Source organism: Cellulophaga sp. F20128 (assembly GCF_023015805.1).
GTDB lineage: Bacteria > Bacteroidota > Bacteroidia > Flavobacteriales > Flavobacteriaceae > Cellulophaga.
Map to the genome: position 1 here is coordinate 57,672 of NZ_JALKBA010000007.1, position 57,671 is coordinate 115,342.

The 57,671-nt window shown below is 37.1% G+C and carries 34 protein-coding genes (2 of these 34 cut by a window edge); 24 read left to right on the forward strand and 10 right to left on the reverse strand.

What is annotated here, in order from left to right; all coding sequences use genetic code 11:
• Positions 1–458: the start of a sulfatase gene (locus tag MWU65_RS08840; RefSeq protein WP_247077101.1), read on the reverse strand. 1,156 nt of this gene lie to the left of the window's left edge; only the first 458 of its 1,614 coding nucleotides appear in the window; it begins with the start codon at positions 456–458; its stop codon lies off the left edge, out of view.
• A gap of 183 nt (positions 459–641) precedes the next feature.
• Positions 642–2,480 carry an alpha-L-rhamnosidase C-terminal domain-containing protein gene (locus MWU65_RS08845; protein ID WP_247077103.1) on the reverse strand — a complete coding sequence of 613 codons (1,839 nt, stop codon included), beginning with the start codon at positions 2,478–2,480 and terminating at the stop codon, positions 642–644.
• Positions 2,481–2,760: 280 nt separating this feature from the next.
• Between MWU65_RS08845 and MWU65_RS08850 the strand changes: the two genes are divergently transcribed.
• The gene (locus tag MWU65_RS08850) at positions 2,761–5,070 is read left to right on the forward strand and encodes a GH92 family glycosyl hydrolase (RefSeq protein ID WP_247077106.1); all 2,310 of its coding nucleotides are present in this window, start codon (positions 2,761–2,763) and stop codon (positions 5,068–5,070) included.
• A 76-nt stretch (positions 5,071–5,146) separates the two neighbouring features.
• Here the strand turns inward: MWU65_RS08850 and MWU65_RS08855 are convergent, their stop codons facing one another.
• Positions 5,147–6,571 (reverse strand): sulfatase-like hydrolase/transferase, encoded by a 1,425-nt coding sequence (locus MWU65_RS08855; protein ID WP_247077107.1) that lies wholly within the window; start codon positions 6,569–6,571, stop codon positions 5,147–5,149.
• A gap of 197 nt (positions 6,572–6,768) precedes the next feature.
• On the opposite strand from MWU65_RS08855, the gene MWU65_RS08860 reads away from it, so the two are divergent.
• From MWU65_RS08860 to MWU65_RS08910, 11 genes are all read left to right on the forward strand, one after another.
• Positions 6,769–9,006 carry a sialate O-acetylesterase gene (locus MWU65_RS08860; protein WP_247077109.1) on the forward strand — a complete coding sequence of 746 codons (2,238 nt, stop codon included), beginning with the start codon at positions 6,769–6,771 and terminating at the stop codon, positions 9,004–9,006.
• A gap of 12 nt (positions 9,007–9,018) precedes the next feature.
• The gene (locus MWU65_RS08865) at positions 9,019–11,283 is read left to right on the forward strand and encodes a right-handed parallel beta-helix repeat-containing protein (RefSeq protein WP_247077111.1); all 2,265 of its coding nucleotides are present in this window, start codon (positions 9,019–9,021) and stop codon (positions 11,281–11,283) included.
• Positions 11,284–11,310: 27 nt separating this feature from the next.
• Positions 11,311–12,207, forward strand: coding sequence for a histidine phosphatase family protein (locus tag MWU65_RS08870; RefSeq protein WP_247077113.1), 897 nt, complete (start codon positions 11,311–11,313; stop codon positions 12,205–12,207).
• A 127-nt stretch (positions 12,208–12,334) separates the two neighbouring features.
• Positions 12,335–13,087 carry a peptidase E gene (locus MWU65_RS08875; protein ID WP_247077115.1) on the forward strand — a complete coding sequence of 251 codons (753 nt, stop codon included), beginning with the start codon at positions 12,335–12,337 and terminating at the stop codon, positions 13,085–13,087.
• Between the two features lie 178 nt (positions 13,088–13,265).
• Positions 13,266–14,141, forward strand: coding sequence for a hypothetical protein (locus MWU65_RS08880; protein WP_247077117.1), 876 nt, complete (start codon positions 13,266–13,268; stop codon positions 14,139–14,141).
• Positions 14,142–14,762: 621 nt separating this feature from the next.
• The gene (locus MWU65_RS08885) at positions 14,763–16,556 is read left to right on the forward strand and encodes an arylsulfatase (RefSeq protein ID WP_247077119.1); all 1,794 of its coding nucleotides are present in this window, start codon (positions 14,763–14,765) and stop codon (positions 16,554–16,556) included.
• Between the two features lie 11 nt (positions 16,557–16,567).
• The gene (locus MWU65_RS08890; protein ID WP_247077121.1) at positions 16,568–17,779 is read left to right on the forward strand and encodes a putative glycoside hydrolase; all 1,212 of its coding nucleotides are present in this window, start codon (positions 16,568–16,570) and stop codon (positions 17,777–17,779) included.
• A gap of 71 nt (positions 17,780–17,850) precedes the next feature.
• Positions 17,851–19,719 (forward strand): arylsulfatase, encoded by a 1,869-nt coding sequence (locus MWU65_RS08895; protein WP_247077123.1) that lies wholly within the window; start codon positions 17,851–17,853, stop codon positions 19,717–19,719.
• Positions 19,720–19,821: 102 nt separating this feature from the next.
• The gene (locus MWU65_RS08900; protein ID WP_247077125.1) at positions 19,822–21,300 is read left to right on the forward strand and encodes a sulfatase-like hydrolase/transferase; all 1,479 of its coding nucleotides are present in this window, start codon (positions 19,822–19,824) and stop codon (positions 21,298–21,300) included.
• Between the two features lie 15 nt (positions 21,301–21,315).
• Positions 21,316–23,223 carry a ThuA domain-containing protein gene (locus MWU65_RS08905; RefSeq protein ID WP_247077127.1) on the forward strand — a complete coding sequence of 636 codons (1,908 nt, stop codon included), beginning with the start codon at positions 21,316–21,318 and terminating at the stop codon, positions 23,221–23,223.
• Positions 23,224–23,241: 18 nt separating this feature from the next.
• Positions 23,242–26,100: a family 16 glycoside hydrolase gene (locus MWU65_RS08910; RefSeq protein WP_247077128.1), complete on the forward strand. Its 2,859-nt coding sequence runs from the start codon at positions 23,242–23,244 to the stop codon at positions 26,098–26,100.
• A 122-nt stretch (positions 26,101–26,222) separates the two neighbouring features.
• Here the strand turns inward: MWU65_RS08910 and MWU65_RS08915 are convergent, their stop codons facing one another.
• The 4 genes from MWU65_RS08915 to MWU65_RS08930 form a co-directional block, all read right to left on the reverse strand.
• On the reverse strand, positions 26,223–27,401 hold the full coding sequence (locus tag MWU65_RS08915) for a putative glycoside hydrolase (RefSeq protein ID WP_247077129.1): 1,179 nt from the start codon (positions 27,399–27,401) through the stop codon (positions 26,223–26,225).
• 4 nt (positions 27,402–27,405) lie between these two features.
• The gene (locus MWU65_RS08920; RefSeq protein WP_247077130.1) at positions 27,406–29,238 is read right to left on the reverse strand and encodes an alpha-L-fucosidase; all 1,833 of its coding nucleotides are present in this window, start codon (positions 29,236–29,238) and stop codon (positions 27,406–27,408) included.
• 161 nt (positions 29,239–29,399) lie between these two features.
• Entirely contained in the window at positions 29,400–31,085 is a 1,686-nt protein-coding gene (locus MWU65_RS08925; RefSeq protein ID WP_247077131.1) for a RagB/SusD family nutrient uptake outer membrane protein, read from the reverse strand.
• Between the two features lie 29 nt (positions 31,086–31,114).
• The gene (locus tag MWU65_RS08930) at positions 31,115–34,270 is read right to left on the reverse strand and encodes a TonB-dependent receptor (RefSeq protein ID WP_247077132.1); all 3,156 of its coding nucleotides are present in this window, start codon (positions 34,268–34,270) and stop codon (positions 31,115–31,117) included.
• Positions 34,271–34,693: 423 nt separating this feature from the next.
• Between MWU65_RS08930 and MWU65_RS08935 the strand changes: the two genes are divergently transcribed.
• The 12 genes from MWU65_RS08935 to MWU65_RS08990 all read left to right on the forward strand — a co-directional run bounded on the left by MWU65_RS08935 (position 34,694) and on the right by MWU65_RS08990 (position 52,430).
• A complete protein-coding gene (locus MWU65_RS08935; RefSeq protein ID WP_247077134.1) occupies positions 34,694–36,199 on the forward strand; it encodes a sulfatase in 1,506 nt (501 codons plus the stop codon).
• Positions 36,200–37,378 (forward strand): putative glycoside hydrolase, encoded by a 1,179-nt coding sequence (locus MWU65_RS08940; protein ID WP_247077136.1) that lies wholly within the window; start codon positions 36,200–36,202, stop codon positions 37,376–37,378.
• 12 nt (positions 37,379–37,390) lie between these two features.
• Positions 37,391–39,295, forward strand: coding sequence for a sulfatase (locus tag MWU65_RS08945; protein ID WP_247077138.1), 1,905 nt, complete (start codon positions 37,391–37,393; stop codon positions 39,293–39,295).
• 7 nt (positions 39,296–39,302) lie between these two features.
• A complete protein-coding gene (locus MWU65_RS08950) occupies positions 39,303–40,796 on the forward strand; it encodes an arylsulfatase (protein WP_247077140.1) in 1,494 nt (497 codons plus the stop codon).
• 10 nt (positions 40,797–40,806) lie between these two features.
• A complete protein-coding gene (locus MWU65_RS08955) occupies positions 40,807–41,544 on the forward strand; it encodes a DUF1080 domain-containing protein (RefSeq protein ID WP_247077142.1) in 738 nt (245 codons plus the stop codon).
• Between the two features lie 26 nt (positions 41,545–41,570).
• A complete protein-coding gene (locus MWU65_RS08960; RefSeq protein WP_247077143.1) occupies positions 41,571–43,322 on the forward strand; it encodes an arylsulfatase in 1,752 nt (583 codons plus the stop codon).
• 95 nt (positions 43,323–43,417) lie between these two features.
• The gene (locus MWU65_RS08965; RefSeq protein WP_247077144.1) at positions 43,418–44,995 is read left to right on the forward strand and encodes an arylsulfatase; all 1,578 of its coding nucleotides are present in this window, start codon (positions 43,418–43,420) and stop codon (positions 44,993–44,995) included.
• Complete coding sequence (locus MWU65_RS08970) at positions 44,985–46,586, forward strand: arylsulfatase (RefSeq protein ID WP_247077145.1); 1,602 nt, start codon at positions 44,985–44,987, stop codon at positions 46,584–46,586. The genes MWU65_RS08965 and MWU65_RS08970 overlap by 11 nt, the downstream gene beginning before the upstream one ends.
• Before the next feature lie 12 nt (positions 46,587–46,598).
• The gene (locus MWU65_RS08975) at positions 46,599–48,782 is read left to right on the forward strand and encodes a right-handed parallel beta-helix repeat-containing protein (protein WP_247077147.1); all 2,184 of its coding nucleotides are present in this window, start codon (positions 46,599–46,601) and stop codon (positions 48,780–48,782) included.
• A 9-nt stretch (positions 48,783–48,791) separates the two neighbouring features.
• On the forward strand, positions 48,792–49,913 hold the full coding sequence (locus MWU65_RS08980; RefSeq protein ID WP_247077149.1) for an alpha/beta hydrolase: 1,122 nt from the start codon (positions 48,792–48,794) through the stop codon (positions 49,911–49,913).
• Between the two features lie 9 nt (positions 49,914–49,922).
• Positions 49,923–51,494, forward strand: a complete 1,572-nt coding sequence (locus tag MWU65_RS08985; RefSeq protein WP_247077150.1) for a sialate O-acetylesterase — start codon at positions 49,923–49,925, stop codon at positions 51,492–51,494.
• 114 nt (positions 51,495–51,608) lie between these two features.
• The gene (locus MWU65_RS08990; RefSeq protein ID WP_247077151.1) at positions 51,609–52,430 is read left to right on the forward strand and encodes a DUF1080 domain-containing protein; all 822 of its coding nucleotides are present in this window, start codon (positions 51,609–51,611) and stop codon (positions 52,428–52,430) included.
• A 259-nt stretch (positions 52,431–52,689) separates the two neighbouring features.
• Here the strand turns inward: MWU65_RS08990 and MWU65_RS08995 are convergent, their stop codons facing one another.
• The 3 genes from MWU65_RS08995 to MWU65_RS09005 all read right to left on the reverse strand — a co-directional run.
• Positions 52,690–56,892: a two-component regulator propeller domain-containing protein gene (locus tag MWU65_RS08995; RefSeq protein WP_247077152.1), complete on the reverse strand. Its 4,203-nt coding sequence runs from the start codon at positions 56,890–56,892 to the stop codon at positions 52,690–52,692.
• 118 nt (positions 56,893–57,010) lie between these two features.
• Positions 57,011–57,193 (reverse strand): CPXCG motif-containing cysteine-rich protein, encoded by a 183-nt coding sequence (locus MWU65_RS09000; protein WP_247077153.1) that lies wholly within the window; start codon positions 57,191–57,193, stop codon positions 57,011–57,013.
• A 2-nt stretch (positions 57,194–57,195) separates the two neighbouring features.
• On the reverse strand, positions 57,196–57,671 hold the final stretch of the coding sequence (locus tag MWU65_RS09005) for a TolC family protein (RefSeq protein WP_247077154.1). Its footprint extends 898 nt past the window's final position; the window shows 476 of its 1,374 coding nt (coding positions 899–1,374); its start codon lies off the right edge, out of view; it ends in the stop codon at positions 57,196–57,198.

Consider the following 57,671-nt stretch of genomic DNA (forward strand, 5'->3'; position numbering starts at 1 on the left):
AAACCCGCTGGCTCTTGTTTTAAATGCCACTTTCCAATTACTGAAGTTTGATATCCCCCAGTTTGAAACAATTTTGCAATATTATTATACTCTGGCGATAAGCCCGCACCCAAGGTGGTAATCCCATTTACATGACTGTATTGCCCTGTAAGAATGGTTGCGCGACTAGGAGTACAGATAGAATTAGAAACCAAGCAATTTTCAAGTACCGTGCCTTCTTTGGCCAAACGTTGAATATTAGGCGTGTGCACATAATCTTTTAAAACCCCACCATAAATTCCCCAAGCCTGGGACGTATGATCATCAGACATAATAAAAAGAATATTAGGTCTTTCTGGTTCCTTAGTCAGTTCCTTTTTAGCTGCTTCTTTACAGCTTAGGACTAGGACCAATAGTCCACTGAAAAGACTTAGTATTTTAAAATTTACAGAGAATCCTTTTAGATATTTAACACTCATAATTGACAAACTTAGATTGGATACGATTTTAGATCTATACGCTTGTAATTTACTTGGATTCATTCTATTATCCAAATACAAAATTCAAATATCGTATCAGACTCTGAAACAATTATTTTTTCGCCTAATGCATCATAAAAGGCCAGCGATTAGTTTATCACAAAATTGAAATATTAAAAACCCTTATTCTACAATTACTTTTATGATATTCTCTCCTTTTTCAAGTAAAAGTGTTGTTTCATTTTTATTAAGCTTCTTGTTATTGTGCGAAATTTTCAATGCATTATCAGGGAGCACAAATTCTGCTTCCATATTTTCAGGTAGTTCAATTTTATAGGTAGTTTCATTATCTTCAATCTTATGTTCCGCAGTGATAGCACCATTTTTTGTAGGCACTTTTATCTTGGAAAAAGTTAAACCACCAAGTTGTGGTTTTATTTGCGCAATATCAAAACCAGGCGTTAAGGGTGTAATTCCCCACATATATCTTGTAATCACATTCAAAGGAGCCGTTCCCCATGCATGGTTCCAATCGGCATTGGGTTTGTATTTTACATCCCAAGCTTCCATAGCCATTGTAGAACCTACCCGAATCATATTCCACCAATTGCGATCACCCTCAGTATTGGTTATAAGTTCTGTAGCGTATAAGGCCTCTCCGTTTTTAAAAAGTCCTTCCAATAAAAATTGTGCGCCATAAACACTACAGGCCATACCTCTAGATTTAACAAAAGCTGTGACCGTTTTCACATGTTCTTCTGGTACTAAATCAAAAGCCAAAGGAAACATATTGGCATGTAAAGAAGAATGACTTGAGCCAATACCGTCGGTATAAATGCCAAGTGTAGCATCAAACAATTTATCGTTGATAGCTTGTTTTGTTATTGCGGCTTTATTTTTAAAAAGGATGGCATCTTCTTTTTTATTAAGGTATCCTGCAATTTCTGCCATTAATTTAAGGTTGTAATAATAAAATGAATTTACTGCTGTATTGGTATCCACAATCTCATAGCCATCTCTTTCACCTTCTGGAGTAGCCAGCTTCCAACCTGTGTCCTTCTGCGCTGGTGGCCAATCAATAATATCTCTAATTTTTGTATTCGCTTTTTTGAAACCAAGTTTCGAAACTAATTCCTGGTTTAGTTTGGGCGACTTAGAACTTATCAATCCATCGCTCCCTTCTAAATCCATCAAGGTTTTTATTTTTAAATCATCATAATGCTTTTGTAGTGGCCCAAGATCTCCTGTATACATAAAATCTGCATAAAACATCAATACTGTATGCAGTAACCATTCTGTTGGCCAAGTTGGGTTTTTTATAAAATAATCATTGGTCCTAGTTGCCATAGTATACTCACTATCTACACTATAATGGCTCAGCTGATTAATATAAGCATCTGCTTCATAGGGTATGCGTTCTCTGTCACCATCTACATAATACCCTGTAAAACTGGTTGCCTTAATAGTGTGTTTACACATATCCCAAATAGAATCCATAACCACACTAGAGGATGAAAAGTAACTTGCGGCATCATTAAATTTATAGTGTACTGCTTTTTGCTGTATCTCAATTGCTTCAATGGGTACTTTTAAATTCTCAATTTCAAGATAGCGGAAAGGGATAATGGTTCCCAAACTGTCTGGCAGCATGATAGCGGCTCCTGTTGTATTTCTTTCGTAGGGAACGAGCTCCACAGTGGTTAACTGATTTTCCCTTAGATTTTCTACGGTTACTTTTTGATACCTGATATTTTTTCCAGGATCGTCATCTATCGCAAATGTGGCTTTTAATTTTTCCCCTAACTGAACAGTAAGTGGCTCCGTTTGGGCTACTGAAGATTGCATCTGGACTGTACCAAAAAAAGCCCTACCAAAATCGATAAAATAATGACCCTCTTTTATCTTTGTAACCTTTTTTGGGGTTATTAAGGAGGTTTGCAACTCAATTTTGTCAATTGTTTTTTGAGCCACAAGGGACCCCATAACAATAAAAAAGAAGATGCTTATATACTGTTTTTTCATGCAAATTAGTTTTGTTTTTTTGAGTTCATACCAATTAAAAAAAACGGGTATTTCTCATTTCCCGATTCATTCAATTAATAGTGCAATAAATATATATAAATTTTGAAGAAATACTGTCCTGTACTATGCTGCTTATCATAAACGGCAACTAGTAAGCTTACCTACTAGCCAAAACTATTCAATATCGGTATGCAATTGTATGCTGTAAAAAAAAATTCCTACTTTTAAACACATCTAACTAAATTGAATTCCAACAATCACCAATAGCATTTTTAACGTTATGAATACAACAATTAAAATTTTAGCCTTACTCTTAATTTTCACTACTACTAGTATAGCGCAAGACAAACCCATAGATTATGTGAATCCTTTTATTGACACCCATGACAGTCGCTGGTTCTTTTTTGCTTCTGCCAGTCGCCCTTTTGGTATGGTAAGTCTTAGTCCAGACACTGCAATAAAGGGCAGTTGGAAAAGTGGTTATATTTACGATAGCCTTCATGTTAGATCATTTAGTCATATTCACGCTTGGCAAATGGCAGGTATTCCTGTAATGCCCACCACCGGAAAACTAAGGAGTCACCTAGGTATGGAGGAGACAAAATCGGCCTTCTCCCATGAAACTGAAATTGCGCAAACGGGATATCATAAAGTGGTTTTAGATGATTACGATATTACTGCAGAGTTAACCTCAACACAACGAGTAGGCTTTCACAGATATACGTTCCCAAAAACGGATAGTGCCTATATCAATTTCCATACTGGCGCATTTTTGGCCCATGGCGATGTAGATTCTTCTTATGTTAAAAAAGTAAACGACTATGAAATAGAAGGCTATTCTCTTATTGGCAAAACGGGCCGCCGACCTAAACCCACCTATGTTTATTTTACAGCAAAATTAGATCATAAAATCAAAGAATTTGGAGGTTGGGAAGATCAAAAGCTTCTTCCACAAGCCAATGAAGTCTACGGTAAGAACAATGGTGCCTATTTGCGATTTAAAACCAATAAAAAACCAGTACTACTTAAAGTAGCCATATCCTATACAAGCATAGAAAATGCTAGAAAAAATATGGATGCAGAACTCTCAGGATGGGATTTTGACAAAACGGTAGCCGAGTCTAAAACGGAATGGAATGATATGCTTTCGCGTATTAAAATATCTGGAGGAACTAAAAAACAAAAAATTAAATTTTATACAGATTTATGGCATTCGCTTTTAGGGCGAAAAATAGTAAGTGATGTTGATGGCACCTATTGCGATATGACGGGACCAAAGCCTTTAATTAAACAAGTACCCTTAGACGAAAAAGGCAAGCCCATTTTTCCGCAATACAATTATGATGCTTGGTGGGGAAGTCATTGGACTCTAAATGTATTATGGTCTATGGTGTATCCTGAAATCATGGATGGCTTTTGTAGTACTATGGTAAATATGTACAAAGATGGCGGATTAATCCCTAGAGGACCTTCAGGCGGTAATTATACCTATGTCATGATTGGTGACCCTTCGTCTTCATTTATTGCAACTGCATACAATAAGGGCATTCGAAACTATGATACCAATTTGGCCTATGAAGGTTTGTTAAAAAATGCCTACCCTGGCGGAATAAGGGACCGTGCAGGATACGAACACAACGATAACCCTACCGGCGGCGGTATGGAATATTATGTAGAAAGAGGCTATGTACCAGAAGGCTTAAAAGGCAAGGGTGGCCATAAAGATGGGGCTTCTATGACCTTGGAATATGCCTATCAAGATTGGTCCATTGCTCAAATGGCAAAAGCAATGGGTAAAACAGATGATTATGAGCATTTCATGAAGCGTTCAGAAAATTATCGCAATTTATGGAATCCTGAAACTGGCCTTATTCACCCTAAAAACATTGACGGCTCATGGATTGATGATTTTAGTCCCATTGCAGAAAAATTCAATACCAAGGGTTTTTGCGAAAGTAATTCTGCCATTTACTCTAACTATGTACCACATAATATGGACGGTTTAATGGGTTTGTTTGGGGGTAAAGAAAAGTATACGGACTTCCTAATTAGCTCATTTAACAAGGCAGCTCCAGAACGCTATATAGCCGCACATGGCGTACACGCAAAGAGTTGGGTAGATTATGAAAACCAACCTTCCTGCCAAATGGCACATTTATTTAATTTCAGTGGTGCTCCTTGGCTTACACAAAAATATGTACGGGAAGTAAAAGAAGTAACTTTTGGAGACATTACACCTTATGGAGGTTATAATGGTGATGAAGACCAAGGACAAATGGGCGCTTTGGGTGTCCTTATGGCTATTGGCCTTTTTCAAATGGATGGCGGGGTTTCTATAAATTCACCGTATGATATAACTTCACCAATATTTGATAGTGTTGAAATTTCACTACATCAAAATTATTATCCAGGTGAAAAATTTACCATTGTTACACAAAACAACTCCGCTAAAAATGTTTACATCCAATCTGCAAAATTGAATGGAAAAAATTGGGACAATTGTTTTTTTAAACACGATGTATTTGCCAATGGTGGAAAATTAGATATAGTGCTTGGTGATCAGCCGAATAAAGCTTGGGGAAAAAGATAGTCCGGACTAAACCTAAAAAAATAAACCCGCAATATAAGTTGTATATATGCGGGTTTACTATTGTATTCAATTTTACCTATAACGATTGTCTTTCTTTCGAAAACAATTTTTCGTCTGGTTGCTCAGGAAGAGTCTTTTGCCAATCTTCAATTTTAGCAATCAAGTTTTTTACAATTTCGGTATGGGTATCTTTTACATCTGTTTGTTCATAAACGTCTGTTGTAATATCATAAAGCTCCACATAACTCAAATCATTATTTGCCGTGAGTTTCCATTTTTGATCTACTACAGCATAAGATACCCAATGATCGGGTTTATTTTTATTTGCTGGCCAACTAGCGCCTATTTTCCAAAAAAGTGGTTTGGTGCGCAAAGGATATGATTCTCCTAACAGGGTAGCAACTTGACTAATTCCGTCTGGTTTGTAGGCTGTAGGTAAAGCTACACCGCCTATTTCACAAAACGTAGGTAGCAGATCTACAGCAGAAATCAAAGAAACAGCATCAATAGCTCCTGCCTTTATTTTTCCAGGCCAACGTGCAATAAAAGGCACACCTATTCCGCCTTCAAAAAGCGAAGCCTTATAGCCTTTTCGTCCACCAGTGATCCCCTTAGAAGCGCCAACCCCAAAACCTGCTCCCGTAGCCGAATCAAACATCAGTTTTAAATCTTCAACTTTGGTAGCGGCCCTAGCCGGCCCATTGTCCGAACTAAAAATTACTAGTGTATTATCGGTTAAACCCAATCGATCTAAGGCATCTAACACCTCTCCTATTCTATCATCGGCATGCGATAACACAGAGGCATAAATATTATCTGCTTCTGATAAATCAGGAAAACGCCATTGGTATTTGGGAACCACATGATGTGGGGTATGTGGCTCATGCACCCATAAATTGATAAAAAAAGGCTTGTTTTCTTGCTTTGATTCTTCAATAAAAGCAATGGCGTTAGCCGCATCTTCATGTACCGGCATTTGCTCACCAGAACTATTAAATGCTCCAAAGGTATCATACCCATAGGTGCCTGGCGAAGGTGAATCGGGAATCATATTATTAGAAAGGTGCCATTTCCCAAAATGTGCCGTTGCATAGCCACTCTGTTGCATTAACCTTGGCAGTAGTGTGGTTTCATTGTCTAACCAATCTGGCATATTTCGTTTGGCATTACTAGGTACCCAAGCAAAATGACCATCAATATTATGGCGAGCCGGAAATTGACCTGTTACTACTGCAGCTCTACTCGGCGAACATACACCACTTGCCACAGTAAATCGTTGAAAATCGGTGCCTTCTTTTACAAGTCTATCAATATTCGGTGTTTTTACATAAGGATGACCATGAGCGCTTAAATCTCCCCAGCCCCAATCATCTGCAAAAATAAATACAATATTAGGTTTTGTGTCTTTCTTAGTATCCATTGCCGTTGGCTGTTCGTTTTTACAGCCTTGAAGCAATACAACAAAAATAAAGCACAATTGAAATAGATTGGTTTTTTTCATACTAACAATTTAATGAGTTCCATACATTACAAATCTATACAATCTGCACCGTTTTAACGGTGCTTAAATCTATCATACTATTTCTCAAATCGACCATAATTTAGCAATAATGAAAGAAATGAGTTAAATTTTGATAAAATAGAGAAAGTAAACCCCTTAATCTTATTCTAAATTTACCAATAACTAACACACAACTAATGCGGACTTTTCAAACACACTTCATCCTTTTCATTTTTCTACTACAGGGAATAGCTTCATTTTCTCAAGAACTCCATTTTTCAGCAGCACCTGAAAATTACCAATTGTATGCTCGTGATTCATCAAACACGGCTACGGTACAAATTTCTGGTGCCGTAAATGGAACCCCTGATTTTAAGCAAATGACGCTAAAGGTATTTAAAGATGGTGATTTAATAGACGAGAAAATAACTGCATTAAAAGACAAAAGGTTTTCGCTTGCAACTAAAATAAATGCGGGCTTGCATCAGTTTAGATTTGAGCTCTACCTTCAAAAAAAATCAAAAGACAGTCTTTATCTCACCGTAGACAATGTTGTATGTGGCGATGCCTATATTATTTCAGGCCAATCCAATTCCCATGCCAGCAGTAGCGAATCTAACTATAGTAGTCCGTTTTGCAGAAGTTTTGGTGTTAAAACGGGTTTTGAATCCTATTCCGAGGAGGATAAAAAAGTGCGTTGGGGCTTAGCAACCGGTAACTTAAAAGATCTAAAAGGAATTGGTGGTTGGTTTAAGAAAAATCCATTTGGTGTTGGAGTTTGGGGAATGGAGCTTATGAAACTTTTGGTTGAAAAGCACCAGGTTCCCGTTTGCATTATTAATGGCGGCAGTGGCTCTTCATCCATAGAGCAAAATATGCTTTACCCAGAAAAACCATCTTTAGACACCAGTTTTGGAAGGTTAGCTTATCGTGTTGACCAAGCGGGTTTAAAGGATAAAGTTAAAGCCATAATGTGGCATCAAGGGGAGTCTAATGCCAACACCCAAGAAAGTTATGGTGGGTACGCTTCTAATTTTGATATTCTTTTAAAGGATTGGAAAAGTTTGTATACCGGTTTGGAGAAAGTATATTTGTTTCAGTTGCATCCAGGATGCGGACGCACTTCGGAAGGGTACAACGCAGAAATGCGAGAGGTACAAAACCAATTAGCCGAAAAATATAAAATGGTAGATATCATGTCTACCATTGGTGTACCGGGCCACGACGGCTGCCATTTTTCCCATGAAGGATATTTAGCGTTTGCACGGCAACTGTTTCCATTGGTTTCTCGTGATTTCTACGGAGAAAGTGCAAATTATTCCATTACACCGCCCAAATTATTAAATGCTACCTATGACAATCCGAAACAATTGCGATTAACTTTTGATCAGCCTGTTTTTTTAGAGGAAAAAAGGGAAGTTAACGGGAAGGTTCACTACCTAAAAGATCAGTTTTTCCTTAGTGAAAAATTAGGTGCAACAAATATTCCGGCCATTGTTAAAAGCATAAAAAGCGATCAAAACACACTTGTACTCTCTATGGATAAAGCATCTAATTACAAGTTCATCACCTATTTACCAAGTAAATTTTACGCAGACACCAATGAAATTTATAATGGTCCCTGGTTATTTGGCTCTGAAAATAAAATAGGGGCTTTAAGTTTCCACCAAAGGCCTATAGCTAACCCTAGCGATCTCCTACAAAATTCACAATCATTATGGCATGGCTATACAATGCTTAATGGGACACGAAATGGCGTTAACTATAAGGTGGTATTTCCTAAAAAGGAAAATAAAAATAGGGACTGGATATGGAGGGCTCGTTTTTGGGGCCATGAACCCCAAACCGATATAGCGCTTTTAGAGCAAGGTTTTCATGTAGCCTATATTGAAGTAGGCGGACTTTTCGGGAACGAAAAAGCCATTAAAATTTGGGATGATTTCTATGCTTTTATTACTGACACCTATAATCTAAATTCTAAAGTGGTCTTGGAAGGTAAGAGCAGGGGCGGGCTAATCATTTTCAATTGGGGAAATAGAAATGCTGAAAAAGTGGCCTGTATTTATGCAGATGCACCCGTTTGCGATTTTAAAAGTTGGCCCGCTGGAAAAGGTAGCGGAAAAGGTTCGGAACAGGCATGGGCAGAATGCTTAACCCAATATGGCTTTTCGGAAGATGTGGCCCTACAATTTAATGGCAACCCAATTAGTCATATGGAAAATTTAGCCAGTTATAAAGTCCCAATTCTAGCTGTTGTTGGTGATGCAGATGATGTTGTTCCTGTTTCAGAAAATATAGCCTTGGTACAAAAACGATTGGTTTCTCTGGGCTGGGACCTAGACATTATTCACAAGCCTAAGGTAGGCCATCATCCGCACTCTTTAAAAGACCCAAAACCCATTGTAGATTTTATTTTAAAGTATACTACTAATTAATTGAAGCGTACAATGAAACAACTATCTGTAGGTCTTAAACCGTTTTTATTTGTCGTTATTCTTTGCATTTTTATTGGATCATGTTCCAATAAAGCTACGCAAAAAACTACAGCAATCTATGTTTCAGTTGCTGGTGATGATACTGGTGATGGCAGTATCACAAATCCCTATGCTACACTTCTGGAAGCTGTAAAAGCCTCCCGGAATTTGCGAAAATCTGGAGTTCATGATCCTATTGTCATTTATTTAAGAGAGGGACGTCATCAACTAAACCAAACCTTAGTGCTAGGATTGCTAGACGGGAGACCTACGCAATCCAATACAGGGTCCTTTGACACATATGGGGCAGGTGAAACAAGTCTGCCTCCCTATTTAACCATTGCATCTTATCAAGAAGAGCAAGCCGTGGTGAGTAGTGGAGTACCCATTACCAATTGGAAGCTCTTGAACAATATACCGACTGAACTCCCTATAAATGCGGCTGGAAAAGTATGGGTAGCCGATATGCCCAATACACTTGATAAATTCTATACACTTTATGATGGTGAGGGACGATTAAATCGCGCTAGAGATAAAGGATTTGCACCCACAAAACGAGGAGATAAAAGAACCCTTTATTTTCCTAAGGAAACTTTAAAAAATTGGAGTAATCTCAGTGATGTAGAAATTAACATACGGCCTTCTAGAGCATGGGCTATTAACATGCTCCCTTTAGCTTCGGTTAATGTGGCTGAAGGCATTGCGAAAACCGGAGTAACTGCTACCTATGACTTAGGTCCGCTTCCTGCGTGGGTACATACAAAAGACGGGGCTACCGCCTGGGTTGAAAACACACTAGAAGGTCTTAATGAACCTGGGGAATGGGTGGTAAATACAAAAACGAAAAAGGTGTATTTGTGGCCTAAAAATCCCGCAAAAAATGGTTCTCCTGAAGGGATTTTGGCGCCAAGTACTAGTGAACTTATTAAGGTTGAGGGGACTGTTGATTACAATGGCTCTACGGATACTCCAGTATCCGGAATTGCCTTTAAAGGCCTAACTTTTTCTCATGGAGACAGATGGGGCTGGACCACTGATGAGAGTCGTTTGGGATGGGGGATGCAACACGATTGGGATATGTTTGACAGACCTACAGCTATGCTGCGTTTTCGGGCAGCCGAAAACTGTGAGGTTACCGATTGTAATTTCATAAATTCCGGAGGCTCAGGAGTGCGATTAGATTTGCATGCGCAACGCAATCGCATTGAAAATAGCGAATTTGCCCATTTGGGTGAGGCCGGAATTCTCCTTGCCGGTTATGGCCCTGGTACAAAAAACGTTAATCATCACAATGATATTATAAACAATCACATCCATCATTTTAGTGAAATAACTTGGCATTCTCCCGGAATATGGGCCTGGCAAAGTGGCCATAACCATATGGCACACAATTACGTACATCACAGTGGGTACGCGGCTGTGCTCATCACAAATAGGGTTGAGCCTGATAGGTCTTTAAACGGAGAAGGAGGAAGAACTATTCGTCAAGATGAAATTCCTAAACAGATAAAAGACAGCACTAAAGAAACCTATGAAAACTGGAAGGTACGTGAGAAATACAATCATGCGAGACACAACCTTTTTGAATATAACGAAATTACCCACGCCGTTCAAAAGCTTTCCGATGGAAATGCCATATACGTTTCTGGTGCAGGCACAGGAAATATTCTTCGATACAACTACATCCATGATAATTTTGAGCATTCTTTTCCAGCGGCAATTCGTTGTGATGACGACCAGCACGAAACTCTTATTTACGGAAACGTACTGTATAACAACTATGGATTTTCTGCTGGAATTGCTTCCAAAGGGGTCAACGATATTATCAATAATTTTATTATACAGCCTTTAACAGCACCTAAATGGGGTTATGTTAGTTTTGAATGGGTTAGTGTAAAAGGATCAAAAGTGCACCACAATATTATAATTCCCCACCCTGATGGTGGCAATGCACATGGTGAACGACCTATTGCCAGAAGTGAGGACGGAGCTCCTTTCCTCGTAGAAACGGAAATGGACTCTAATCTTTATTATCATCCAACAAATCCGAAATGGATGGATAGACACTTTGATAAAATGCGTGCAGTAGGCAAAGAGAAAGCAAGTCTTTTTGCCAATCCAATGTTTATAGATGTTAAGAATAAAAATTTTGGCTTTAAAGAAGGTAGTCCGGCTTTAAAATTAGGCATTGAACCTCTTGATGTGTCAACTATGGGCCTTCTAAAAAAGAACCACTGAATCTAGTGATTAAAAATATATGACAGTATGGGAAATAAAAGATTATCAATACGTCCAGACAAAAAAACACTTATCCATGAGATATCGATTCAATTGCGCTCTTACTCCAAATTAGCGAGAAATACGATAGCCATGCGTTACCTAGTTCGTTTAGGGTTATTTCTCTTATTTACAACTGCTTTGCTTACCGGATGTAAATCCAAAGAAGGACTACCCAGAGAAGGCTTAAAAATATACTATATCCGCCATGCTGAAGGCGGACATAATGTAAAAAAGGCGTGGGAGGAAAAGGGAGTTCCGGAATCAGAATGGCCATCCTATGTCGGCAATCCTAATATGTTCACCCCTAGAGGCGAGAAAGAGGTGGTTGCGGCCACAGAGAAGCTGCAAGACTATAGCTTTGATTTCATAGCCACCAGTAACATCTGGCGGGTGCGCAACACCATTTTACCATACCTTAAGGCCTCCAATCAGACCGCCGAAGTCTGGCCAGAACTAAGAGAAGGACCAGGAATGACAACCATCCTGTCAAAGGATATTCCCGATCTTGATATCGAAATCCTCAACCTTGGAAACCCAATTGAACTACCGGAGATGGAGCAGAACTTTTTTGTGTTGCGCAAAGATTCTCCAAATGACTATAAGGCATACCCCAAAGGAAGTGAAGAAAATTTGAAGGTTGCCTATATGAAGCACGTCTCGCTTTATGCCATCGAAATGATTGAAAAACGCTTTGGTGGAACCGATAAATCCATCTTGCTCGCAGGACACAATAGTTCTGGCGTCTCCCTTCTAAAACTCTTGCTCAAAAAGGAGCCGGAATCAAAAAAAGGAATTACTAGTTCTGGAATTTGGATGGTAGAACAACAAAAGGATGGGACATATCAACTGAAAATCTATAATAATGAAGTTGTGGGAGAATAGCGTTTGTTGCTATCGAAAATGGCAACTTTGAATTGAAGGAGAATTCCCCAGCTATAAAATTAGGATTTAGGCCATGACCATCATTACATTCAAAACCTAGCAAAACAACAATCATCCATTTTAAAACATGAAAAAACTAGCTTTAGTCGTCATCCTTTTACTTTTCAATCTTGAAATTGTTTTCGGACAAGATCAATACATTTTTGCCTATGGTGGTGTACAAGTCAAACAATTTGTTAACGAAATAATAAAACTAACCGGCAAGGAACGCCCAAAAATCTGTTTCCTCCCAACAGCTTCAGGAGACAATGCCAAAGATATCATTCGTTGGTATGATCTGGTTCATGACCTATCTGTAGAGCCAACAGTGCAGCGCACCTTTGAGATAGGTTCTAAAAACCAAAAGGTTTCTTTTCAGGAAGTCCTACTTAATGTAGATGCCATTGTTGTAGGAGGCGGAAATACTGTTAATATGATGGCTGTTTGGAAAGCACAAGGAATAGATATAGTTCTTAAAAAAGCATTGGAGAAGGGCATTGTACTTGCCGGCAACAGTGCAGGATCGCTTTGCTGGTTTGAAAAAGGCATAACAGATTCACGACCCGTAAAACTGGGTGTGGTTGAAGGACTGGGGTTTCTAACATATAGCAATTGTCCTCATTATGATGCGGATAAGGCACGACAGGAACTTTATCATGAATATATTAAAACCGGAATATTTAAAGCAGGTTATGCCTTTGGAAGTAGCTCAGGAATTATATTTAAAAATGGAAAGCCATTTAAGGTGGTATCTACAAGTATAGAACACAATTCATACTTTGTATCTCTTCAGAATGGTGAAATAGTAACAGAAAAACTTGAGTCTATTGTACTAAAATAAAGTAACCTATGAGTAAAATTGCTTCTGGCATACAGCGTAGGGAATTCACCCCACATAGAATTTGACAACGGAGAACTACTAAGGGAAAATTGGATATAATAAATATATAAACCTTGATTTTTGAACCAATCTCAATAAAGCAGGTAGAATAAATCTATTAAATTAAATATTTAAAAAGATGAAAAAAGTTATTGATTTCAAATGGGTATTTATTGCTTTTGCAATGGTGGTTTTTACAATTAAAATAGCATGGTCAAACGGGCAGCCAACAAATAAAGAAATTAACCACAACGCTAAAATGGTCAATTCTACCGTTTCTCTGGATTCCGTGTCCAGAAATACCTTTATGGTATTGGGCAATACTTACATAAAGACCCTTGGGGCAAAGACAAGCATTCTTGCGTCTATAAACAAGGCTGTGGAAGACGCTCAAATTGATTTTGTTATCATGGTGGGCGAGTTGACCATAGGGGCTAGTAAGGAGCAGTTTAAGGCGGTAAAGTATGTGATGGCCAATTCCCCAGTTCCAGTTTATGTGACTGCTAGTAACCATGATCTGGCATATGACAACGGGGATTGGAAAACTGGTAAAAGTGATAATTATGCACGATTCCGTAGGATGTTGGAGACTGAAACCGAGTACACAATATCCAAAGGCCGCAGCTATTTTATTATGCAATCCCATATCGATAGTATAGGAACCAATTTCACCAATAACGAGCTGAAAAAGCTAGAAAACAACACCACTTATGACTTCGTTTATCATGTTATAGAGGTACCCTTGATTGGTGCAATTAACCTAGATAACAAACCTGTTATTGGCATTAGTGGTGGAAGTTCAAAAGGTGTTAACATCAATGCCTTTAATGGTCGTCATGTAAGAGTTAGACCTACCGAGAATAAGATTAATGATGATGAAGATGACTATCTAATTTTTAAAGAAAATGAAGGTTTTGTTGTGGTGGAATCATACGTTGATCGCAGCTTAAATAAAAGTTTTAAAATAAATATGAATCGCTCCACGGGAACTTGTTCTGTAGAAACGCAATATTAGCTTATATACAATTGCTTTATTGTACTATACCTCAACAAGCCTATTTAGGGCATTGAAATGAATATAAAATAAACTAGGACCTTATGAAATATAAAATACACTAACTATGGCTTTATAGCCTCCTTTGGGAACATCAAACATCTAATTATTTTAGGCGCTCTATTGATACTGTATTGGGTCTTTTTATATGAAATGCCCAGGGTAGCACCAATGAATAAAAACAAATTGCAGATAATTGAAAAATTAAGCATTGTTTTTTAACAACTAACTTTTAGACTGCCTAGATAGTGTGAATCATAGCTAAAAGTAAAAATTAGTATATTCAATTATTAGTTGATTTCTGTTCATACATTAATTGAGCAATAGAATGGTCTATTAAAGAAAAGGATTGGGGAAATAATTTTGAATTTTTGTACAAGAACAAGTATTGAAAATGAAATGCCCTGATAAAATTTTTTACTTTATTAAGTATTGTTGTTATTACTTTTTCTTGTGAAAAAGACCTTAAAGGCCCTATAAAAATCAATCAGGTAATCCATGTGAAGATCCCTCGGCTGGTTTTTTTGTTAAAATAGAAACATAGATTCAGGATTATTAATAAGTAATATAGATATAGCAAATATGAATTTAAGAACTTTAAAAATTAACACATTAGGTGCACTAATAATTTTGATGGCTTTTTCTACAATTTCATCAGCTCAAAAAAAACCTAATGTCATTGTTGTTATTACTGATGACCAAGGCTTTAATGATTTAGGAGCTATGGGAAACCCCTATATTAAAACACCCAATATAGACCAATTTTACAAGGAATCTGTACGGTTTACAAACTTCCATGTTTCTACCACCTGTGCACCAAGCAGAGGGGCTTTAATGACTGGCAGACATACCAACCGGGTAAATGTGTATCATACGATTATGGGGCGTTCATTATTGTATGATGATGAAGTTATTCTACCCCAAATTTTTGCTCAAAACGGATATACAAACGGAATGTTTGGCAAATGGCATTTAGGCGACAATTACCCGTACCGGCCAGAAGATCGTGGATTTCATGAAGTGGTACGACACGGTGGTGGTGGCATTACGCAAGGTCCAGACTACTGGGGCAATGATTATTTTGATGATACCTATTGGCACAATGGAAAAACAGAAAAATACAAAGGGTATTGTCCCGATGTATTCTTTTCTGAAGCATTAGATTTCATAGAAGACAATAAGGACAATCCCTTTTTCTGTTATATCTCTACCAATGCTCCCCATGCACCCTATAATGTACCTCAGAAATACTATGACCTTTATAAGGACCAAAGCGAATTGCCTGATCAGTTTAAGCGGTTCTATGGTATGATCACCAATATTGATGACAACTTTAAAGTTTTACAAAAAAAATTAGACGCCTTAAATCTAACGGATAATACCGTGCTTATTTTTATGACCGATAATGGAACAGCCGGTGGTAATAGAATTTTTGATGCCGGAATGAAAGGCTCTAAAGGCAGTGTTTATGAGGGCGGGCACCGAGTGCCATTGTTTATTCGTTGGCCAGACGGAAAACTCACAGGTGGTAAGGATATCGATAAATTAGTGGCGCATTATGATTTGCTTCCAACCTTTGTTGATTTACTTGGCTTAGATTTCAATCCAGTGAAACCATTAGATGGCATCAGTTTAAAACCACTTTTACACAATACAGGCGAAACCATACCCAATAGAGTAATGTATGTAGATACTCAACGCATGCAAAATCTTATTAAGTACAAGTCGTATGCAGTTATGGATGATAACTGGAGATTGGTCAATGGCGATGAACTTTACAATATAAAAGAAGATAAAATTCAGTCTAAAAATGTTATTGCCAATCACCCAGAAGTTGTACAAAGACTGGCTTTAGGATATGAAAAATGGTGGCAATCATTTATAGATGAAGGCGTAGATGAAAAATACAGTTATATAAAAGTTGGCTCCAATTATGAAAACCCTTCTCGAATATCTGCTCATGATATGCTTACAGGTAAATTTGGACATGTATGGCATCAATATGGAGCTACAACGGGTTCTGCGGCATCGGGTCGATGGAAGATAGAATTCGTGGCAGATGGAAATTACAAAATAAGTCTTAGACGCTTTCCTAGAGAAAGTGGTTTGGCCATTAACGCAACCTTCCCAGAAACACCAAAAACTCCAGAATTAGATAGGAGTATGCCTGCCAGTATAAAATCAGATTTTGAACAAGCCTATATTTATGTAGCCAATTTGGCAAAATCAGACAAAATTAAGGAGGGACAAGAGGAAGTAACTTTTTCTGGATATATCCCCGCAGGGAAGTATGACATGGAAGCACAACTCATAGACAAAAACAATGTAGTACATCCCGCCTATTATGTATATATAGAAAAAATAGCAATCCAATAATTAACAATATTATGTACAAAAGCAACCACAAACCCATTTTTGTTATCATATGCCTCTTTGCATATTCCCTTTTTAGCCCAAAGGCCATTGCACAAAACAGTTATAGCCTGAGTGATGGCAGCAGTTTTACTAGCAAGGATTTTTACCCTAATTTCAGTTGGGAAACCACTCCTATGTATTATATGTTTGGGGATAGCAAGCGCACACTTAGTTCCAAAGAGGTTCGTTTTATTGCTGAAAAATCAGATTTTATATGTATTGAAAAATCACATGGGTTAAATGAATTAGGGGCAGCAGAATTAGGAGCCAAACACGAGGCTGCAGCTTTTAAGAAAATAAATCCAAATGCCAAAGTATTATTCTATTACAACTCTGCCTATGCTTGGCCCTTTACCTCTTACAATAAAAATTTTACGAATAAGAATATTAATGACCATCCCGAGCTTAAGAAGTTTTTGATCATTGATCCTGAGACGGGAAAATTAGCACATCGAAATAATGTGTTCTTTTTTGATGTTTTAAATCCTGATTTAAGAGAATGGTGGGTAAACACAGTTGCTAAAGGGGTGGAAGAATCTGGTTGCGACGGAGCTTTTATTGACCAAATGCATGGCTTTGCTTGGTTGCGTAATGATAAAAGTGAAGCTGTTAAAAAAGCAATGGGTGAAATGATGACCAGATTAAAGGAGAGGCTTGGACCAGACAAGATTCTGTTGGGTAATAATGCTGCACAAGAGATCGCTTCATATGCCTACCCTGCCACAGACGCTATTATGTTTGAACATTACAACGAGAAGCTACTAAGCAAAGAAAAGCTTTTGGAGGATTGGGAAAATATGCTCCGAATTGCCAAGGATGGAAAAATGTCTATTTTCCGAATCGGAGTAGAATCGGATGTCCTTGGTAAAGAAAAGGACAAAGATTTTTTTAAAGGTAAAAAACGAAATAAAAGATATGCTGCCTTAGCCAAAGAACGTCTGGAATATTACCAAGCTTGCTTCCTAATTGGAGCACAACCATATTCATATTTTCAATATGGTTGGGGTTGGGCATTGTCTTCCGGATCATTAGTAAATTTTCCCGATTTATTAAAACCCCTAGGCACTCCCAAAGGAGCTTACCAACGTAAAACTGAAGATGGATGGGAATTTACGCGCGAATTTGAACATGCTTCTGTTTGGGTCAATACCGAAAAAGGAGAAGGAAAAATACGATGGAAATAAATAACCCCTAAACAATTGAACACCCAACGAATAGTCTTAAATTACAAGCAGTTAAAAACAATGTACCAATTATGAAACTACACCTAAAAACATTAATCGCAGAAATTTGGCAACGGTCAAATATAAAGAGCACAAAACACCTTGTTCTAATTTTAATATGCCCTATTATTCTTTTTTCATGTAAAGAAAAACAGGATAAAACGGAAAAGGAAGGTCCCGCAAAGAAGCCAAACATCATCTTTGTTATAACTGATGATCAAGGGTATGGTGATTTGGGACATACAGGAAACTCAGTGATAAAAACACCAGCTATTGATAAGTTTTCTAAAGAAGCAGTAAACCTAACCAATTACCATGTAGGCACCACATGCGCACCCACCAGGGCAGGATTATTAACAGGAAGGAATGCGAACAGAAATGGTGTATGGCATACCATAATGGGGGCTTCTATTTTAAATCGTGAAGAAGTTACTATGGCAGATGTCATGCAGGAAAACGGCTATAAGACTGGAATGTTTGGCAAATGGCACTTGGGGGACAACCATCCTTTTGCACCAGAAGAAAGAGGTTTTGACGAGGCCTTTTACCACGGTGGTGGTGGTGTTGGACAAACACCAGATTATTGGAATAATGATTATTTTGATGACACTTATTTTAGAAATGGCACACCTGAAAAAAAAGAAGGGTATTGTACAGATGTGTGGTTTGACGAAGCCTTAAGCTTTATAGAAAACAAAAAAGATGAACCTTTCTTCTGTTATTTAAGTTTAAATGCCCCTCATGGTCCATATAATCTTCCAGAGAAATATTATGACATTTATAAAGATGAAGATAGAATTGATGAAACGCAGAAGCGTTTTTATGGTATGATTACCAATATTGACGATAACTTCTCTAGACTTTTGAACAAATTGGAAACCCTTGGAATTGCAGAAAACACGATCCTGATTTTTACGACAGATAATGGTACTGCCAGAGGCTACAATGTGAATAAGAAAACAGGTGAAGTTTTTGGATACAATGCTGGTATGCGCGGCACAAAAGGAAGTGAATATGATGGTGGTCATAGAGTTCCTTTTATTATTAGATGGCCAAACGGAAAGTTAACAGGCGGCAAAAAACTAGATAACTTAGTTGCTCACGTTGATATCTTACCTACTCTTACAAAATTAACTGGTCAAGATTTTACGCCTAAAAAAACAATGGATGGTAAAGATATGAGTGAATATATCTTAGGAAAAAGTGAAGCAACACCAAGGTATTTAGTAACCGATACCCAACGTGTATCCTGGCCAATTAAAGATAAAAATAGTTGTGTAATGGATGACACATGGCGCCTTATAAAAGGCAAGGAGCTTTATAATATTGTTGAAGATCCAGGGCAAGAAAACAATATTGCTGATCAGCATCCAGAAAAAGTAGCAGAAATGAATGCTTTTTACAATAGCTGGTGGGAAGATGTAATTAAGGAAACTAAATATTCGGTTATTGATTTAGGCACCGGTAAAACTGATGTCTTAACCTGTCATGACGCCCGTACCATAGATTACTACCCACCTTGGAACCAACAAATGATTCGTTCAGGAAAACCTATGAAACCAGCCCCTTTTTCCGTAAATTTTGTAACTGCAGGGAAATATAAGTTTCACTTACGAAGGTGGCCAGCAGAGAGTGGTTTAGCTCTTGGCGCTGCCATAAAAGACGGAACACCTGGCACACACTATATGGCTGGAAACGCCAATGGAAAGGCTATGAAGTTTAAAAAAGCGCATTTAAAAATAGCAGACAAAACAATTACTATTGATGTAAACAATGCCGCTGAAGCCGCTGTTATAGAGATGGAAGTAGCCCAAGGCGAAACAGAACTTTTAGCCTATTTTGATATGGTTGATGGTACTCCAAGCAATGCATTTTATATTAATGTGGAGAAAGTAAATTAAATTTCTAAGTAATTCTTTTTAGAACCTAGCTAACAACCACTAACTTTTGTTTTATAAAAAAAGTTAGTGGTTGTTAATCAATTCACATTAATATATATTCCTATGAAAAAGTTTTTAAAATTTGTAGTAGTAATACCTATTGCATCGTTGTTGTTTTGTAACTGTAAAAATGCAAAAACTCAACCTAAAGAAGAAAAACGGCCTAATTTTTTATTCGTTTTGGTCGATGATCAATCTCCATTTGATTTACAGGTTTACGATCCTAAATCTATATTAGAAACGCCTAACATAAGTAAGTTGGCTGAAGATGGACTTGTATTAGAAAGTGCTTACCATATGGGATCTTGGTCTGGCGCTGTGTGTACCCCTTCTCGCCATATGATTATGAGCGGAAGAACCCTTTGGCATTTGCCTTCCCGTGGAAAACAATTTCAAAATCCTAATCCACCAGATAGTTTGGAGAATCAGACGATGGCCGCAGTATTTAACAGCGCAGGATATAAAACCATGCGCACCTGTAAAATGGGAAATTCATATGCAGCAGCAAATGCACAATTTACCGAGGTATATGACGCTACCAAACGAGGAGGTACGGAAGAGACAGGAAGTGCTTGGCATGCAAAACAAGTTTTAGGCTATTTAGACAGACGGAATTCAACACAAGAAGAAGATCCTTTTTTAATTTATTTTGGTTTTTCACACCCACATGATGTTCGCGATGGCACTCCAGAATTGCTCGCCAAGTACGGCGCTACAAACCATAAAGATAAAGAAAGTCTTCCTCCTGCCAATAGTAAACAACCTCCTTTACAAGACAACTACCTTGCAGCACACCCATTTTTTCATGGTCATCCTAATTTAAGAGATGAAGACAAGGTAAGTGGGGTATGGAAAAACAGAGACGAACAAACGGTTCGCAATGAGCTAGGGCGTGAATACGCTTGCTCTGAAAATATAGATATTCAAATTGGCAAAGTCCTTAAAAAGCTTGAAGAAATGGGAGAATTGGATAATACGTACATTATCTATACTTCAGACCATGGGATGTCTATTGGACGACATGGCTTAATGGGAAAACAAAACTTATACGAACATACTTGGCGCGTTCCATTTATTATCAAAGGCCCAGGCATAACTGCTGGGAAACGCTTAAAAGGGAACTCCTATTTGCTTGATATTTTACCAACACTCTGTGATTTGGCAGGTATTCCACAGCCTGAAACCGTTGAAGGAATAAGTTTAAAACCAGTAATTGAGGGTAAAAAAGAGGTTGTAAGGGAGGTTATGTACGGTGTGTACTCTGGAGGTACAAAACCTGGTATGCGAAGCGTAAAGAAAGGAGATTGGAAACTGATAAAGTACGACACTATGGATGGTACTGTACGGGAAACACAATTGTTTAACCTTGCAGAAAACCCAAATGAATATCTCGCTGAACATAAAAGGACTAAGGAAATGGAGACCAATTTGGCAGCTAACCCAAAATTTGCAAGTAAACTTGCGGAGATGGAAGCTTTATTATTGGACCAAATGGAACAACATGATGATCCATACCGCCTTTGGAATCAAAGCCAACACTAATAAACTACATACCCAATGAACAACCACTCTTTTAAGAAATTATTCCTTATTGCATTATTCCTATGCTGTAATATACTCGTTTTACAAGCACAAATAAAAAATGCATCGTTTGAAAAAGACAAGGTGACTGGCGAAAATGAGGTTGTAAAAAAGTTAAATGGATGGACTATTACTCGTGGAAACGTTGAATTGATTACAAACAATGTGTTTTCTGCCGTAGAAGGAAATCAAGTGCTGGATTTAAACGGGAGTGAACCTGGGAGTATTAAGCAGACGATAAAAGGACTTCAAAAATCTACTGACTATACTCTAAAATTTGAATATGCAGATCAAAAAGGCAGAAAACGAGATACTGAAACGCTGCTTGCAACTGCTAACATTATCATTAACGGAAAAACTGTTACAACACTCCGTAATTTGTCACCCGCACCTAATTATATAGGTGGTATTGGTTTTGGCTTTACATCAACAGCAAAAGGAACCGCTACTATTGAATTTGTTTCAACAACAAATGGCAATATGGGGCTAGTGATTGATAACCTTCGAATAACTGCTGGTTTACCCATAAAACCCCCTGTAAATACGCATTTGGTAAATGGTGATTTTGAAATGAAAGTGGATAGTGAAAGTGGGAATCCGCATATATATGGGGAGCAATTACCAGGATGGCTAATTATGCGGGAGAATATTGACCTTATTGCGATTAAGCGGTTTGGAACACCCAGTGGCAAGTGGGTGATAGATTTAGGAGGGCATGGCCCAGGTGGTATTGCGCAAACTATAACGAGCCTCTCACCTGGTGAAACGTATCGATTATCAATGCTTTATTCTAGACATAAATCCTGGGATGAAGAAGACCCATTAACAGGTGAAATTCTTATTGATAATGAAGTAGTATTGCGGTTAAACCGAAATAAATCTACAAAAGCACCCCGTTGGGAAAAGGTCACTTATGACTTTATTGCCCCAACCAATGGAGAAATAACCCTCTCTTTGTATTCAACAGCATTTAAAGTTGGTGGTGGTATATTATATGACGACATCAAGATTGAAAAAGTTAGGGATATTGTTGCTCCAAAAAAAATATCAGTCCTAATTGTTGACGGTTTAAGTAATCATCAATGGGAAACAAACACCAAATATCTTCAACAAATATTGGAAGCCACTGGAAAGTTCAACGTATCCGTTAGTACATGTCCAAATCAACAAAAAAATCCAAACGATTGGGAGAATTGGAATCCTGATTTTAAAAAGTATTCCGTAGTAATTCAAACGTATAACAATATCTTTAAAGAAAATGATTTGCAATGGCCTGTCCATATAAAACGATCTTTTGAAAAATATGTAGATGAAGGTGGTGGTGTTTATATCTATCATAGTGCTTCCAATGCATTTAAAGGGTGGGCTGCGTATAATGAAATGATTGGTTTGGGCTGGAGAAATAAGGATTCTGGTTTAGCTGTTACAATCAATGACAAGGAAGAACTAGAGATTATTCCAAAAGGAGAAGGTGAAAACTCAGGACACGGCCCTAGAACAGATCCATTGATAACTCGCATTGGTGATCATCCTATTCATATAGGTATGCCAAAAACCTGGAAGGCTGCTGACGTAGAAATTTATAAATATTTAAGAGGTACAACCAAAAATTTAGAAGTTATATCCTATGCCAAAGACCAAAAAACCGCATTAAATTTTCCAATGGAATGGACTGTAAATTATGGAAAAGGTAAAGTTTACTGTTCTACCTATGGTCATTTCTGGAAGAATCAAGATTGGCCTCCAAGTATGCGATGTGTAGCATTTCAACATTCAATGGTGAGAGCTTTACAATGGTTGAGTGGTACTGAGGTTGAAAATTTTGTGGAGGCTGATTTTCCAACCAGTGAAAGCATCGTTTTAAAACAACCTTTATTAGATTAACTTATTACAAAGCATAATATGAGTAACAAAAATAGCTTTTTTACTACAACTTCTTTTAAGTCACTGTTACTCCTGACTTTTATTCTCTTATCCTTTTATTCATGTCATGTAGAAAAACCAAAAACGACGACTGATATACAGAAAAATATAGACCCACTAGACAACTACACAGATTGGTCTATTTACAGAGGCGACAAAAAGGGAAATCAATACTCTGAATTGGCCCAAATACATGCTGCTAATGTGCATAATCTTGCATTGGTTTGGCAATACCAAACGGGTGATGCTACAAAAAATTCATCCATTCAAGTAAACCCAATTATTGTAGACGGATTGATGTATATTTCATCTCCTAGTTTAAATGCAATTGCTTTAGACGCTACAACAGGAGAAGAAGTCTGGGTTTTTAATTCCTCAAAATACAATGAAAATCAAACTGCTTTTAAAGGCAGAACAAGAGGAGTTACCTATTGGAGTTCTAAAGACGGTAGTGACCAACGCATTTTTCTTTTTGTTAAAAACAGAGTCTATGCTTTAGAAGCAAAAACAGGAAAACTCATTACTTCATTTGGAATAAATGGCCATATCGACTTACGTGAAAATTTAGATATGGATATTAATAAAGCATCCATTGAAGTAACGTCTCCAGGCATCATTTATGAAAACTTTTTAATAGTGGGCTCTCGCGTGCCTGAAGGATATAATTCTACACCCGGTAATATTAGGGCTTACGATGCCATCACAGGAAAATTTAAATGGGTTTTTCGCACTATTCCTAAAGAAGGTGATTTTGGGTTTGATACTTGGCAGTTTCAGGAAGATGAAACCTATGGTGGAGCCAATGCTTGGAGCGGTTTTACTGTTGATGAAAAGCGCGGTTGGGTGTTTTTAGCTACTGGGTCACCAGCCTATGATTTTTATGGAGGTCACAGGAAAGGTGAAAATTTATTTGGAAATTGTGTATTGGCTCTTAATGCGAAAACAGGTGAACGAATTTGGCATTACCAAACTGTTCATCATGATATTTGGGATTATGATAATCCTTCAGCCCCCATTTTAATAACCATTGATGATGGTAAAGAGAAAAAAGATGCCGTTGTTCAACTTACAAAAATGGGGTTTGTATTTGTTTTGGATAGAGAAACTGGAAAACCACTCTTTCCAACCTTAGAAATGCCTGTTCCAAAATCAGAGATTGATGGTGAAGAAGCATGGCCTACTCAACCTATGCCTACTAAGCCCCTTCCTTTAAGTCGCCAAGGCATTACTGAAGCTGATTTAACGGATATATCTCCCGAATCCAATGAATATGCAAGAAAAGAATTTAATACTTATAAGTCTGCAAGTTTATACACACCACCTTCGGAAAGAGGAACATTAACTAGCCCAAGTGTTTTAGGAGGAGTAGAATGGCAAGGTGGATCTTACGATCCGTATACTAATATACTTTATGTGAATGCCAATAATGTTGCTAGTATCTCAAAATTAAAAAAAGTATACGAAACTGCAAACACTTCTAAATTGACAAATTTAGAAGTTGGTCATCAAATATATCTGAATAATTGTGCCTCTTGTCACGGTATAGATAGAACGGGTATAGCGCCATTATACCCTGCAGTCATCAACCTGATTAAATCAAAAGAAGAGATTGCAGCAATTATAAAAAACGGCAAAAATACAATGCCCTCTTTTTCACAATTAACAACCAAAGAACTTGATGCTATTACTGAATTCATTGCTGGTAATGATTCCTTGGTAAAAGATAAAAAGAGTAATTCAGGCACAAAGACACGATACTTACATACAGGGTACAGTCTTTTTCTAGATCAAAATGGGTACCCTGGAACTAAACCACCTTGGGGAACATTAAATGCTATTGATATGTCTAGCGGTGATTATGTTTGGAAAAAACCTTTAGGAGAATATCCTGAACTTGTGAAACAAAACATACGCAATACGGGCACCTTAAATTACGGTGGGGCTGTTGCAACTGCTGGAGGTCTTATTTTTATCGCTGCTACGGCCGATGAAAAATTTAGAGCTTTCGAGAAAAGCCGAGGTCGTATTTTATGGGAGTACAAATTACCCGCTGGTGGCTATGCAACCCCAAGTGTTTTTATGCAAAACGGGAGACAATACATAGCAATAGTAGCTGGTGGAGGAGGCAAAAACAATACACCTTCTGGTGATTCTGTAATGGTATTTGCTTTGCCAGAAAACAACGATACTAAAAACACACCAAAAAATAGTACTGCAATCCCTAATAAATGGATTTCTCTTTTTGACGGCAAAACCTTAGATGGATGGGTACATATGAATGGGTCTCACAGTTATTCGGTAGAAAATGGTGCCATAATTGGAAGAACCACGGCAAAAAGTGCCAATTCTTTTTTATGCTCTCTTGATGAATTTGAAAATTTTGAATTGGAATGCGAAGTTAAAGTAGATGATATTACAAACCAAGGCATACAGTTTCGTTCTTCGGTACGTCCAATAACTGAAAAGAATCATCCAGCATGGAGAGCAGGGAGGGTTTGGGGGCCTCAGTTAGAAATACGTAGAAAGATGGGCGAAAATTCAATTACAACAGGTCTACTTTATGGAGAAGCACTTGGAACTGGTTGGATTTCCTCAAAAGAAAAAATAGAAAAAGGACATGATTATTTTATTCCTGAAGCTTGGAATAAAATTAGGATAGTTGCAGACGGCCCAAGAATTCAAACTTTTGTAAATGGTCACTTAATTGAAGATATTATAGATAAAGAAGTATACAAGTCCCATCCAAAAGGGTTTATAGCGCTACAAGTGCACGGTATTAACGGTGAAAGGCAATTTTCAATGGGATGGAGAAACATAAAAATCCGCAGCATAAAATAACCAATTGTTGTAGACAACACTACCCATAAAAATAAAACCATTATTTAAAATAATAATGGTTTTATACTTACTGGCTACAAGATATTTAATACCTTCTAGGGAACTAGAGAAATCAAAAATTACTATTTCCAGTCAATTTTAGCTTCTTTCGTTTCCAAATTAACCCAAATAGAAGCGTGTTCAAAATCGCGCTTTAGCTTCCAACCATTAACTTTCATATCATGCAATGGTTTCCCTAAGGGTTTATCAAATTCAGGATACCAATCTACAGCTCCATGTTTAAAGCGATATCCCCAATTGTAAATAAAATAAGAATTTTCTTGTGCCCCCACTAAAAAGGATGCCAGTGGAAATGTGATGTTTTCCTTTGAAATCTGTTGCTTTTCCGTCAATGGTTTTGCCATAAAATCTTTATCGATCCATGCATAACCAGGCCATCCCTTAAAAACTACTATTTTACCCGTCTTGCCTGCTTTCTCCATTTCTTGTATGTCTTTTAACATACTCTCTTTAGAGTTACTTTTAATGATACCAAAATGTTCTATCATGACAGCATCGGTATGTTCTGGAAAATTATTGCCGGTATTATTGTCTGGTATAGATCGTATCCCATTATAAACAATAAGTTTCTCACTCCCTAAGGCCTGGCGTGTTTCTGTGATGAGATCCTTTAATCCTTGTTGCATAGCGTCGTACTTTTCTTGGCCCCAAAGCTTGATATTATCTTTACTTGCAACCTGAATAAAAGCGTCCATAAAAACACCATCGGTAGGGCCATTTAAAACTTCCTTTTTTGCAGTTTCTACCCACCATTTTCGGACTTCAGGATTAGACAGGTCGTACCGTTTAATACTTCCATTTTTTAGATCATAGTTGCCGTCTTTCGTTTTTAACCACCATTCTGGGTGACTTTCATAAACAGCATGTGCTTTATACATGGAATAATCCAAAAAGGCATTCCAATAGAAAATGACTTTCATATTGGGATTCAACTTTTTTAATTTTATAGCTTCTTGCGCAATGCCATCTTCGGTATTGTTATAGGTTGGCAAGCCATGTCCTTTTTCCAATACGATAAAATTTGACTTAGAAGTAATAAATTTTGCTTCATCCTGGGTTAAATCCCCTGCTTTACCAAAATGAAATGCTATTGGCACTTTTTCCCAACTAAAAATTGGATATACCTCGTTTTTTTGTTGGGGTAACCTAGTCTCTATTTTAGCTGTATTACAACTAGAAAGCCCAAGTAAAAAAACACAACAAAGGCTTTTTAAAACAGTATTTTTATCCCGCAGATTCATAGGCCTAATTTATAGGTTTTAGTTTCATCGATTTTAAGCCTGATGTTTCAGGATCGCCTTCAATCAATGAGGTTGAAATAGTGTGAATTCCAGGTGTTTTAAATTCTATGATGCCCATATTGTAAAAAACAAATTTTTCGGTAGCGGCTTGTTGATTTTGAACCTTCACCCCTTCATCTGTCACTGTTTTCCAGACCAAACGACCACTTCCTTTATAACATAAGTCTATATAATACAATCCTGGTTGCTGTACATTAACGGTCCAAGTTATACTTCCATCTTCTTTCCAATTATTGACCTGGTCCGCGTGTTTCCATTCGCCAAACTTCTCCATCCAACGAATTTCATTATGCTCTGCATTATTAACTTCACCAAATTGTGTAAGTAATGTTGTTTCGATATTAGGATATACCCCTAAATTTGTTTTCACTACTGTTTTAGAAGCTTGGGTTTTTAGTTTAACTTCTATTACAGTTACCAAAGCATCCGGTTTTTTATAGGGAACGTCAAAGACTATCCAATTATTTTCTACGGTATACTTTAACTTTTTACCAGAGGCATAATTCAAAATAGTAGCCGATTCTATATCACTTTCTAAACCTGGCAGGTACAATTTACCATCCTGTGGCCAATCAAAAACAGAAAGAAACAAAGAATTATCTTTTGTAGTGACATCTCCCCAAGGCAAGGCATGCTGCCAAGGTGAACTTCCTGCATTGTAAATTACTTGAGGATATTTTTTAATCCACGCTCCTGTTTCTTCTAAAAAATTTTGTCCAATTTCGGGTACTACACCCAAACCATCAGGTCCAACATTAAACAAATAAGACCCCCCTCTCCCAACAGTTGAAATTAGTCTGTTTAATATTTCTTCTGGCTTTTTAAAATTATTATCATACCACGCATAAGACCAAGAATCATTATTGGTATCACAAGTTTCCCACAACCCTGGTAAATTTTTGGTGGGTACTTGCATATCTCCAATACTCGCATAATCTCCAAGGCCATGACCTACCCTGCTGCACATCATGGCATTAGGTTGTAGTTCCTTCACCATATCTACCAGTTCCGTAACATATTTTTTCTCTATAGCTCCTGGGGTATCAAACCAAACAAAATCGATATCGCCATAATTGGTACAAATCTCTTTAACTTGAGGTTTACATTTATTATAAAAATAGTCTTCAAAATCTGCGGCCTTACCCTCTTCATCTACTTTTGGCCCTCCAGTTGCTCCCGGGGTTGTCCAATCTTGGTTGTGTGAATAATAAAACCCAAAACCAAGGCCAATATCATGACAAGCCTTAGAGAGTTCCTTCATAGGATCACGGGCAAAGGGGGATGCATCTACAATATTAAAATCACTTGCCTTAGAATCGAACATAGCAAATCCATCATGGTGTTTGCTTGTGATAATAATATATTTCATTCCTGCGTCTTTTGCCAGTTGCGCTATTTTTTTGGCATCAAAATCTTTAGGATTAAAGCTTTTGGCTGTTTCCATATACTCTGCAGGCGGAATATTGGCAACCCTTGGGTTCATAAGCCATTCTCCAATTCCGTAATACGTTTTGCCTTTCCATTCACCTGCAAGTTTTGAGAATAAGCCCCAGTGGATAAACATCCCAAAATTGCCCTCGTCAAAAAGTTTTGCTTTCCCTGTTCTTAAGGCGTCCGAAGAGGCTGTTGCATCTCCCCACATTTCATCCATATTTTTCGACTTCTCTTGTGCAAAAGCATTGCAACAAAAAAGAAGGGAGGATACGATTAACAATAAAGTAAGTCTCGTTTTCCTTTGCAGTATTATTTGTATGGGCATAAATTGAATTTTTTTCATTATTTAATTATATTTTTTTTCATAAGTATGGCCTGTGTTTTTAGAAAAAACCAGGATTAACCTATCCCATTTTTTTTAAAAACAAGTTGTAATAAGCGGTGAACTAAAAGGCATTAAAACCATTAGGTAATGCCTTTTAAAGCTCAATTCTTTATTTGGGGTTAATACCCTTCATTCTGCATCCAACCGTTGTCAATATTTAAATCAATTTCTGACTGAGGAATTGGAAATAGCCATTCATTATCTGGCCATTGGGGTCTATCATTATAAAAAGGCGTATAGCAATTAACATAATCAGACAGAGAGCCCTGATCTGCAGTCCAATCTAAGTTAATATTGGTAGTTTCGGTGACTAGCCTATTGGTTCTAATCAAATCAAACTTACGCTTAAACTCTGCATTTAACTCCACCCGTCTTTCTTGCCAAACCGCGGCTCTAAAATCTGGCTGTGATAGGCCTGCTGTTAAATTATCCAATCCCGCTCTATTTCTAAGCGCATTCACAGCAGTATATGAAGCAGCATTTGGTGCACCATCCGCTTCGTTCTGTGCCTCTGCATAAATTAATAAGGCATCTGCAAAGCGATACAAAACAATATTAGAATTGGTGTATTGAAAACTAGTTCCTTCTTCTCCTGTATAATAAGAGATATCTATAAATTTTCTAAAGGTAGGCTGACAGAGATAAGGTCTCCCTGAGGGGGTTTCATACCTTGTCATAACACTAAAATCACGTCTTTCATCACCATCTTCAAAAGCATCATATAGATCAGGTGTAGGTAGTTGAACACCAACACCTGGAGGGCCTCCCTTAAAAAACAGTCCGTCTGGATTTGCATCCGTTTCTCTTCTTAAATCTCCTGGCCATCCCTCTGCTGTCAAGGGTGTTGCGTTAGGGTTTATACCCCAATAACCAGTTGCCGTACCAGTACCATTGCTCTCCCTACTCAACCAGTTTCCAAGACCTAAAACCTGCACATAAGACAACTCTAACATAGATTCTTTGGTAAATGGGTTATTATCATCCCACGCCATACCATAAGCCGGAGTACTATTGGCACCATTTGTTTTGCCTTCTAAATTTAAAGAATTAGGAGCATCGTCTATAACCTCCTTTGCTTTATCTCTAGCCAATGCCCAATTGGAGGCATCCCCTTGAATAAAATCACCTTGAGAAGTTCTTCGATGGCCAGCACGCGTTAAGTAAACCTCTGACAAAATTAACTTGGCTGTCCATTTTGTAATATGCCCATCATGCAAACCGTCTGTACAATTATTTTCTGCAAACTGAAGGTCTGGAATAATAATTTCATCATAAATAGTTTCTACACTAGCTCTGGGTTTTTGAAAATCTGCTTCAGTAGTTACCGCATCAACAATAAGGGGTACATCACCATAGGCACGAACCAATTGGTAATAGTAAAATGCTCTTAAGGCCCTTGCTTCGCCTAGAATTACATTTTTTTCAGTTTCATCCATATCGATCCCTGGTACAAACTTTAAAACATTATTGGCTCTTCCAATTCCTATCCACCATTCACTGTATATCCCAAATTGCTCAAACATTTGATGTGATGGAGTTACAGTATGTGTGCCAAAGGCATTGTGAAAACCTCCCTGTGTCCTACTTACCTGATCATCGGTATAGGCGTCTACAACCGGCCAAAACCTATTGTGTACATCATTCAATTTTTGATACACACCGTTGACGGCTGTTCTAGCATCACTTGCTGTTTGCCAATAATTACTTGCTGAAATGAAAGTTGGTGGTTCTTCAAGAAGATATTCTTCACAGGATATACTCATCACTGTAATCAGTAATAAGCCTATTTTTACTTTTATATTCATCTTTTTAAATTTTTTAGTTAGCATTTCTTTTAGAATTTTAAGTTAACACCCATTCTAATAACACGTCCTGCAGGGTAACCCGCATAGTCATGCCCCAAATTGGTAGTGGCAGAACCGCGTAAAGATACATCTGGACTAAAGCCCGTATAATCTGTCCATATTGCAATATTTGAACCTGAAACATAAACCCGCAATGCATTTAGGTTTAATTTTCTGGTTAGCTTGCTAGAAAAATTGTATCCAATAGTAATGTTTTGCAAACGAACAAAAGACGCATCTTCTATATAGCGATCGCTAAACAAATTAGAACCATTATTACCTTGATCTACTCTTGGCCAAAGGGTACTCGGGTTTTCTGGAGTCCACCGGTCATTTGTTACCGCCAAACCTTGGCGACCAGAAAAATCTAACAATCCGTAGTTTTGGATATTAGCAATATCCTTACCCAATTGAGAATCTATAAAAAAGCTAAAGTCTAAACCACCAATGGTAAAAGAATTATTGATACCAAAGGTTAGATCTGGTTGGGCATGACCAATTACCGTTCTATCATCTCCTGTTATTTCACCGTCTGGTGTAACATCCTCATACAATTGCTCCCCAGGGCGGGCGTTGGCAGTAACCGAAGGATAACCTCCGTTATAACCATCTACAAATGTATAAGTGGCATTTGGGGTTAGCTGATAAAGATCTACGCGTTCCTGATTGCTCAGTCCTTGAAATTCCACAAAATCATCAAACTGAGCAATTCCAGTTCTTTTGTAGCCAAAAAATGATCCTATTTCCTCGCCTATTATCAAACGTTGGGTACCTCCAGAAATATAACCTGGATCCCAACCACTAAATAGATAATCAGAGGCCATATCTTTTACCTTGGTTTTTCCGGTAGCAATATTGCCATTTAGTGTCCAAGAAAAATTATCGTTACTAACAAGTCTAGCATTAAATGCCAATTCGTACCCATTTGTTTCTAATGAACCGTAATTTTCGGTAAATGTACCCTGTCCAGACTGTACTGGAATTCTATTGCCTGCAAATAACAAGTCGTCTGTTGTTTTTTTATAATAGTCTAAAGTAGCCGTAAACCGATCTCTGAAAAATCCCATATCTATTCCCGCATCTAATTGTGTGGTAGTCTCCCATGTTAAATTTGGGCTAGGCAATTGATTCTGATAATATATAGTAGTGGTAGCCTCATTAAAAGGAGTTAAACCACTGGCATATTGATCTAAAGACTGGTAGGTACCAATAGCTTGATTTCCTGCCATACCGTAACTCAATCGCAGTTTTAACTCCGATACTGTCTCATTATTTTTTAAGAAATTCTCTTCTGAAAGTTTATATGCAAAAGCTGCTGCTGGAAAAAATGCCCACTTATTATTGGCAGCAAATTTTGAAGATCCATCATACCTACCCGTCAAGGTAAATAAATACTTATTGTTATATGTATAATTTACTCTTCCAAAAACTGAAGCTAATTTATTGGACGAATACCGCACCACATCTGGATCAAAAAACGTTGCAGAACCAGGATCATAATAGGTTAGAAGATCATTGGCAAACCCATAATTTGAAACATAAATTCCTTCGGTTTCAAACGATTCTAAAGACTGTCCAACAACCGCATTTATCCTATTGCGTTTTCCTAATTGTTTATTAAAGTTTAAGGTATTTGTTATTGAAGAAGTTGTTACCCTTACATCTCCAGTCTTTGCCCTTCCCCCTTCGGCAACATTATTAGGTAAAATATTGTACTGATAATAACGCTGTGCTGTATTTCTATTTTGGTAGGTAAAGGTTGTTTTAAAGGATAAAGCATCAGTAAAGCTATACTCCGCATTGACACTTCCGATAAATTGTGTGAGTAAATTATTATATCGATTGGCTTCTAATGCTGTAACAGGTGTCCAAAGTTCTATTCCTTCATCCTCATCATCGGCTAGAAGCCCTGTTGTAGGCGCAGCTCTAAGGGCTCTAACGATAGCACTTGTAGCTCCTCTCAAATTATTTACACCTGTACTAATCGCAGATTGGTTAGACGTTACATGCGAATAATTTATTGTAGTCCCTACCGTAAATCTTTCAGACATATTAGCATTCAGATTAATCCGTGTTGAAGCCCGTTTATAATCTGTACTTTCTACAACCCCTTTTGCATTTAGTAGGTTCGATGAAATTAAATAGCGAACTTCCTCATTTCCACCACTAAAATTCACATTCGTATTTGAAGTGGTTCCCGTACGTATTATTGTTTTTTGCCAATTACTACTTGGTATTAAACCGGCTCTAGCAGAATCTAATCGCACTATTTGTTCTGGCTCTGTAATAGCATTACCTACATTTGTAAAAGCTTCTCTATTTAAAATATAATAGTCATTTGATTCTAAGACATCTATGAAATTAGGAACCTCTGTAATACCATATTCTTGTTCTATAGTAATAACTCCCTTTCCTGTTTTTCCCTTTTTTGTCGTAATTAATATAACACCATTAGCTCCACGAGAACCATAAATAGCCGTTGAAGATGCATCCTTTAAAATCTCTACAGATGCTATATCCGACGGATTAATCATTGACAATGGACTCATAGAAGAACTTTCTACGTCTTGATTACCTAATCCTCCAGCACTTGTATTATCCATAGGAATACCATCTATAACATACAATGGTTCACTTCCATTTAAGGAGCTCACCGCTCTAACCCTAATTGAAGCTCCAGCTCCTGGTTCCCCAGAACTCTGAGTTACCAAAACACCAGGGGCTCTACCCGCCAGTGCCTGGTCTAAACCTACAGCACCAGATTTGGAAATCTCCTCTGCCTTTACAGAAGATACGGAACCTGTTAAATCACTTTTTCTCACACTTCCGTAACCCACAACAACAACTTCTTCTAATTCCTCGCTAGAGTTGGTTAAAACCACATACATTGTAACACCATCTCCAACAACAACTTCTTTGCTTTCCATACCTATAAAGGTGAAAACTAATGTATCTCCAGTCTTAGCAGTAATGGCATAATTTCCATCAAAGTCTGAAGTAGTTCCCCTTGCAGTTCCCTTAACAATAACAGTAACTCCTAATAAAGGTTCTCCTGATTCTCCTGTAATATTACCTGTAATCCGTTTCTCCTGAGAAAAAACAGAAACAGATAGCATAACAAGAAAAATAGTTAGTATTCTTTTCATAAAATTTAGTTTAATTAGTTAAAACGAATGTATCCTATTTATTAAACCTACTGTTTCTGTAATCACTCATATGTTTGCTCATATTGTGTAACAATAGCCTGCAACCCTTATTTACTACATTCCATAATTGAGGTATGAGAATAATTCGCAATGTTGTATTTATTTTCTAGCAAAGAATAAACAAGAATTGTGGGGCAGTTTACCTTATTGCATTTTAGCTCTATATAAAACAATCTGATTTCAATACTCTTGTTTATGCGAGAATAGAGCAAGATTAAGACGAAATAGAGTCAATAACTTTACTAAAAATACCCTAATTTGAACTCAAGAAACAACAAACTAAAACAAGGTATATACAGGAGAAATAAATACCATTTCTAGACTAACTCTTGGATGTAACCAAACTGCAATTAAGATGTAACTATGACAATTACAATAAAAGGACTTTTGGGGTTTACATTACTATTTGTTGTACAGTTTCTAACTGGGCAATCGGAAGCTACTAATATTCGTCCTAATATTATCTACCTAATGGCCGATGACCAAAACACATTATCTGTAGGTTGTTATGGTAATTCTGAAGTTCTTACTCCTCATATGGACAAGTTGGGAAATGACGGACTCATCTTTGACAAGCACTACAATACCACATCTATATGTATGGCTAGTAGAGCCTCTGTAATGACCGGAATGTATGAATATAAAACAGGTACTAATTTTAACCACGGCAATATGAAGCCTGAGGTGTGGCTAAAATCATACCCGGTCCTTTTAAAAGAAGCCGGATACATATCGGCTTTTGCTGGTAAATTTGGATTTGAGGTTGAAGGCAAAGGCCTTTGTGAAGATGATTTTGATTTTTGGGGAGGTGCTCCTGGGCAATCTAGTTATAAAACCGCTGCAAATAAATCGATGCAAAAATATGCAGAAAAATATCCACATTCTACCTTATCCTACGGTGCTTTTGGACAAGATGTTATTGCGGCATCTGTAAAATTAAACAAACCGTTCTGTTTATCCATCAGTTTTAAAGCACCACACAAACCAGCAACTCCTGACCCAAAATTTGATTCCATTTATCAAGGAAAAACATTTACCAAACCCGGTAATTTTGGACGAGAATATGCAAAACACCTTTCTGAACAAAGTAAATCTGGCCGGCAATATCCTAGGTTTACAGAATGGCATTACGATACCGACTACGATGGTGAGATGCAAAAATATTACCAACAAATTTATGCCATAGATGTAGCTATTGGAATGATACGAGATGAACTGGAAAAGATGGGAATTTCTGATAATACTGTAATTATCTACACCAGTGATAACGGCTATATTAATGGCTCTCATGGGTATGGTTCCAAGGTATTACCTATGGAAGAATCATCACGTGTACCACTACTTATTTATGACCCACGATCCAAAACCTCGGGCAAAAAATTAAGAACAAATGCGCTAACAGGAAACATTGATTTTGCGCCTACCATTTTAGAATTGGCAGGCCTTCCCATCCCAGAAAATATGGACGGAAAAAGTCTTGTCCCCATTCTAAAAAACCCAAAAAAAGACATTCGAAATCAAATGGCATTTATCAATGTATATGGTCCTATAGCCACGCATAGTCTTAGCTGCCTTACCAAACAATGGAAGTATACCTATTGGTGGTATGGAAAAGGAATGGAGCCTGTTGAAGAATTATTTGATTTAAAAAACGATCCCTTAGAACTTAAAAACTGTGCCACCGATGCTAACTACAGTTCAGAGCTCGCTATCATGCGCACAAAATATGCCAAGGAATTAGCACTATGGAAAAAAGAAAGTGTTCCCTATAATGATTATGAACGCTATGGCGTGTTGTTTGACAAAACAATTTCGTGGAATAAAAAAGAGAATCTAGCTGAAGGAAACAAACCTAGTAAAGACAAATAGATGAACTACAAATTCGCACTTTTAATGGTAATTCTCTGTCACAATCTAGGCACAACACAAGAAAAGAAAACCGTTACAAATCAGAAGAATTTTCCTGAATTTTCTTGGGATACCATGCCGCTTTATATGCACCTTAGAAAAGGTACAGCTTTCAATAAGAAAGAAGTTGCCTTTTTAGCTAAATTCCCCTTGATCACTTTTGAAAAAACTACAGGAAGTAAAACCTATGGCTCTACAGAGTCCGGTACCATTGAAGCTGCAAAAGCTGTTAAAATGATAAATCCTAAAACCAAAATATTATACTATAAAAATGTAGTTATCAATTGGGGGGCCTATAAAGAAGATGAAGTATTTCTAAAAGAATACCCTGATGCACTTCTTAGAAATGCAGATGAAAAAAAAGCCTTAATGCCGAATGGCAAAACTGGTTTTTTTGATATTTCACAGGAATATATTCGTTCGTATTGGCTAAACCATATAAGAAAAGTCACCGACAATCCCCATATTGACGGAGTATTTTTAGACGCCAATATTAAAGCCTTGGTTCCCGCATTTTTTAATAGCAGGGTGGGCACAGAAAAACAAAAAGAAATTGAGTTGGGTTACCTTTCCATGATGCAACAGTTACACGATCGTTTCGGAAAAGACAACTTACTTATTGCCAACATAATTCGTGTTCGACCCGAATTTAAGGATGAAGGGCAAGAATATTTAAAATTTTTTAACGGATCTTATATAGAAGGTTTTGAACATGAAAATTTTGGAATGACCTATGCAGAGTATCTTTCCAAAGGGATCCAAGCCGTTCAAAACGCAGCACAAAACGGGAATATCATTGCCATGTCTCTAGGGATAGGCAAAGCCTTGCAAAATTCCGAAATAGGTTTTGACGATAAAAGAGGGCAGCTTCAGAATACTGAAAAAATTAAAGAACGGATAGACTACCTGTTGGCCATATTCTTGGTCTGTGCAGAAAAGTACAGTTATGTATATCCGCATGACGGATATGGCATAGAAAAATCGAGTATTTGGATGAAAACATTTCCGCAATATAATAGGAAGTTAGGCCCACCAAAAGCAGCGGCAAAAAAGGAAGGATATGTCTATACAAGATCCTTTGAATATGTAGATGTTTGGCTAGATATTGAGCAGCAAAAAGCGGTGTTACATTGGAAATAAAAACAATACTTTATGAAACGAATTAAATTAGGCGGACTCAAATGTGCATGGATACTTGTATTGCTATTGTTTATTCAGTGTAAGGTAAGTGGTCAAAAAGATGAAGTAAAACCGAATATTATTATTTTTTATGCGGATGATTTAGGTTGGCAAGACACGCAACTAAATGACTTGGATGCTCCAACGCCTTGGGAAACACCCAATCTTTTAAAGTTGGCAAAAGAAGGAATAAATTTCACAAACGCCTATTCTCCCGCACCAACATGTGCACCATCCAGATGTGCTCTTTTAAGTGGATTACACCCAGCCAAAACAGGAATTACACATGTGTCTGGAGGGGATGTTCCGTCAGCTAGATATACAAATTATGTAGCGCCATACTACCCAATAGGGCTTATGCCTGAAAATTTTACTATAGCAGAATCTTTAAAAAAGAATGGATATATAACCGGACATGTTGGAAAATGGCATGCTGGTGGTCTTAAAATTCAAAGCCCATCAAATCAAGGATTCGATTTTGTACATGAATCGAGAGGAGCTCACCAAGGCCCTAAAAATCCTGGCAATCGTTTAACTGAGTTTGCAACGTATGCAAAGAATGACAAATATCGCTTAAGTGACGAAAAATATCCTCCATTTACTACAGAATCTCCAAATGGTATTTCTTATCCAAAAGACGATGTTACGGAGAATGCTCTAAAATTCATAAGGCAAAGTAAAGAAGAACCTTTCTTTTTGTATTTAGCACATTGGTTGGTACACGCGCCTATTCACACTAAAAACAAGGAATTATTACAATATTACAGTGATAAGTTAGGAGTAGATTTTCCTACCAAAGACATTCCTGTTACCACAGAAGGACAAACAAATCCTTACTATGGAGCTATGGTTACTACTTTAGATTGGAGTTTAGGTCGTATAGTAGATTTATTAAAGAAAACAGACGACCCAAGAAATCCTGGAAAAAAATTATATGAGACTACTTATATATTTTTCTCTTCTGATAATGGAGGTGTTGAAAGAGCAAATAGAGATATTGTTACAGATAATGCTCCTTTAGATGAAGGTAAAAAATACGCTCAAGAAGGAGGAATTAGAGTACCAATGGTTATTGCAGGACCAAATCTTCCAAAAGGAAAAACATTTGATTATTTAATAAATCAGTTAGATTTTTACCCTACGATTTTAAATCTTACGCAAAGTAAAATAGCAACTGAGTATAGTTCAGATTTAGATGGCTTAGATATTTCTGGAGTTTTACTAAATAATGAGAAAAACATTAAAGGTAAAAATGGAAAAGCGAGAGAAGATTTATGGTGGCATTTTCCCCATAATCAAGATCATCAAATGCAATCTGCCATAAGAGCAGGTGATTTTAAGTTGTACAAAAACCATCTAAAAGGTAATTACGAATTGTATCAATTGTACAACAATGGAAAAAGAGTAGATTTAGAGGAGAAATTTGATATAGCATCAAAATCACCTGAAGTTGTTAAGGCGTTGTCTGAAAAATTAGAGAAATATCTAAAAGATTATGATGCTAAACTTCCTTATAAGGATCCTTTAAAAACTAAAGATGCTTCCGAAAAACAAAATATAGCTTCTATTCCTATTGTGGAAATTGATTCATTTGACTCCAAAACAAATAAACTTTCTGTTACATTAGTAAATGGAAAAACGGACGTAACTGAAAGCTATGCACTTATAAAAATAGGCGACCCTCCAAGTTTTGATAAGAATGGTACTAAAAGAAAACTCGGAAAACATGGTACAACTTATATAAAAGTGCCTGTTGAAAGTAGTGAAAATGGATTAGCATACACTGTATCAGTTCCTAAAGAGGCGTTAGAGTGCGGTATTATTCTAATAGATAAAAACAAGTTTATTGTGAAAAGTAAATTTCATAAAATAAACTAATTAAACTATGAAAATTAAAATCATAAAGAACTCAGTTGTAATCTGTTGCTTGTGCTACCTTTTTTTGGTTCAAATTAGCAATGCTCAAAAAACGAATAACTCTCTAAAAAACAGCAGACCGAACATTATCTTTGTAATGACAGATGACCAGGGCATGGGCGATTTGTCTTGTATGGGGAACAAGGTTGTAAAAACCCCACATATTGATGCTTTCTATAAAAAATCGACCCGATTTACAGAATACCATGTAAGTCCAACATGTGCGCCAACGAGAGCTGCTTTAATGAGCGGCCGCCACGAATTTAGAGTGGGTGTTACCCACACCATTTTGGAGCGCGAAAGAATGGCTTTGGATGTTCATACCTTACCACAGGTATTACAATCGGCTGGCTATAACACTGGACTTTTTGGAAAATGGCATTTGGGCGATGGTGAAGAATATCTTCCACAAAATCGCGGTTTCGACGAGGTTTTAATGCATGGCGCCGGAGGCATAGGGCAGGTATCTTTGGGAGATTTTCCCCCAAACAAGGAAAATTTGTATTTTGACAATGTCTTGCTACACAACCAAACCATTGTTAAAACCAAAGGTTTTTGTACCGATGTCTTTTTTAATGCCGCCTTGGCTTGGACAAAAAAGCAACTTGAAGCTCAAAAATCTTATTTTACCTATATTTCTTTAAATGCACCGCACGCACCGCTTATTGCACCCGAGGCCTATACCAAACGTTTTTTAGATTTGGGGTATGATAAAGGAACCGCTGGTAGGTATGGCATGATAGAGAATATTGATGCTAATTTTGGGATGCTTATGAACAAACTAAAAGAGTGGGATGCTTTAGACAATACCCTTGTAATCTTTACCACAGACAATGGTGGCACACATTTAAGAGGTTCCTTAAACGGAGAGAAAGTAGTTCATTTTAATGCGGGTTTAAAAGGCGGTAAAAATTCACCCTATGAAGGCGGAAACCACGTTCCTTTCTTTTGGTATTGGAAAGGCGTATTATCAGAAGGAAAGGATATCAATGCCCTTACGGCTCATATCGATATTTACAAAACCTTTGCTGACTTGGCTGGTGCCAAATTACCAAAAAAAATGCAGCCTCTTGAAGGCAGATCCCTTTTGCCCTTACTAGAAAATACTGAAGAATCATGGGAAGATCTCATGTTATTTACCCATTGTGGGAGATGGGATACTGGCGAAACATCAGAGGCAAAATACAAGAAATTCGCTATACGTACACAGCAATGGCGCTTTGTAAACAATAAAGAACTATACGATATTTCTATAGATCCAGGGGAAACCACAAATGTTGCAGCATCGAATGCTGATATTCTAGCGAAGTTTAAGGCCCCGTATGATCGTTGGTGGAAAACTTCTTTACCCTTAATGGTGAATGAAAACCGCGATAAAGTTGCAACACAACCTTTGCATACTCGCTATTACAAACAATTAAAGGAACAAGGGATACCAGCTTGGCACCCAGAGTTTAACTAAAAGCATAAAAATGAGAGTAGCACTATTTTTTACTTTTTACTTTTTCATCACATTTCATATGCTTTCTGCTCAAGAAAGTAATAGATCTAACACTATATGGGAAAACCCTTTTAAATCCGAAACTTATTATCAAATAACACCTTCTAAAACAGTAAGAAATCAGAAAATATTTGAGGTAAAAGGTAAGAAAATAAAGGCTTTATTTGATTGGGAAGATAAAAAAGCACCTTTTGGGATGATTGTTACAAAGAAGGAATACGGCTATTACAATCTTGAATTTAAATACAAATGGGGTAAGCGAAAGTTTGAACCAAGGGCTAAAGAAAAAAGGGATGCAGGAATACTATTTCATATTCAAAAAAACAGAAATGAAATTTGGCCTTCATCCTTGGAGTGTCAAATACAAGAAGGTGACACGGGGGATTTATGGGTTATAAAAGGGCCTAAAGTTTCCGTTGTGCTAGAAGACGGAACAACTAAATTCATTGATTCCTCACAAAAACAAAAATACTTGCGCAACATAAAATTCAATAATTATGAAAATAAGGGATGGAATCTTGTACGCCTAGAAGTTCGTGGTTCAGAATCGGCAAAATTCTATGTCAACGGGCATTTGGTAAATGAAATTAAGGATTTCTTAAAGGATGATGATTCGCCCCTAACCAAAGGCAGTATCTTGTTACAAGCTGAAGGTGCCGAAATTACTTATAAAAACATACGAATCCAGGAGTTAGCTAGCACAAAATAAAGAACGACTAAGTAAAAAAATAGAAAATGAATCGTTATCAACTTAAAGCATTTTTATCAGTTTTGATTGCCTTCTTTGGGATTCAAACAAGAGCAGAAAGTCAAGAAAATTATTCGAAACCGAACGTCATTGTAATTATGACAGACGATCAAGGGTATGGAGATTTGAGTAGCCATGGAAATCCCATTTTAAAAACACCAAACTTGGACCGTTTATATTCAGAATCCATTCGGCTGACTAATTTCCACGTGAGTCCTTTTTGCACACCCACAAGAGCCGCTTTAATGACCGGTCGCTACCCCGGTAGAACAGGTGCTTACCGGACTAGTTCAGGAAGAACATTGTTACATACAGATGAGCAAACTATTGCCAATGTATTTTCCCAGAACGGGTATAAAACCGCTATGGTTGGCAAATGGCATTTAGGGGACAATGCCCCACATCGTCCACAAGACAGGGGTTTTGAAGAAGTGGTTTGGCATCGTTGTGGGGGTATAGGACAAGCTTCAGATTATTATGGAAATGATTATTTTGATGACACCTACGATCGAAATGGCACCTATGAAAAGTTTGAAGGGTATTGTACCGATGTTTGGTTTAATGAAACAAAACGATTCATAACTGAGAATAAAGAGAAGCCTTTTTTCCTCTACCTAGCTACAAATGCCCCACATGGCCCTTATTTAGTTGATTCAAAATGGAGTGATCCATACCAAGAAAAAGCAACTTGGAAAAATGGTCCTCAATTTTATGGCATGATTGCCAATTTTGATCATAATGTTGGTTTACTGCGAGAGGAACTAGAATCACAAGGCTTAGCAGAAAACACCATCCTTATATTTATGACGGATAACGGTACTGCCGCTGGAGGAGCTTTTAATGGTTTGGATTCTGAACCTAAGCAGGGGTTCAATGCAGGTATGCGAGGCAAAAAATCCTCAGTATATGAAGGTGGACATCGGGTGCCTTTTTTTATACACTGGCCTCAAGGCAATCTAACTGGTGGTAGGGATGTTGCGGCATTAACAGCTCATATTGATGTATTGCCAACCTTGGCAGACTTATGTAACATCACTGTTCCAGAAACACATCACCCAGATGGACTTTCCTTTAAAAATTCCCTAAAAAACCCAGAAGCTACTGCAACTCGTGATCATCTTATTGTTCAATTTCAAGGTGGAGCATATTTTAAAGCACAACCCACAGCCTGGGATGATAGTTGTATCCTGAAAGGGGATTGGCGACTTATAAATGGCAAAGAACTTTACAATATAAAGACCGATTTGGCACAGACAACCGATGTTTCTGCTGAAAATCCCAAAATTGTGGCTGAACTTCGTACACTATACCCACCCTTTTGGAAATCTGTTTCGCCTCGTATGACTCCTGTTTCCATTGATATAGGAAATCCAACAGAAAAAAAAGTGGTCTTAAGCTCACAAGATTGGTATATGGCTAGTGGTAATCCTCCATGGAATTTTGGAGCCATCCATAAACTCCCAAAGGTTACCGGCCCTTGGATGGTAGATGTTAAAAAAGCAGGGAGATACAAAATTATCCTAAGACAGTTTCCAGCTGAAGCCAATAAGATTGTAAATGCCGTAAGCGCTAAAATTGAAATTGCTGGATTGGTTATGGAATCCAAAGTAGCCGCGGGAAGTAAAGGTGTTGTTTTTGAGATAGCACTTCCAAAGGGAAAAACGCAACTAACAACATATCTTTATACTGAAAAAGGGGAAGTTGGTGGCGCGTATTTTACAGAAGTAATAGAAATTTAGGCTCATGTTTAATACCTAATTGCAACCAAGTAACAACCTATTTTTTCAACTCCTTCAACTTGAATCGTATTCATAAAAAAATTAAATTACCCATTATGAGCAAACTTAGTACCTTATTACTTTTTCTATTACTTTTTAGCCTTTCATTAGAAGCTCAAGAAAAACCCAACATCATTGTAATTTATACAGATGATCAAGGATATGGGGATGTAAGTGCGTTAAATTCTGAAGCCAAATTTAAAACGCCAAATTTAGACAAACTTATAGCAGAAGGTATTGCGTTTACAAACGGGCATAGTTCGTCATCCATTTGCACACCCTCACGTTATGGTTTATTAACAGGTCGTTATTCTTGGCGCACTTATTTTAAAAAGAGTGTTTTGGGCGCAGAAAGTAAATGCTTAATTGAAGATGGACGAATGACCTTGGCTTCACTCTTAAAAAATGAAGGCTATAATACAGCTATGGTTGGCAAATGGCATTTAGGTATGGATTTTCCTGGTGAATTAGGAAATCGCGATTGGTCACAACCGGTAAAAGACATGCCCTTAGACAAAGGATTCGATTATTTTTATGGCATACCAGCTTCTTTAAATTATGGTGTATTGGCCTGGTTTGAAGGACGCTATGCTAAAGTACCTCCTACCTTACACACCTATAAAAAAGAAAATCCAAGAAGTTCTGATTATATAGTAGCGCCTCCATACAACAATACCATTGAAGAAGTTAAAAAATATGGCGGTAAAAAAATTCTGGAAGTGGCACCAGATTTTATAGACAGCCAATGCCTAACAAGATTCACTACCAAAGCTATGGAGTGGATGGATACCAAGTTAGCGGATTCTAAAAACGGCAAACCTTTTTTCCTCTACCTCCCTTATACATCTCCTCATTATCCTGTGAGTCCTTTACCTGAATTTAAAGGACAGGGAGATGCTGGTGCTTATGGGGAATTTGTAATTGAAACCGATTATCACGTAGGGCAGATTATGAATTACCTTAAGGAAAATGGAATAGATAAAAATACACTCGTAGTATTTACAAGTGATAATGGTCCAGAAAATTCATGGGCAAGTCGCATTAAAGAATTTAACCACGATAGCCGAGGTGGCTTTAAAGAAGGCAAGCGTTCTGTTTATGAAGGCGGACATCGGGTGCCTTTTATTTTACATTGGCCAGCCGGTATTAAAAACCCTGGTAGACAATGGGATAAACCAGTAGGACAAACGGATTTACTAGCTACTTTTGCCGATTTACTGGATGTAAAATTACCTAACAATGCAGGGGAAGACAGTGAAAGTTTTGCTTCCGTTTTAGACAATCCTAAAACAAAACACAACCGCCTACCCTTAATAAATCGTGGTGATTCTGGTAGCCGTAACCAACGGTATTCCATTACTGAAGGAGATTGGAAGCTAAACCTACCTTCAGCTAATAAGCCCGCCGAACTTTACAATCTAGCTCAAGACCCAAGTGAAAGTAATAACATCGCTGATTCCAATCAAAAAAGAGTAATCGCATTAACTAAAAAAATGAATGCCATAGTTGTAAATGGAAGGACAACAAAAGGGGTAAAACAAGCCAATGACACAGGATATTGGGATGATTTGGCTTGGATGACACCCCAGGAATATGCAACCAAGAGCAAAAAAAGTAGTGAAAATGAAAAATAAATACCTGCAGCAAAATGTTTACATTTTGGTACTAACTCTTGTACTCCTTGTTTGTAGTGGTCAGCATACGTATGCTCAAAACAAAACATCAAAGCCAAATATTATTTACATTTTGGCAGATGATTTAGGCATAGGTGATTTAAGTGTTTATAATGAAAATGGTAAAATAAACACTCCGCATTTAGATCAAATGGCTGCAGAAGGTATGCGCTTTACAGATGCCCACACCTCATCATCTGTTTGCACTCCTACTAGATATGGCATCCTAACCGGACGTTACAATTGGAGAACTCCTTTAAAAAGTTTTGTTACCTGGGGAAATTCTCCCACTTTAATCAAAGAAGGGCGCTTAACCATGGCACAAATGCTTAAAGACAAAGGCTATACCACTGCTAATATTGGAAAATGGCATTTGGGAATTAATTGGGCTATGAAAGATGGTGCAAAGTCGTATGACCACTTTTCTACTTTTACAGATCGGGTAGATTTTTCAAAAATTGATTATAGTAAGCCCATACAATTTGGTCCTACTAATTTGGGATTCGACTATTCGTTTATGCTCGCTGCCTCCTTAAACATGCCTCCCTTTATTTATTTTGAGAACGATTCTGCCACTATGCTTCCCACAAAAAAATCGGAACAGAACCGAGCTACCCATCCCTATACTTCATGGATAAAAGGAGATATATCAGACGATTTTATACACGAGCAAGTACTCCCTACTTTTGTGGATAAAACCATTTCCTATATAGAGAAGAATGCAAATGAAGATAAACCTTTTTTTATATACCTACCCTTACCAGCCCCTCATAGTCCTGTTTTGCCCATTGCACCATGGACCGGCACTAGTGGTTTAAATGAATATGCCGATTTTGTAATTATGATAGATGATTTAATGGGGCGCATTTTTAAAACCCTAAAAGACCAAGGTATTGAAGAAAATACTATGGTAATTTTTACAAGTGATAATGGCTGTGCTGGGACAGCAAATCTTTCCTTATTAAAATCCAAAGGCCATAATCCAAGTTATATCTACAGTGGTAATAAAGGCAGTTATTTAGAAGGCGGACATCGGGTACCTTTTCTTGTAAAATGGCCAAAAATGATTGTAGCAAATTCGGTTTCTAATGCCACCATTTGTACCACAGATTTTATGGCAACTTGTGCAGATCTCGTCAACTATTCTTTAAAGGACAATGAAGCCGAAGACAGCTTTAGTATACTGCCCTTACTACTCAAAAAAGAAGGTTACCAAAGAGCGGCAACCATTCACCATAGTAAAACAGGCATTTTTGCAATACGGAAAGGGGATTGGAAATTAATTGTATCTCCCAACGCTGGCGTAAATGCCGCAGGCAAACCAGAGAAACCAAAAAAAGCACTGCCAGAGGAAATACTATACAATCTTAAAACTGATGTAGCTGAAAAAGTAAATTTAGCTGAAAAGTATCCTGAAAAAGTTGCTGAATTAAAATCCCTCCTCATCAAACAAATAACAGATGGTAGAACTACAAAGGGAAAAATTCAGGATAATGATGCCATTTCATCTCCTTGGGTGCAAACAGCCTTTACTTCAAAAAACACCAACTAAACAAACTAGCGTATGAAAAGGCAACTGATATTAATTTTAACCCTAATGTTTGGATCTTTTAACTGTGTCTCCCAGACCTCGTTAAATTCTAAAGCCGATTTGTATATTTCCACTAAAGGCTCAGATACTTGGTCTGGAACCTTGGCAAGTCCAAATTCACAAAAAACCGATGGTCCATTTGCTACTTTAGCCCGTGCCAGAGATGAAGTTCGTCATTTAAAAAAGCGTAAATCAGAGCATATTGTGGTTCACATCCGTGAAGGAAATTATCTGTTAAACAAAACGGTGGTATTTGGATTAGAAGATTCAGGAGAAGGAGAATACACCATTACTTATGCGGCATACCCTGGAGAGAAACCAGTATTTAGTTCAGGAAAAGAAATAAAAGGCTGGAAAAAAGTAACTACTGAGCTCCCTGGATTGCCTGAAGAAGCAAAAGGAAAAATAGTTGTTGCCGATGTTTCTTCTAAGTTTCTTACCCTTTATGATACTGAAGGAATGTTGCCACGCGCCCAGTCTGAAGGCATCATAACCGGAGAAGAAAAAAATGGGCGAAATCGACTTCAATTTCCAAAAGGATTTTTAAAAAATTGGTCCAATATCACGGATGTAGAGCTAAAAGTTAGACCACATCATGCATGGATTGTGAATATGCTTCCGCTAAAATCTGTAGATGAAGAAACACTTACCGCCACAACTTCGCTAGAAGCTACTTATGCTATGAATAAACTTCATTTTCTAAAAACTACTGAAAATTGTTGGGTAGAAAATGTATTGGAGGCTCTAGATAAACCAGGTGAGTGGGTATTAAACACTACAGAGAAAAAAGTATACCTCTGGCCACGAAACCAGTCTACCGTAATAGCTCCACAACTTTTAGAACTTATCCAGGTAGAAGGAAAAATAGATAAGGCAGGCCCTACAGACATTCCCGTTCGCAACCTTCATTTTAAAGGATTAACCTTTAAACACGGTGAACGATATACGGTTACTACGGACGATGCCGGACTGCAACACGATTGGGATATGTTCGACAAAAATAACGCGCTAGTTCGTTTTCGAGGTACTGAGAATTGTGTTATTGAACAGTGCCATTTTTTAGATAGTGGTAGTGGCGGCATACGTGTAGATTTGCATGGAATCAATAACAAAATTGCAAATAACCATATAGAACATATGGGAGGAGGCGGTATTCTGCTTGCTGGGTATGGGCCAGGAACAAAAGATGTCAACAAAAAGAATATCGTTTACAATAACAATATTCACAATATCGGTGAAATTTATTGGCATTCACCGGGCATTTTCGTTTGGCAAAGTGGGGAAAACCAAATCATAAACAACCTCATTCATCATACAGATTATACAGCAATTATTTTATCTGGTTGTATGACCGATTTTTTCAAGAAAAATCCGAATGGACGTGAATTAACGCGTACTATTCGTCGGCATGAAGTATCAGACCTTCCCAAAGATCTTGAACTTGAAGATGTTTTACCCTATTTACATACACATGACAACCTTATTGAATACAATGAAATTCATCATGCGATGCAGCGTTTAGGAGATGGAAATGCGATCTATATTCGGGGTGCAGGCAAGAATAATCATATTCGTCGCAACTATATTCACCATATGGAAGCAGATATGATTATGCAAGCAGCAATTCGCACTGATGGCGGTCAAACAGGCACTTTTATAACGGAAAACCTTATCTACAAAGCTACATCACAAGGAATCCTTACCAAACTAGACAACACGGTCGAAAACAACATTGTTGTAGATATTATTGCGCCACCTCGTGGTTATTATTTATCGGTACGAGAAGGGCCGTTGACAGGAGCCTCAATTCAGCGAAACATATTTTATTCGCTATCAGAAAACGACAAATTTATTGATGAATTACCTCCAGGTAAGGAAGGAAGTTCAGAAGATCGTCGTGGACGAACATTAGCGCGGGTAAAGGATGCCAAGACCGATTATAACATCTATTTCTGCAAAGCCGATGTACATAAGGGAAAAGAGTTCCTCCAAATGAATCAAAAAGAGGGGATAGATGAACACAGTTTAGCAGTTGACCCTATGTTTGTTGATCCTGAAAATGGTGATTTCAGATTTAAAACAGAATCACCTGCATTAAAATTAGGAATCGTCCCCATAGATGTATCAAAAATTGGATTGCGCCCAAATAATCAGTAAAAAAAAAATATGAAAAACCAGCTTTCACTCTTTCTATTTCTTGTATCAATTACCGTCGCCCTAGCACAAAAGGACGATAGCTCTAATGGGGTCTATGGCAACAAATACATTAATGCGGCATGGGGCAAATTGGATAAAAATAAAGATGACACATACACCAAAGCTGAAGCTAACAACGAAAGAATTTGGAATCGATTTAGCTATTTGGATGCGAATGCGAACAACGAAATTAGTGCAGCAGAGTTTCGTAAACTAGAGATTCCGTATTTGGAGACTGGAGGAGAACGAAAATTAAATGTTTTGTATAAAGAAACTGATGAAGGGAACCTTTACCTTGATATCTACTATCCTAAAAACAGAACTAAAGGCCAAAAATTACCTGTAGTTGTCTACACCCATGGCGGAGGTTGGGCAGCAGGTAGTCGGCACGGCGCTTCCAATGCCTCATTTAAAACCGTGCATACCGAACTTTTAAACAAAGGCTTTTGTGTAGTATCTGTAAGCTACCGACTTTGGAATAAAAAGAGAACTACTGCTATGCGAGACTGTGTTATAGACAGCAAAGATGCTTTACGGTATTTATCAAAAAATAGTAAGGAGCTAGGAGTAGATCCAAATCGATTCTTTTCTTTTGGCGACTCTGCTGGGGGACAAATTTCACAGATGTTACTCCTAAGCCCCCCTGAAACTTTGTTAGGCGATGCTGCCTTGGCCGATTACACCTATACTATGGTAGCTGGCGTTTCATGGTATGGTCCATCTGATTTTGAAAAAATGAGTTTATTTAATCATGATGATCGCCCTAATTTTACAGATAGATTTGAGCCTAGAATTTTAAAGCCTGATACTGATCCTAAGGATAAATTAGCATTTTACAGAGAAATGAGTCCGGTGAATTACTTGCAAAAAAACAGTGCTCCATTATTTATGATTCAAGGCGATAGCGACACTACCATTCCCGTAAAGCACGCTTACTATATGGCAAAAAAAGCAACTGAACTAGGTGCGCCTGTGACCACTTTAATTATTAAAAATGCAGGGCATAATTGGAGGCGAGTTGAAAATGACATCGACCCAACACGCGCATCAATTATTCAACGGACCATAGATTATTTTGTATCACATTTATAAAAACTAAATATGAAGAAAGTACATTCAATTATTACCTTTATTATATTCAATTTTGCCTTTTGTTTCTTAATAAACACCGCTTGTTATGCAACCCCTAAAATTGATACAATCCCAACAGCACAGACTTTAGAAGTAGCGTCATTATTTAAGGACCATATGGTTTTGCAACGGGATATGCCCATTCCAATATGGGGTAAGGCACAAGCAGGAGCTATCATTACAGTTGCCTTTGCTAATTCGGAGAAAAGTACTGTTGCAGATTTAAACGGAAAATGGCGTGTAGATTTAGATGCCTTAAAAGCTAGTTTTGCGTCAAGAACTATGCGGATCTCCTCCTCTGCAGATAAGGACGTTGTACAAATTTCAGATATTGTTGTTGGCGAGGTATGGATTTGTTCTGGCCAATCGAACATGCAAATGGGCTTTGATGGCATCCCAGAAATAAAGGCCCTAACAACAACGGCATCCAATATTAGAAGTTTTAACGTAAAACGAACCGTTGCCTTTGAACCTCAGGATAGCTGTGCCGGTGAATGGGTTACCGAACACCCAAATAGTGCCGTTGCATTTTCTTTTGCGCATTATTTAGAAAAATCTGCCAATGTGCCCGTAGGCATTATTTTAACAGCTTGGGGAAGCTCTTCCTTAGAGGCTTGGATGCCTCGAGATATGACCCAAACCGTACCACATTTTAAAACTATGATGGAGGAATTTGATGCTGACTCCGAAACCAAAACTAGAATTCAATCAATTTTAGACGGACCAAAACCTTGGCCAAATCAGGATGATATTTTCTTGCGCAGACAGTCTAATATCCTATATAATGCCATGATACATCCCTTGATTCCGTTTGCCTGTCGCGGCTTGGTTTGGTACCAAGGAGAACGCAATACACAATCCATGCAGGGCATGTTAAAAGAGCCGTGGTACTCAAGAAATTCGGGAATGCTAAAGTACGGTGATGCGCTACAAGAATGGGTAAAACGCTACCGAAAGGAATGGAGCAAAAATGATTTTGAATTTTTAGTAATTATGCTTCCTGGTTTTGGAAAAAATTTAGATGCCGGAAAGCCCATCGATCCTAAAAGTCCGGCTGCCCATTCCTGGGCTTGGATGCGTGAATCTCAATTAAAAGCCTTAGAGTTGCCCCATACTTCCGTTATTAACACCATAGATTTGGGAGACATTAAAAACATACACCCCAAAGACAAATTACCTATTGGAAAGCGTTTGGCTTTGGTTGCTATTAAAAATAATGGCGATAAAACCACCAAAGCAAACGGACCAACATTAAAGCGCGTTACTGTAAAAAAAGGATCCTTAGTTGTTCATTTTACCAATGCCAAGGACCTACAAACCGTAGATGGAAAAGCGCCTCGAAGTTTTTGGTTGGCGGACGAGGCCGGACAATGGTTTCCTGCCGAGGCCCGAATTAAAGGCAAGAGCGTAATGCTACACTGTTCTCAATTAAAAAACCCACTTTATGTTCGTTATGCTTTTGTAGGGAAACCAGATGTAAACTTGGTCAATGACGCCAACCTGCCTGCCTATCCTTTTAGAACAGACAGTATTAAACCATAATCATAAAAAAATAATTATTAACCATTTTTATTGATTCCATTTGCGTTACACCTATAACCAAAGGATAATTAATACCTAATTGATCAACATAAAATTAATCCATAAATCACAGCTATGCATCTAATAAAAATTAACCTATCATCCCTATTCATTCTTGCACTTTTTTTATTACCAACCGCTTTAAGTGCTCAAAATAATAAGCAGAAGAAAAATGGTTATGTAAAACTTTTTAATGGTAAAAATTGGGATGGATGGCGACTAGAATTGAGGAATAAGGATACCGTAATGGCTAAAAAAGTATATGCTATAGAAAAGGGTCTGGTACATGTTTTTAAAGATTTTCCTGATAGTTTAAATTTGAATACCGGTGATAATGGTACACATGGCCTTTTTTACACCACCAAAAAATACAGCAAATACATTCTAAAGTTTGACTATAAATGGGGCGATAAAATAACAAACAATTTTGATAGATGGCAATATGATGCTGGCTGTTATTACCATGTTTTTGATGCTAAAATTTGGCCAAAAGGAATTGAATACCAAGTACGATACAATCATATTACCAAAAAGAATCACACAGGCGATTTTTGGGCTGCCGGCACAACTTTAGATTGGTATTCAAAAGATGGAAAAACATTTCTTTCACCAAAAGATGGTGGAATAAAAAAAGAGCAAAAGAAAAATGAGCTTTACGGTCATGCGAACCCAAAACACAATGCACTAAACAACAAATGGAACCGATGTGAAATCATTGTGATGGGAGACAAATACACCATTCATAAACTAAACGGGAAGATTGTAAACATAGGAACTAATCTATCCGTAAGCGAAGGTATAATAGGGTTTCAATCTGAAACTGCAGAAATATATTATCGGAATATAAAAATCAAAGAATTTAATGAGGAAATTCCAATGGAAAAATTTCTAAAGTAGGAAGTATAATTTAGGTGGCAATTTTCTGCATTCAAATTAAAAATTAAATACATACAAGAAAACCATTAATAGAATATAGCTATGAAATTCATCCTAAAAATATGCTTTCTATACTTTTTACAGGCGTAGACAGTAATGTATTTGCTCAAGAACAACCAGATAAACCAAACATCCTATTTATGATGTGTGCTAATCTAGGAAGCTTATGTCAGACCCTCGGTATCTTTAACAGCAATAACACATTTACAATATTGCTCCCCTAGGATATAGTTTTAGCACTATGTGCTTTTAAAAACTCAGATGGAGAAACACCATGCAATTTCTTAAAGGATGTAGAAAAATAGGAGTTAGACTCAATTCCGATTTGATACATAACCTCTGCCACATTATAACCTTCATTACTTTTTAACAATTCTGCTGCCCGTTGTAACCTAAAATTACGCAAGTATACGTTGGGTATTTGTCCTGTAAGTTGTTTTAACCTTCTGTAAAAATGGGAGGTACTTAATCCAATTTCTTTGGATAATTCTTCTACACCAAAATTAGAATCTGAAATATTCTCTTCAATAACGGCTATGATCGTATTTAAAAATTCCTTGTCTCTATTGGAGATTTCAATATTTTCTTTTGGTATTGCACTATTCTTAGCGAAATGCTCTTTCAGCTTAATGTTGTTTTGAATAAGTTTATCTACTCTAAGCACTAAATGCTTTAATGAAAATGGTTTGCTTAGATATTCATCAGCTCCAAACTCCAACCCCTTTATCAAATTTTCTTCATCGCCTAAGGCAGTTAAAAGCAGTACTGGAATATGACAGGTTTCTGGCTTAGATTTAATGTTCTCACAAAATGCAAAACCGTCCATCTTAGGCATCATCACATCACTAATTACCAAATCTGGCTCTTGTTCTTTTATTTTTTGCAACCCGTCAATACCATTGCTTGCAATTAAAATATTATAGGTATTAGACAGGGATGTACTTAAGAAAAGCTGTACATCTTCTTCATCTTCCACAATTAGTATGGTATTTTTACTTTTTACGGTTACGTCTTCCTTATTTTTAATAATTTTTTTGAATTCACTAGGCAAAGGAACCCAATCCTTGATATATGATTTACTAGATACATTAATTGATTCGTCGCTTTCACCTTCCATTGTTTTAGACGGTATTAACACAGAAAACCTAGTTTCAACATTAGGTTCGCTTTTCGCGGAAATTTCACCATCGAAAAGTTCCACTAGCGATTTGCAAAAAGCCAAGCCAATACCACCACCACTACTATTTTCTTTTTTATTGCCCAACTGGTAAAATCTTTCAAAAATATTGTGAAGGTCTTTCGCAGGTATTCCTTGACCACTATCAATTACATCAATCTTAATTGTTTTCCCTTTTTCAGTGGTAACTATGTCAGATTCAATACTTATATTTCCATGAGGAGGCGTATTCTTAAAGGAGTTTGATAACAGATTAAATATGATCCGTTCTACCTTTTCTACATCAATAATAATCTCTTCGTTTGGGGAATTAACTTTATAAAAGAAGTTGATATTCTTCTCAATGGCGTAATTCTCAAAAGCCTCCGTGGTAGGGTAAATAAAATTACCCAAGGTGCTTTTGTTTAGGTTTAAACTAATAAATCCTTGTTCTGCCTGTCTAAATGTAATTAATTGATCGACTAAACTTAGGAGCCTTTTTGTATTTTTTTGGATTATGGCAAGGTATTTTGAATTGGTTGTATCCTTATTTGTTGAGATAATCTGTTCCAATGGACCAGCAATTAAGGTCAATGGCGTTCTAAATTCATGTGATATATTGGTGAAATACCGAAATTTTCCCTGATTAATGATATCGATCCTTTCCTTATCTAATTGCTCATAATTTAATTTTTGTTTTAGTTTTTCATGGTTTACAAAATAGATAATGATACCAAAACATACAAATGCGATAAGTGCAAAAAACAAAAGGTAACTCCACCAAGTTTGGTACCATGGTGGTAATATATCTACGGCAAGTGTTTTTATTTCCGAATTCCAGATATTATCTCCATTTGCCGCTTTGACCTTAAAAATATATTTTCCGGCAGAGAGGTTTGTATAAGTTATGGTAGCTTTACCCTCATTGCTTTCTATCCAGCGTTCGTTAAATCCTTCTAATTTATAGGCAAACATATTTTTAGTTGGCGTAGAGGTGTGTTCTACGACCAATTGAAAAGCTATGGTTTGTTCGTTTTGACTGATGCTTATTTTTTCCGTTTCAGAAATGGATTTTTCAAGAATTACTTTCTTGTGAAGCTCTTCTCCAATTTTTACTATTTTATTGTTAATTAAAAGCGAGGTAATTAAAACTCTAGGAGGCATTAAATTTAACTTAATGTTCTCCGGTTTAAATACGGTAATTCCATTTAGCCCGCCAAAATAAAAATACCCTGAATTTCCTTTAAAGTAAGCCCCCTGTCTAAAATTATTCTGCGCCAATCCATCGCGCACATCAAAAACTTTAATGGCGTTGTTTTCTAGATTAAATTTAACCAGACCCATATCTGTACTCGCCCATAATAGACTGTCATTTTCTTGTAATATACCATAGATGGCATCATCTGGTAAGAGGTCGTTCTTTCTAAAAAATTCAATGCTAGTTGGTGTTCGAACATCATCAAAGATTATTTTATTTAATCCCCCACCAAATGTGCCAACCCAAATATTTCCACCATTATCTTCATGCAATGAAAAAATATTGGAATAACTGAGCCTTACTTTTTCATCCTTATTGTCCGAAATTCGTAAACTTGTATTTATTTTTTCACCATCATATCTCCCGCGAATTAAACCTTTGTTTGTCCCAAACCAAAAAGCATCGTTCCGATCCCTTAATACGGCCTGAACACGTTCTTGCTGTAGTTCTAGCATCGATTTTACTTCAATAATAGGCGTATTTTGAGTTCTAATTTGTTCCCAAGGATTTTCTATTACCGCAATTTGAGTTCCTGAAATCAGAAAATTACCATCGTCTAATTGATATATATCCCGATAAGTTTGCTCTAGAAGAAGTTCTCCTTGATCTCTTAAATTAATTTTCTTAAAACGATCACTTAAGGGGTTATACACTACTAATTCTGTATCTGTACCTAACCAGATGAAGCCTTTTTTGTCCTCATAAATGCATCGAATAACCGACTTACTTAGCAAAGGATATTTAGCAGTAATATTATTAAACTTTAGTTTTTGTATGGTTTTATCGTTGACTCTATTGATTGTTTTGAATAGGCTTTTATCATAAACTGACACCCATAACTTGCCTTTAGAATCTTCTAAAATGGCCGTTATTAAATTACTTGAAATTGCATACTTATCATATGGATTGTGAGCGTAGTTTATAAATTGCTTTTGAGAGATGTCTAATTTATTAATTCCTCCTTGAGCCGTACCTATCCATAACACATCATAATTATCTTGAAAAATTGCATTGATATAATTACTACTTATACTTAACGCATATTTAGGATTATACTTATATGTAACAAAACCATCGTCTTTTTCAATATATTTTAAAAGTCCTTGCTCTGTTGTTCCTATCCATACATCCCCATTCTTATCTTCAAAAATAGTATTAACCTTATCCTGAATTTTATCAATCTTCTTGATAACATACAACCGATTTTCTTCTAAAGTAGTTTTAAAAAGTTCACCTTCTGCTGCGACCCAAAGTATATCTTTTACCTTTTTTATGGTAGTTATGTTTTTGCCATCAAAATTATCATAACTTGTAAAGTCCTCAATTTGAGGGTTTAAACTTGAAAAATTATCAACTAAGGTGATACTTTTTAAACCAGAATTAGCTGCCAAGATTAGTGAATTGTCTTCTACAAAATAAAATTCATTTATTAATGTTAAATTAGAATTTTCTGGTATGACATTTTCAGAAACCGTAAAACTACCTGTGTCTACATCTGTTAGTTGACAAACGTATAATTTATTTTGTCCGGAAAACCAGACTTCACCGTTGGGTCCGGCGCAGATATGGCTAACTTCTAACTTTGAGCTGAGCGGTACGGTATAAAACTTTTCTAACCATGGAATATAAACATCTATCCCCACATTGGTTCCAATCCAAAGAACCCCCCTGTCATCATTAAATAATTTAGCTATAAAATTACTAGAAATATTACCATCTCCCTTAGTTTGGGTGGTGAAGGTCTCAAATTCATAGCCATCGTATTTGATTAATCCGTTTGGTGTACCAAACCATAAAAAACCATATCGATCTTGGGTAATCGTATAGGTAGTATTTTGATTAAATCCTTCTTTATTAGAAAATCTTTCAAAATTTTGGGCTGTACTAACTAAAGCGTTTGATAAAGTAAACAGCACTATTTCCAGTAAAAATACTACGCTTAAGAGTCTTACTACACTACGTATTATGTTCTGTTTAATTGGAGAAGAATATTTCCTTTGATGTATCATTGAATTTACTAAAATAACAAATTCTAACACGTGCGGCTCCGTAAATTAAGAGCAAATGCAATTAAATGGTATTTTTATAAAAAAAGGGAAGGTATTATGGAGAGCTACAAACTAAGGTTTATTGTTCAATATCATTGGCGCCAAAACCAACCAACTCATTATCTCGAAATTCCGGCGTAATTTCAATGGGATTGCAGCATACTTCGCAGTCTTCAATATAAGTTTGCCTTGCCATAGAACGATCTAAAAGCATGGATATTTCTTCCCAGCAATAGGGACATTGAAAGAAGTGTTCGTACATACTTAAAACGCAACGTTTAACAACTGCCCTGTTAATTGCAACAACTGCAATTCTGCTAATTTAGCATCATACTTCGCTAAATTTTTATTTGTTTCTGCATTCAATAAGTTAATTTGTGCTTGTCTAAATTCTATGGAACTGATACGCCCCAACTGAAACTGTTCTATGGAACGTTCAAAATTATTCTGGTTGGTTCTTACGTTTTGCTCCTGAATTTCATAAATACGAAGTCTATTGTCATAGGCTGCTAAAGCATTCTTTACATCGGCATTGGTTTGCATGGCAACCTGTTTTATAGCCAATTCTTGATTCTGATAAACAATTTTAGCATTTTTTATTCTAGTGGTAGTACTACCCCCATCAAACAAATTCCAGCGCAGGCTAGCTCCCAATCCTAGCGCATTTGTTTTAGAGTTTGTTCCGCCAAAAAATGCTGAGGGTGCACTTTGGTTATAATTCCACCCATAGGTGCCAGTTA

Bases quoted from the DNA above. Each gene is read 5' to 3' on its own strand.
- MWU65_RS08845 (WP_247077103.1), bottom strand. From the start codon at position 2,480: ATGAAAAAACAGTATATAAGCATCTTCTTTTTTATTGTTATGGGGTCC.
- MWU65_RS08850 (WP_247077106.1), top strand. From the start codon at position 2,761: ATGAATACAACAATTAAAATTTTAGCCTTACTCTTAATTTTCACTACT.
- MWU65_RS08855 (WP_247077107.1), bottom strand. From the start codon at position 6,571: ATGAAAAAAACCAATCTATTTCAATTGTGCTTTATTTTTGTTGTATTG.
- MWU65_RS08860 (WP_247077109.1), top strand. From the start codon at position 6,769: ATGCGGACTTTTCAAACACACTTCATCCTTTTCATTTTTCTACTACAG.
- MWU65_RS08865 (WP_247077111.1), top strand. From the start codon at position 9,019: ATGAAACAACTATCTGTAGGTCTTAAACCGTTTTTATTTGTCGTTATT.
- MWU65_RS08870 (WP_247077113.1), top strand. From the start codon at position 11,311: ATGGGAAATAAAAGATTATCAATACGTCCAGACAAAAAAACACTTATC.
- MWU65_RS08875 (WP_247077115.1), top strand. From the start codon at position 12,335: ATGAAAAAACTAGCTTTAGTCGTCATCCTTTTACTTTTCAATCTTGAA.
- MWU65_RS08880 (WP_247077117.1), top strand. From the start codon at position 13,266: ATGAAAAAAGTTATTGATTTCAAATGGGTATTTATTGCTTTTGCAATG.
- MWU65_RS08885 (WP_247077119.1), top strand. From the start codon at position 14,763: ATGAATTTAAGAACTTTAAAAATTAACACATTAGGTGCACTAATAATT.
- MWU65_RS08890 (WP_247077121.1), top strand. From the start codon at position 16,568: ATGTACAAAAGCAACCACAAACCCATTTTTGTTATCATATGCCTCTTT.
- MWU65_RS08895 (WP_247077123.1), top strand. From the start codon at position 17,851: ATGAAACTACACCTAAAAACATTAATCGCAGAAATTTGGCAACGGTCA.
- MWU65_RS08900 (WP_247077125.1), top strand. From the start codon at position 19,822: ATGAAAAAGTTTTTAAAATTTGTAGTAGTAATACCTATTGCATCGTTG.
- MWU65_RS08905 (WP_247077127.1), top strand. From the start codon at position 21,316: ATGAACAACCACTCTTTTAAGAAATTATTCCTTATTGCATTATTCCTA.
- MWU65_RS08910 (WP_247077128.1), top strand. From the start codon at position 23,242: ATGAGTAACAAAAATAGCTTTTTTACTACAACTTCTTTTAAGTCACTG.
- MWU65_RS08915 (WP_247077129.1), bottom strand. From the start codon at position 27,401: ATGAATCTGCGGGATAAAAATACTGTTTTAAAAAGCCTTTGTTGTGTT.
- MWU65_RS08920 (WP_247077130.1), bottom strand. From the start codon at position 29,238: ATGAAAAAAATTCAATTTATGCCCATACAAATAATACTGCAAAGGAAA.
- MWU65_RS08925 (WP_247077131.1), bottom strand. From the start codon at position 31,085: ATGAATATAAAAGTAAAAATAGGCTTATTACTGATTACAGTGATGAGT.
- MWU65_RS08930 (WP_247077132.1), bottom strand. From the start codon at position 34,270: ATGAAAAGAATACTAACTATTTTTCTTGTTATGCTATCTGTTTCTGTT.
- MWU65_RS08935 (WP_247077134.1), top strand. From the start codon at position 34,694: ATGACAATTACAATAAAAGGACTTTTGGGGTTTACATTACTATTTGTT.
- MWU65_RS08940 (WP_247077136.1), top strand. From the start codon at position 36,200: ATGAACTACAAATTCGCACTTTTAATGGTAATTCTCTGTCACAATCTA.
- MWU65_RS08945 (WP_247077138.1), top strand. From the start codon at position 37,391: ATGAAACGAATTAAATTAGGCGGACTCAAATGTGCATGGATACTTGTA.
- MWU65_RS08950 (WP_247077140.1), top strand. From the start codon at position 39,303: ATGAAAATTAAAATCATAAAGAACTCAGTTGTAATCTGTTGCTTGTGC.
- MWU65_RS08955 (WP_247077142.1), top strand. From the start codon at position 40,807: ATGAGAGTAGCACTATTTTTTACTTTTTACTTTTTCATCACATTTCAT.
- MWU65_RS08960 (WP_247077143.1), top strand. From the start codon at position 41,571: ATGAATCGTTATCAACTTAAAGCATTTTTATCAGTTTTGATTGCCTTC.
- MWU65_RS08965 (WP_247077144.1), top strand. From the start codon at position 43,418: ATGAGCAAACTTAGTACCTTATTACTTTTTCTATTACTTTTTAGCCTT.
- MWU65_RS08970 (WP_247077145.1), top strand. From the start codon at position 44,985: ATGAAAAATAAATACCTGCAGCAAAATGTTTACATTTTGGTACTAACT.
- MWU65_RS08975 (WP_247077147.1), top strand. From the start codon at position 46,599: ATGAAAAGGCAACTGATATTAATTTTAACCCTAATGTTTGGATCTTTT.
- MWU65_RS08980 (WP_247077149.1), top strand. From the start codon at position 48,792: ATGAAAAACCAGCTTTCACTCTTTCTATTTCTTGTATCAATTACCGTC.
- MWU65_RS08985 (WP_247077150.1), top strand. From the start codon at position 49,923: ATGAAGAAAGTACATTCAATTATTACCTTTATTATATTCAATTTTGCC.
- MWU65_RS08990 (WP_247077151.1), top strand. From the start codon at position 51,609: ATGCATCTAATAAAAATTAACCTATCATCCCTATTCATTCTTGCACTT.
- MWU65_RS08995 (WP_247077152.1), bottom strand. From the start codon at position 56,892: ATGATACATCAAAGGAAATATTCTTCTCCAATTAAACAGAACATAATA.
- MWU65_RS09000 (WP_247077153.1), bottom strand. From the start codon at position 57,193: ATGTACGAACACTTCTTTCAATGTCCCTATTGCTGGGAAGAAATATCC.